Annotated in this window: 52 protein-coding genes and 4 tRNA genes (1 of these 56 only partly in view); 38 read left to right on the top strand and 18 right to left on the bottom strand. The window is 71.3% G+C overall.

Annotated elements, in window-relative coordinates:
• The 9 genes from N865_RS13770 to N865_RS13810 form a co-directional block, all read left to right on the top strand.
• Positions 1-1,764 (top strand): DEAD/DEAH box helicase (locus N865_RS13770; RefSeq protein WP_034807023.1); only part of this gene is annotated, 1,764 nt, incomplete at its 5' end.
• A gap of 58 nt (positions 1,765-1,822) precedes the next feature.
• Positions 1,823-2,383: a YqgE/AlgH family protein gene (locus N865_RS13775; protein ID WP_034807092.1), complete on the top strand. Its 561-nt coding sequence runs from the start codon at positions 1,823-1,825 to the stop codon at positions 2,381-2,383.
• 13 nt (positions 2,384-2,396) lie between these two features.
• Positions 2,397-3,242, top strand: a complete 846-nt coding sequence (locus tag N865_RS13780; protein WP_051510576.1) for a glutamate racemase — start codon at positions 2,397-2,399, stop codon at positions 3,240-3,242.
• Entirely contained in the window at positions 3,239-3,556 is a 318-nt protein-coding gene (locus N865_RS13785; protein WP_034807025.1) for a DUF3039 domain-containing protein, read from the top strand. Before N865_RS13780 ends, N865_RS13785 begins: the two co-directional genes overlap by 4 nt.
• Before the next feature lie 151 nt (positions 3,557-3,707).
• On the top strand, positions 3,708-4,673 hold the full coding sequence (locus N865_RS13790) for a zinc metalloprotease (protein WP_034807028.1): 966 nt from the start codon (positions 3,708-3,710) through the stop codon (positions 4,671-4,673).
• 134 nt (positions 4,674-4,807) lie between these two features.
• Complete coding sequence (locus N865_RS13795) at positions 4,808-6,559, top strand: DEAD/DEAH box helicase (RefSeq protein WP_034807030.1); 1,752 nt, start codon at positions 4,808-4,810, stop codon at positions 6,557-6,559.
• Between the two features lie 136 nt (positions 6,560-6,695).
• On the top strand, positions 6,696-8,831 hold the full coding sequence (locus tag N865_RS13800) for a bifunctional lysylphosphatidylglycerol flippase/synthetase MprF (protein WP_051510577.1): 2,136 nt from the start codon (positions 6,696-6,698) through the stop codon (positions 8,829-8,831).
• 54 nt (positions 8,832-8,885) lie between these two features.
• A complete protein-coding gene (locus tag N865_RS13805) occupies positions 8,886-10,757 on the top strand; it encodes a bifunctional metallophosphatase/5'-nucleotidase (RefSeq protein WP_245603765.1) in 1,872 nt (623 codons plus the stop codon).
• A gap of 151 nt (positions 10,758-10,908) precedes the next feature.
• Positions 10,909-11,367 (top strand): helix-turn-helix transcriptional regulator, encoded by a 459-nt coding sequence (locus N865_RS13810; RefSeq protein WP_157557704.1) that lies wholly within the window; start codon positions 10,909-10,911, stop codon positions 11,365-11,367.
• A 130-nt stretch (positions 11,368-11,497) separates the two neighbouring features.
• Here N865_RS13810 and N865_RS13815 read toward each other — a convergent pair whose 3' ends face one another.
• Together N865_RS13815 and N865_RS13820 are read right to left on the bottom strand one after the other, a co-directional pair.
• Positions 11,498-12,808 carry an alpha-amylase family glycosyl hydrolase gene (locus N865_RS13815; protein WP_034807034.1) on the bottom strand — a complete coding sequence of 437 codons (1,311 nt, stop codon included), beginning with the start codon at positions 12,806-12,808 and terminating at the stop codon, positions 11,498-11,500.
• Positions 12,805-13,347, bottom strand: coding sequence for an Lrp/AsnC family transcriptional regulator (locus N865_RS13820; RefSeq protein WP_051510578.1), 543 nt, complete (start codon positions 13,345-13,347; stop codon positions 12,805-12,807). Before N865_RS13820 ends, N865_RS13815 begins: the two co-directional genes overlap by 4 nt.
• A gap of 108 nt (positions 13,348-13,455) precedes the next feature.
• On the opposite strand from N865_RS13820, the gene hppD reads away from it, so the two are divergent.
• From hppD to N865_RS13835, 3 genes are all read left to right on the top strand, one after another.
• The gene (gene hppD / locus N865_RS13825) at positions 13,456-14,700 is read left to right on the top strand and encodes a 4-hydroxyphenylpyruvate dioxygenase (protein WP_034807114.1); all 1,245 of its coding nucleotides are present in this window, start codon (positions 13,456-13,458) and stop codon (positions 14,698-14,700) included.
• 237 nt (positions 14,701-14,937) lie between these two features.
• Complete coding sequence (locus N865_RS13830; protein WP_034807036.1) at positions 14,938-16,092, top strand: cation:proton antiporter; 1,155 nt, start codon at positions 14,938-14,940, stop codon at positions 16,090-16,092.
• A gap of 65 nt (positions 16,093-16,157) precedes the next feature.
• Complete coding sequence (locus tag N865_RS13835; protein ID WP_034807038.1) at positions 16,158-16,991, top strand: RDD family protein; 834 nt, start codon at positions 16,158-16,160, stop codon at positions 16,989-16,991.
• Positions 16,992-17,031: 40 nt separating this feature from the next.
• Here N865_RS13835 and fahA read toward each other — a convergent pair whose 3' ends face one another.
• Positions 17,032-18,261 (bottom strand): fumarylacetoacetase, encoded by a 1,230-nt coding sequence (gene fahA, locus N865_RS13840; protein WP_034807040.1) that lies wholly within the window; start codon positions 18,259-18,261, stop codon positions 17,032-17,034.
• Between the two features lie 101 nt (positions 18,262-18,362).
• On the bottom strand, positions 18,363-19,205 hold the full coding sequence (locus N865_RS13845) for a hypothetical protein (protein ID WP_034807042.1): 843 nt from the start codon (positions 19,203-19,205) through the stop codon (positions 18,363-18,365).
• An 83-nt stretch (positions 19,206-19,288) separates the two neighbouring features.
• Between N865_RS13845 and N865_RS13850 the strand changes: the two genes are divergently transcribed.
• Together N865_RS13850 and N865_RS13855 are read left to right on the top strand one after the other, a co-directional pair.
• Positions 19,289-20,560, top strand: coding sequence for a homogentisate 1,2-dioxygenase (locus N865_RS13850; protein WP_034807044.1), 1,272 nt, complete (start codon positions 19,289-19,291; stop codon positions 20,558-20,560).
• A gap of 2 nt (positions 20,561-20,562) precedes the next feature.
• Positions 20,563-21,276 (top strand): IclR family transcriptional regulator, encoded by a 714-nt coding sequence (locus N865_RS13855; protein ID WP_245603766.1) that lies wholly within the window; start codon positions 20,563-20,565, stop codon positions 21,274-21,276.
• 122 nt (positions 21,277-21,398) lie between these two features.
• Here N865_RS13855 and N865_RS13860 read toward each other — a convergent pair whose 3' ends face one another.
• The gene (locus N865_RS13860; RefSeq protein ID WP_051510579.1) at positions 21,399-22,016 is read right to left on the bottom strand and encodes an isochorismatase family protein; all 618 of its coding nucleotides are present in this window, start codon (positions 22,014-22,016) and stop codon (positions 21,399-21,401) included.
• A gap of 3 nt (positions 22,017-22,019) precedes the next feature.
• Positions 22,020-23,435 (bottom strand): nicotinate phosphoribosyltransferase, encoded by a 1,416-nt coding sequence (locus N865_RS13865; protein ID WP_084328237.1) that lies wholly within the window; start codon positions 23,433-23,435, stop codon positions 22,020-22,022.
• Between the two features lie 55 nt (positions 23,436-23,490).
• On the opposite strand from N865_RS13865, the gene clpS reads away from it, so the two are divergent.
• From clpS to N865_RS13880, 3 genes are read left to right on the top strand one after another with little or no spacing between them, the layout of a single operon-like run.
• The gene (gene clpS / locus N865_RS13870) at positions 23,491-23,781 is read left to right on the top strand and encodes an ATP-dependent Clp protease adapter ClpS (protein WP_034807126.1); all 291 of its coding nucleotides are present in this window, start codon (positions 23,491-23,493) and stop codon (positions 23,779-23,781) included.
• Positions 23,781-24,557, top strand: a complete 777-nt coding sequence (locus tag N865_RS13875; RefSeq protein ID WP_034807053.1) for a DUF2017 family protein — start codon at positions 23,781-23,783, stop codon at positions 24,555-24,557. The genes clpS and N865_RS13875 overlap by 1 nt, the downstream gene beginning before the upstream one ends.
• Positions 24,558-24,614: 57 nt before the next feature.
• Positions 24,615-25,382, top strand: a complete 768-nt coding sequence (locus N865_RS13880) for an MBL fold metallo-hydrolase (protein ID WP_034807054.1) — start codon at positions 24,615-24,617, stop codon at positions 25,380-25,382.
• A gap of 66 nt (positions 25,383-25,448) precedes the next feature.
• On the opposite strand, the gene N865_RS13885 is transcribed toward N865_RS13880, so the two are convergent.
• Positions 25,449-25,679: a hypothetical protein gene (locus N865_RS13885; protein ID WP_034807056.1), complete on the bottom strand. Its 231-nt coding sequence runs from the start codon at positions 25,677-25,679 to the stop codon at positions 25,449-25,451.
• A gap of 199 nt (positions 25,680-25,878) precedes the next feature.
• Here N865_RS13885 and rph point away from each other — a divergent pair, with 199 nt between their 5' ends.
• The 3 genes from rph to N865_RS13900 are packed head-to-tail and all read left to right on the top strand — an operon-like array spanning position 25,879 to position 28,831.
• Positions 25,879-26,622 carry a ribonuclease PH gene (gene rph, locus N865_RS13890; RefSeq protein WP_034807058.1) on the top strand — a complete coding sequence of 248 codons (744 nt, stop codon included), beginning with the start codon at positions 25,879-25,881 and terminating at the stop codon, positions 26,620-26,622.
• Complete coding sequence (rdgB, locus tag N865_RS13895; RefSeq protein WP_034807060.1) at positions 26,619-27,239, top strand: RdgB/HAM1 family non-canonical purine NTP pyrophosphatase; 621 nt, start codon at positions 26,619-26,621, stop codon at positions 27,237-27,239. The genes rph and rdgB overlap by 4 nt, the downstream gene beginning before the upstream one ends.
• Positions 27,236-28,831: a molybdopterin-dependent oxidoreductase gene (locus N865_RS13900; RefSeq protein WP_034807062.1), complete on the top strand. Its 1,596-nt coding sequence runs from the start codon at positions 27,236-27,238 to the stop codon at positions 28,829-28,831. Before rdgB ends, N865_RS13900 begins: the two co-directional genes overlap by 4 nt.
• 72 nt (positions 28,832-28,903) lie before the next feature.
• Here the strand turns inward: N865_RS13900 and N865_RS13905 are convergent, their stop codons facing one another.
• The gene (locus N865_RS13905; RefSeq protein ID WP_034807064.1) at positions 28,904-29,284 is read right to left on the bottom strand and encodes a RidA family protein; all 381 of its coding nucleotides are present in this window, start codon (positions 29,282-29,284) and stop codon (positions 28,904-28,906) included.
• Positions 29,285-29,388: 104 nt separating this feature from the next.
• Here N865_RS13905 and N865_RS13910 point away from each other — a divergent pair.
• From N865_RS13910 to N865_RS13925, 4 genes are all read left to right on the top strand, one after another.
• Positions 29,389-29,469 (top strand) — tRNA-Leu (locus N865_RS13910).
• 90 nt (positions 29,470-29,559) lie between these two features.
• Positions 29,560-30,033 (top strand): thioredoxin-dependent thiol peroxidase, encoded by a 474-nt coding sequence (bcp, locus tag N865_RS13915; protein WP_034807066.1) that lies wholly within the window; start codon positions 29,560-29,562, stop codon positions 30,031-30,033.
• Positions 30,034-30,073: 40 nt separating this feature from the next.
• Complete coding sequence (locus N865_RS13920; RefSeq protein WP_034807068.1) at positions 30,074-30,325, top strand: DUF3618 domain-containing protein; 252 nt, start codon at positions 30,074-30,076, stop codon at positions 30,323-30,325.
• Positions 30,326-30,396: 71 nt separating this feature from the next.
• The gene (locus tag N865_RS13925) at positions 30,397-30,690 is read left to right on the top strand and encodes a GroES family chaperonin (protein ID WP_245603767.1); all 294 of its coding nucleotides are present in this window, start codon (positions 30,397-30,399) and stop codon (positions 30,688-30,690) included.
• A gap of 362 nt (positions 30,691-31,052) precedes the next feature.
• On the opposite strand, the gene N865_RS22765 is transcribed toward N865_RS13925, so the two are convergent.
• Entirely contained in the window at positions 31,053-32,405 is a 1,353-nt protein-coding gene (locus N865_RS22765; RefSeq protein WP_157557706.1) for a hypothetical protein, read from the bottom strand.
• Positions 32,406-32,493: 88 nt separating this feature from the next.
• On the opposite strand from N865_RS22765, the gene N865_RS23925 reads away from it, so the two are divergent.
• Positions 32,494-32,910, top strand: coding sequence for a tyrosine-type recombinase/integrase (locus N865_RS23925; protein ID WP_084328238.1), 417 nt, complete (start codon positions 32,494-32,496; stop codon positions 32,908-32,910).
• Here N865_RS23925 and N865_RS13940 read toward each other — a convergent pair.
• Together N865_RS13940 and N865_RS21860 are read right to left on the bottom strand one after the other, a co-directional pair.
• A tRNA-Lys gene (locus N865_RS13940) sits at positions 32,876-32,948 on the bottom strand. The two genes, N865_RS23925 and N865_RS13940, sit on opposite strands and share 35 nt — an antisense overlap.
• 16 nt (positions 32,949-32,964) lie before the next feature.
• Positions 32,965-33,357: a hypothetical protein gene (locus tag N865_RS21860; protein ID WP_051510584.1), complete on the bottom strand. Its 393-nt coding sequence runs from the start codon at positions 33,355-33,357 to the stop codon at positions 32,965-32,967.
• 160 nt (positions 33,358-33,517) lie between these two features.
• On the opposite strand from N865_RS21860, the gene N865_RS13945 reads away from it, so the two are divergent.
• Positions 33,518-34,042, top strand: coding sequence for a DinB family protein (locus N865_RS13945; RefSeq protein ID WP_034807132.1), 525 nt, complete (start codon positions 33,518-33,520; stop codon positions 34,040-34,042).
• A 117-nt stretch (positions 34,043-34,159) separates the two neighbouring features.
• On the opposite strand, the gene N865_RS13950 is transcribed toward N865_RS13945, so the two are convergent.
• Together N865_RS13950 and orn are read right to left on the bottom strand one after the other, a co-directional pair.
• Positions 34,160-34,235: transfer RNA gene (locus N865_RS13950), tRNA-His, on the bottom strand.
• Between the two features lie 110 nt (positions 34,236-34,345).
• On the bottom strand, positions 34,346-34,912 hold the full coding sequence (gene orn / locus N865_RS13955; protein ID WP_245603769.1) for an oligoribonuclease: 567 nt from the start codon (positions 34,910-34,912) through the stop codon (positions 34,346-34,348).
• A gap of 129 nt (positions 34,913-35,041) precedes the next feature.
• Here orn and N865_RS13960 point away from each other — a divergent pair, with 129 nt between their 5' ends.
• The 6 genes from N865_RS13960 (at position 35,042) to ettA (ending at position 43,170) form a co-directional block, all read left to right on the top strand.
• Positions 35,042-36,238 carry a PrsW family intramembrane metalloprotease gene (locus N865_RS13960; RefSeq protein ID WP_084328240.1) on the top strand — a complete coding sequence of 399 codons (1,197 nt, stop codon included), beginning with the start codon at positions 35,042-35,044 and terminating at the stop codon, positions 36,236-36,238.
• A 55-nt stretch (positions 36,239-36,293) separates the two neighbouring features.
• Positions 36,294-36,366 (top strand) — tRNA-Arg (locus N865_RS13965).
• Between the two features lie 204 nt (positions 36,367-36,570).
• Complete coding sequence (locus N865_RS13970) at positions 36,571-38,742, top strand: dynamin family protein (protein ID WP_322786064.1); 2,172 nt, start codon at positions 36,571-36,573, stop codon at positions 38,740-38,742.
• On the top strand, positions 38,739-40,424 hold the full coding sequence (locus tag N865_RS13975; RefSeq protein ID WP_034807073.1) for a GTPase: 1,686 nt from the start codon (positions 38,739-38,741) through the stop codon (positions 40,422-40,424). The genes N865_RS13970 and N865_RS13975 overlap by 4 nt, the downstream gene beginning before the upstream one ends.
• Before the next feature lie 169 nt (positions 40,425-40,593).
• On the top strand, positions 40,594-41,268 hold the full coding sequence (locus N865_RS23310; protein WP_034807075.1) for a single-stranded DNA-binding protein: 675 nt from the start codon (positions 40,594-40,596) through the stop codon (positions 41,266-41,268).
• A 219-nt stretch (positions 41,269-41,487) separates the two neighbouring features.
• Positions 41,488-43,170, top strand: a complete 1,683-nt coding sequence (ettA, locus tag N865_RS13985) for an energy-dependent translational throttle protein EttA (protein ID WP_034807077.1) — start codon at positions 41,488-41,490, stop codon at positions 43,168-43,170.
• A 127-nt stretch (positions 43,171-43,297) separates the two neighbouring features.
• On the opposite strand, the gene N865_RS13990 is transcribed toward ettA, so the two are convergent.
• Positions 43,298-44,314: a magnesium transporter CorA family protein gene (locus N865_RS13990; protein ID WP_034807079.1), complete on the bottom strand. Its 1,017-nt coding sequence runs from the start codon at positions 44,312-44,314 to the stop codon at positions 43,298-43,300.
• 60 nt (positions 44,315-44,374) lie between these two features.
• Positions 44,375-45,808 carry a MocR-like transcription factor YczR gene (gene yczR, locus N865_RS13995; protein WP_034807081.1) on the bottom strand — a complete coding sequence of 478 codons (1,434 nt, stop codon included), beginning with the start codon at positions 45,806-45,808 and terminating at the stop codon, positions 44,375-44,377.
• A 61-nt stretch (positions 45,809-45,869) separates the two neighbouring features.
• Between yczR and yczE the strand changes: the two genes are divergently transcribed.
• Positions 45,870-46,571 (top strand): membrane protein YczE, encoded by a 702-nt coding sequence (gene yczE, locus N865_RS14000; protein ID WP_084328241.1) that lies wholly within the window; start codon positions 45,870-45,872, stop codon positions 46,569-46,571.
• A gap of 20 nt (positions 46,572-46,591) precedes the next feature.
• Positions 46,592-47,509 (top strand): LLM class F420-dependent oxidoreductase, encoded by a 918-nt coding sequence (locus tag N865_RS14005; RefSeq protein ID WP_034807083.1) that lies wholly within the window; start codon positions 46,592-46,594, stop codon positions 47,507-47,509.
• Here the strand turns inward: N865_RS14005 and N865_RS14010 are convergent.
• Both N865_RS14010 and N865_RS14015 read right to left on the bottom strand, forming a co-directional pair.
• Positions 47,490-48,125 carry a 2'-5' RNA ligase family protein gene (locus N865_RS14010; protein WP_084328242.1) on the bottom strand — a complete coding sequence of 212 codons (636 nt, stop codon included), beginning with the start codon at positions 48,123-48,125 and terminating at the stop codon, positions 47,490-47,492. The two genes, N865_RS14005 and N865_RS14010, sit on opposite strands and share 20 nt — an antisense overlap.
• A 3-nt stretch (positions 48,126-48,128) precedes the next feature.
• The gene (locus N865_RS14015; RefSeq protein ID WP_245603768.1) at positions 48,129-48,836 is read right to left on the bottom strand and encodes a TetR/AcrR family transcriptional regulator; all 708 of its coding nucleotides are present in this window, start codon (positions 48,834-48,836) and stop codon (positions 48,129-48,131) included.
• Positions 48,837-48,903: 67 nt separating this feature from the next.
• Here N865_RS14015 and N865_RS14020 point away from each other — a divergent pair, with 67 nt between their 5' ends.
• Both N865_RS14020 and N865_RS14025 read left to right on the top strand, forming a co-directional pair.
• Positions 48,904-50,049, top strand: a complete 1,146-nt coding sequence (locus N865_RS14020; protein WP_034807085.1) for an acyl-CoA dehydrogenase family protein — start codon at positions 48,904-48,906, stop codon at positions 50,047-50,049.
• Positions 50,049-50,807: an SDR family oxidoreductase gene (locus N865_RS14025; RefSeq protein WP_034807087.1), complete on the top strand. Its 759-nt coding sequence runs from the start codon at positions 50,049-50,051 to the stop codon at positions 50,805-50,807. Before N865_RS14020 ends, N865_RS14025 begins: the two co-directional genes overlap by 1 nt.
• 198 nt (positions 50,808-51,005) lie before the next feature.
• Here N865_RS14025 and N865_RS14030 read toward each other — a convergent pair whose 3' ends face one another.
• A complete protein-coding gene (locus tag N865_RS14030) occupies positions 51,006-52,139 on the bottom strand; it encodes a baeRF3 domain-containing protein (protein ID WP_051510585.1) in 1,134 nt (377 codons plus the stop codon).
• A 311-nt stretch (positions 52,140-52,450) separates the two neighbouring features.
• Here N865_RS14030 and glgX point away from each other — a divergent pair, with 311 nt between their 5' ends.
• Positions 52,451-54,619 (top strand): glycogen debranching protein GlgX, encoded by a 2,169-nt coding sequence (gene glgX, locus N865_RS14035; RefSeq protein WP_034807088.1) that lies wholly within the window; start codon positions 52,451-52,453, stop codon positions 54,617-54,619.
• The coding region annotated (gene treY, locus N865_RS14040; RefSeq protein ID WP_034807091.1) for a malto-oligosyltrehalose synthase crosses the window boundary (this coding region is incomplete at its 3' end): on the top strand, positions 54,616-56,739 show 2,124 of its 2,295 nt. 171 nt of the annotated region lie beyond the right edge of the window. The genes glgX and treY, both read left to right, overlap by 4 nt.

The following is a 56,739-nucleotide window of genomic DNA, read 5'->3' on the forward strand; positions in this document are numbered from 1 at the left end:
GACCGTCCGTCGTACAACCGTGACGACCGCCCCTCGTTCAAGCGTGATGACCGCGGCGAGCGCGGCTACCAGCGTCGCGATGACCGCCCGTCGTACAACCGCGACGACCGCCCGTCGTTCAAGCGTGATGACCGCGGCGAGCGCGGCTACCAGCGTCGCGATGACCGCCCGTCGTTCAAGCGTGACGACCGCGGAGACCGCGGGTACCAGCGTCGTGACGAGCGTCCCTCGTACAACCGTGACGACCGTGGCTTCGGCGGCGCCGTCTCCTTCGAGGACGCCGAGGCCGAGCGCCTCGAGGCCGACACCTGGACCAAGTCGACGCGCAAGGACGTCTCGGACGGACCGGTCGCGGTCGCCGAGGACAACGGTTTCGCCGCGCTCGGCCTGCCCGAGAACGTCGTGGAGCGGCTCGCCCGCGAAGGCATCACCCAGCCCTTCCCGATCCAGACGGCGACCATCCCCGACGCGCTCGCCGGCAAGGACGTCCTCGGCCGCGGCCAGACGGGTTCCGGCAAGACCCTCGCCTTCGGGCTGCCCGTCATCGCCCGCCTGCTCGAGGCCGGCCGTCGGCGCGCGCCGCGGCGGCCGCACGCACTGATCCTCACGCCGACGCGTGAGCTGGCGATGCAGATCTCCGACGCGCTCGAGCCGCTCGTGCACGTCGCCGGGCTGCGCCACAAGCTCGTCGCCGGTGGCCTCAGCTACACGACGCAGATCAACGCGCTCAACAAGGGCGTCGACATCCTCATCGCCACCCCGGGCCGGCTCAACGACCTGCTCGAGCGCGGCGCCGTCGAGATGGACGACATCGCGATCACCGTCCTCGACGAGGCCGACCACATGGCAGAGATGGGCTTCATGGCGGAGATCACGACGACCCTCGAGCGGATCCCGGCCGACGGCCAGCGGCTGCTCTTCTCGGCGACGCTCGACCGCGGGATCGACGACATCGTCGCCCGCTACCTGACCGACCCGGTCGTCCACTCGACCGACGACGCGACGGCCTCGGTCGAGACGATGGAGCACCACGTCCTGCTCATCGACCCGCAGCACAAGAAGGTCATCACCGCCGAGGTGGCGAACCGGGAGGGGCGGACCGTCGTCTTCTGCCGCACCAAGCTCGGCGCGGACCGCATCGCCAGCCAGCTGCGCGAGCAGGGCGTCATGGCGGCGGCGCTCCACGGCGGCCTCAACCAGGGTGCGCGCAACCGGGTCCTCGGGGCCTTCCGCGACGGCACGCTACCGGTCCTCGTGGCCACCGACGTCGCCGCGCGCGGTATCCACGTCGACGACGTCTCGGTCGTCCTCCAGGTCGACCCGCCGGCCGACCACAAGGACTACCTCCACCGCTCGGGGCGCACCGCGCGCGCCGGCGACAAGGGCACCGTCGTCACGCTGGCTCTGCCGCACCAGCGCCGCACCATGGAGCGCCAGCTGCGTGAGGCCGGTCTCGACATCGGCCTCGTCAAGGCGGCTCCCGGCGACGAGGTCATCGCCGCGACCGGCGCGACGCCGCCCTCGGGTGTGCCGATCGCCGAGGAGGAGTTCGCGCGCCTCATCGCCGGCCCGAAGGCCCACCGGCGCGGTCCGGCCGGCCCGCGTGGTCCGCGCGCCGGCTCGGGCGGGTTCCGTCCCCATCCGGGCCGGGGCCGCGACGACCGCTGGGGCGGCCGTGACGAGCGTCGGGGCCGTGGCGGCGACCAGCTCGTCACCCGCTGGGGCGACGACGAGGGTCGCGGCCGCCGCGGCTCGCGTTCCTGACGGGTCCGTCTGTCCTGACGAGTCGGTGGGAGTGGTGGCGGTGTGGAAGGCTGAGCCCGTGAGTCAGACCTTCCACACCGGCCGCCTCCTCGTGGCGACCCCTTCCGTCGTGGGGGACGTGTTCGGACGGTCGGTCATCCTCGTGCTCCACCATGACGAGGGTGGCGCCCAGGGCGTGGTCCTCAACAAGCCATTGACCGCTGACGTCGACTCGGTCCTGCCGGGATGGCAGCGCGTCGTGACGGCCCCACCCGTGCTCTTCCAGGGCGGCCCGGTGTCCACGTCGTCGGCGCTCGGCCTCGTCACCGTGCCGGGTGACGAGCCCGAGCCGCTCGGCGTCAAGCGGCTCTTCGGCTCCATCGGGCTCGTCGACCTCGACGTGCCGACGCCGGTGGTCGCCGCCGAGCTCGCCGGCATGCGGATCTTCGCCGGCTACTCCGGCTGGGAGTCGGGACAGCTCGAGGGAGAGATCCGGCGAGGCGACTGGTACGTCGTCGACGCCGAGGCTCGCGACCCGTTCAGCTCCGAGCCTGAGGGGCTCTGGCGTGCGGTCCTGCGGCGCCAGCGCGACAACCTCGCCTTCGTGGCCAGCTTCCCCGACGACCCCGCGATGAACTGAGGGGCCAGCGCACGTGAACGACGACGCCAGGGGATCGACCCGGCCCGGCGAGAGCCCGGACCGCGCGACGAGGCGAGTTGCCTTCGTCGACAGCGGGCTCGGGCTCGTCGCGTATGCCGACGCCCTCCTCTCGCTGCGGCCCGACCTCGGCCTCGTGCTCTCGATGGACCCCGACCACATGCCCTACGGACCTCGAACGCCGGACGAGGTCTGCGAGTTGATCCTGCGCTCCGCCCGTTCCGCGCTCGAGCACGAGCCCGATGCCGTCGTCGTCGCCTGCAACACCGCCTCTGTCCACGGGCTCGCGGCGCTCCGGGCCGAGCTCGAGCCCGCCGTCCCGGTGATCGGCACCGTGCCGGCGATCCGGCCCGCCGCGGCGGGCGGCGGACCGGTCGCGGTCTGGGCGACCGCGGCGACGGCGGCGAGCGACTACCTGCGTGGGCTCGTCGACGCCTTCGCGGTCGACGTCGAGACGCACGTCGTCGCTGCACACGGCCTCGCCGAGGCGATCGAGAGCGCCGACACGACCGCGGTCGACGCCGCGATCGGCGAGGCCGCCGCGCTGACGCCGGCGGGTGTCCGGGGGCTCGTGCTCGGATGCACGCACTACGGGCTCGTGGAGGACCGGATCGCGGGCGCGGTCGGGGCCGACGTGTCGATCTTCGACTCGCCGGTCGCCGTCGCGCGCCAGACGCTGCGGCGCATCGGGCTCGACCCGCACCCCGAGGGCCCTCGGAGAGGGGTCGAGGCGGTCCTGCTGAGCGGCCGGCCGGGGTCGCTGCCTGCCTCGGTGGGGGCCTACCCGGCGGGGGAGCGGCTCCTTCGGGAGCCGGCCCAGCGGCATACACTCTCGTCATGAGCGTCATGCCTCCCGACCCCTTCGACAACGACCCGCAGCCGCTGCGCAGCACCGGCACGGCGACGATCGAGCGCGAGGAGGTCCGTGAGGAGCTCCAGGAGCCGGGCGACCACGAGCGGTTCTCGCACTACGTCCGCAAGGAGAAGATCCTCGAGAGCGCCCTCACCGGCGAGCCCGTCGTCGCCCTCTGCGGCAAGATCTGGGTGCCCGGCCGTGACCCGCAGAAGTTCCCGGTGTGCCCGGTGTGCAAGGAGATCCACGACGGCCTGCGCAAGGCCGAGGACGGCGGCGACGGGTCCGGCGACGGGTCCTGACGCCCGCGACGACCGTCCCCGCCTGCCTTCCCGGACCGGCATTCCTTACCGAGTTTTTACTCGGGTTCTCCCGAGCCGGTCAGTTCGCGGTGCCTAGATTCGAGGCGCCGGCAGTCGCACGGCTGCCGCGTCGCCGAGAAAGGCCTCGCACATGAAGCTCCGCACACTCGCAGTCGCCGTACCGCTCGCCCTCCTCGCCTCGTCCGTCGCCGCACCGGTCCAGGCCTCCAACCTCCCTGACCGCTCGGCGTCCGAGGCGCCCTGCCTCGAGCCCGACGCCGTCGGTGCCCGCGGCGCCGGCGGGACCGCCAAGGACCCGCACGAGCTCTCCGAGGCGCAGGTCCGCGCCTACGAAGCCGCCCTCACCAGCGCCCTCGCCGCCAAGGGGCTCACCCGTGACGCGTCCGGTGCGCTCGTGCGCAGTGACAAGAGCGGCCAGAAGGGAAAGCCCGGCGGCGGGACGTTCACCCCCGTGACGGTCAAGGTCTACTGGCACGCGATCACCAATGGCAGCCAGGGGGCCCTCAGCACCACCGCGATCAACAACCAGATCTCCGTGCTCAACAGCGCCTACTCCGGATCCGGGTTCAGCTTCGCCATCGCCGGGGTCGACTCGACGAGCAACGCCGCGTGGTACACCGTGACGCCCGGCACGACCGCCGAGCGCGACATGAAGTCGGCGCTGCGCAAGGGCACGATGGCCGACCTCAACATCTACTCGGCCAACATCGGCGACAACCTCCTCGGCTGGGCGACCTTCCCGAAGAGGAGCTACGACGTCATGGACGGCGTCGTCGTGCTCACCGGCTCCCTCCCGGGCGGCAGCGCCACCAACTACAACCAGGGCGACACGGCCACGCACGAGGTCGGCCACTGGGTCGGGCTCTACCACACCTTCCAGGGGGGCTGTTCCGGCAACGGGGACTACGTCGACGACACGCCCGCGGAGGCCAGCCCGGCCTACCAGTGCCCGACCGGGCGTGACACGTGCACGAGCCCCGGGCTCGACCCGATCAAGAACTTCATGGACTACACCTACGACTCCTGCATGAACACCTTCACCACCGGTCAGGTCTCGCGGATGCAGGCCCAGTGGGTGGCCTACCGGGCCGCCTGAGAAGCCCGCGAACCCCCCGGGCCCGGGCGGTGACGCGAACCCGGCCCAGCGGCATACCACTCGGGTCGAGGCCCCGTCCAGCGCGACGGGGCCTCGGCATGTCGTCTCGGGGAACCGGCTACGTTGGGTCCCCTATGAGTTCAGGGGCTGCCTTCCATCTGCCACCCGCCTTCCCGGAGCGGGCGGCGTGGGGAACCGCATCCAAGCTCCGCGCCTGGCAGCAGGAGGCGCTCGACGCCTACCTCGCCGAGTCGCCGCAGGACTTCCTCGCGGTCGCGACGCCCGGAGCCGGCAAGACGACGTACGCGCTCCGCGTCGCGACCGAGCTGCTCTCGCGGGGAGTCGTCCACCGGGTGACGGTCGTCGCGCCGACCGAGCACCTCAAGACCCAGTGGGCCGACGCCGCGGCCCGGGTCGGGATCAGCCTCGACCCGAGGTTCAGCAACAGCGTGGGCCGGCACAGCGACGACTACCACGGCGTCGCCGTGACGTACGCCCAGGTCGCCTCGCGCCCGTCCCTGCACCGGGAGCTGACGACCTCGCGCCCGACGCTCGTCATCCTCGACGAGATCCACCACGGCGGTGACTCCAAGAGCTGGGGCGACGCCATCCGCGAGGCCTTCGAGCCGGCGGCGCGGCGCTTGTCGCTCACGGGGACTCCCTTCCGCTCCGACACCTCGCCGATCCCCTTCGTCCGCTACGAGCTCGACGCCGAGGGCACGCTCGTCAGCTCGAGCGACTACGCGTACGGCTACGCCGAGGCGCTGCGCGACGGCGTCGTGCGCCCCGTCCTCTTCATGGCCTACGGCGGCAGCATGCGCTGGCGGACCAAGGCGGGCGACGAGATCGAGGCCAAGCTGGGCGAGCCGATGACGAAGGACGCCGTCGCGCACGCGTGGCGCACCGCGCTCGACCCGAAGGGCGAGTGGATCCCAGCCGTGCTCGCCGCCGCGGACAAGCGCCTCACCGAGGTGCGGCGCCACGTCGACGACGCCGGCGGCCTCGTCATCGCCTCCAGCCAGACGCAGGCCAGGGCGTATGCCGGAATCCTCCGCTCGCTGACCGGCGAGAGTCCCACGGTGGTGCTGTCCGACGACGCCGGTGCCTCCCAGCGCATCGAGGAGTTCTCGACCGGCACGTCGCGGTGGATGGTCGCCGTGCGCATGGTGTCGGAGGGCGTCGACGTGCCGCGTCTCTGCGTCGGGGTGTACGCGACGTCGACCTCGACGCCGCTCTACTTCGCGCAGGCGGTCGGCCGGTTCGTGCGGGCCCGCCGGCGCGGCGAGACGGCGTCGGTGTTCCTGCCCTCGGTGCCCGTCGTCCTCGACCACGCCGCTCGACTCGAGGAGCAGCGCGACCACACCCTCGACCGGAAGCCCAACCCCGACGACGTCGCGCAGATGTGGGCCGAGGAGCAGGCCCTCATCGACGAGGCGAACCGCGAGGCCAAGACCGTCGGGCTCGACCAGGGGTCCTTCGAGGCGCTCGAGTCGGAGGCCCACTTCGACCACGTCCTCTTCGACAAGCAGCAGTGGGGGATGCACGCCCAGGTCGGCTCCGAGGACGAGCAGGAGTACCTCGGCCTGCCGGGTCTCCTCGAGCCCGACCAGGTGGCCCAGCTGCTCCACGAGCGGCAGCGCAAGCAGGTCCGGCGTGCCCCCAAGGACGCCGCCGTCCCCGTGGCCGCCCACCGGGCGCTCGCCGCACAGCGCAAGGAGCTCAACAAGCTCGTGGCGGCGTACGCCCGGCAGAAGGACGTCCCGCACGCCAACGTCCATCTCGACCTGCGGCGCGCGTGCGGGGGCCCTGACCTCGCGACGGCGTCGAGCGAGCAGGTCGCAGAGCGGATCGAGCGGATCCGGCTCTGGCTCGTCGGGCGCCGCTGACCGCGGCCGCGACTCGAGGCGAGCGCCGGTATCACCGCCGCACCCTGCGTCTCTGAGGGTGATGCCGACACCGCGCACTGCGACGGTCCTTCAGGGGGCAAGGAGGGCCGCGACCCGGTTTCCCTGCTCCGCACTCGTGCTCACGCTGCTCGTCGTCACCGGCCTGGTCTCCGGCTCCTTGTGGTCCCAGGCCGCCGCGTCGCGCGAGACGGCGGCGTTCGGCTACGGGCTGCCCGCGTTCGAGGACGGTCGCTGGTGGGGAGCCGTCACCGGGGTCTTCCTCGCCGTGAGCCCCTGGGGGTACGTGCCGGTCCTGCTCGGGGTGGTGGGCCTCGGGGTCTTCGCCGAGCGGCGCCTCGGCACGGCTCGGGCCCTCGTCGCCGTGGCGGCGTGCCACGTCGCCGGGGTCGCGGGGTCGGCGGGGCTCCTGCACGTCGCGAGCGGGCACGGCTGGGTCTGGGCCGACTCGCTCGCGCGCCTGCGCGACGTCGGGCCCTCGGCCGGGTTCGTCGGCGCGGCAGCCGCGGCCACGGCCACCCTCGGGCCACCGTGGCGTGGCCGGCTGCGGGTCGTGCTCCTCGGCTGGGCCGGGCTCTCGGTGCTCTACGTCGGAGGCCTGCCGGACCTCGAGCACCTGCTGGCCGCGCTCACCGGGCTCCTGCTCGGTCCGCTCCTGCTCGGCCGACGACCGCGGGTCACCGTGCGTGCCCTGTCCGGTCGTGAGCACCGCCTGCTCATCTGCGCCTTCCTCCTCGTCAGCGCCCTGGCGGCCGTCCTCTCCTCGATCGCTCCGGTGGCCGGTCCCCTGCCCGAGCTCGTCCCGGTTGCGGGGGCCGCTCGTCTGACGGCGGTCCACGCGAGCCACCTCGTGCCCGGGGGCGCACTCGCCCACGCCGTCGCGTTCCTCGTGCTCGCGCGCGTCGTCACCTGGGGCCGCCGGTCCGGGTGGTGGCTCACGGTCGGTGCGCTGGGCCTGGTCTCCACCGTCCAGGTCGTCGCTGCAGCGGGCCTCGTGTCGAGGGACCACGCCTGCTGGCCCGTCCTCGTCGACAACGCCGTGCTCAACCTCGCCGGGCTCGCCGTCGTCCTCAGCGGTCGTCACGCCTTCGGCCACGTGTCCCCGCGCCGTGCCACGGCGCTCCCGGAAAGCCTGCGTCGGTCGGCGGACGAGCAGGAGCGCGACCGCGCCACGTCGTGGCTGACCACCCACGGCTCGGCCGGACGCCTGTCGTGGATGACGACCTGGCGTGGCAACCGGTGGTTCTTCAGCGAGCGGCAGGAGGGCTACGTCGCCCACCGGGTCGGCGCCGGCGTGGCGCTCGCCCTCGGCGACCCCGTGAGCGCCACCGGGGACCGGTCCGCGCTGCTCCTCGAGTTCGCGCGCCGGGCCCGCCGTGACGGGCTCGTGCCGTGCGCGTTCGCCGCGAGCGCCGAGACGGCGGCCGCCGCGCGCCGAATCGGGTGGCGCTCGCTCGAGGTGGCCCAGGAGGCCGTCATCGACCTCGGCACGCTCGACTTCGTCGGCAAGCGCTGGCAGGACGTCCGCACCGCACTGAACCAGGCGGCGCGCCGCGGCATCACCTTCCGCCTCGTGCGCCTCGCCGACGAGCCGGAGGGCGTCCGTGCCCAGGTCGCCCGGATCTCGCGGGGCTGGCTCGAGGACAAGCGGCTGCCCGAGCTCGGCTTCACCCTCGGAGGGGTCGAGGAGGCTCTCGATCCACGGGTGCGCGTCGGGCTGGCGGTCGATGCGGATGGGCGCGTCCACGGGGTCACCTCCTGGCTGCCCGTCCTGCGCCCCGGTGACGGCGCGGTCGTCGGGTGGACGCTCGATGTCATGCGGAGGGGACCGGCGGGCTTCCGCGCGGTCATGGACTTCCTCATCGCGAGCGCCTGCCTGGCCTTCCGCGACGAGGGCTGTGACACCGTCTCCCTGTCCGCCGCGCCGCTCGCTCGGGTCGCCGACCAGCCACGGCATGGCCTCGAGTCCGTCCTCGACCGGCTGGGGCAGGGCCTCGAGCCCTACTACGGCTTCCGGTCGCTGCACGCCTTCAAGGCGAAGTTCCAGCCCCGCTACGAGCCGCTCCACCTCCTCTACCCGGACGAGGCGGCGCTGCCGCGGATCGGGCTCGCCCTCGTGCAGGCCTACCTCGCCTGCTCGGCCTGGCGGCTCGCCCTCGAGCTCGTGCACCCGCCGAGGCCCGCAACCGACAGGTCCTCTGGAGTTCACGAACCGGACCTATCCAGGCCCCACGCCGTCTCCCTGTCCGGTTAGGGTCGGTTCCCTGCGCCTCGGGGGTGAGTGCGCATCCGACACGAAGGACGACATGTGAGCAACGACGTGAGGCACGAGACCGACGAGATCCTCGGCTCCGGGACGACCCGGCGCCAGCTGCTGGCCATGGCCGCGGTCGGCGGCGCGGGGCTGGCCACCGTCGGGACGGCCGGCAGTGCCCGGGCCGCTGGGACCGGCGCCGGCACCGACGGTGAGACCGTCACCCTGACCGTGATCGGCACGACCGACCTGCACGGCAACGTCTACAACTGGGACTACTTCAAGAACGCCGAGTACACCGACAGCAAGGGCAACGACATCGGCGTCGCCAAGGCCTCGACGATCATCAAGGCGATCCGAGCCGAGGTCGGCGCCGCCTCGTGCATCACCCTCGATGCGGGCGACACGATCCAGGGCACTCCGCTCGCGTACTACTACGCCAAGATCGACCCGATCACGGCCGGTGCGACGCACCCCATGGCCGCGGCGATGAACCAGGTCGGCTACGACGCCGCCGCGCTCGGCAACCACGAGTACAACTACGGCCTCGACACGCTCCGGGCCTTCGAGAGCCAGCTGAACTTCCCGCTCCTGTCGGCCAACTCGGTCGACTGGAACACGGGTGCCCCGGTCTTCAAGCCGTGGGTCATCAAGACGATCAAGCTCGAGGACCGCAAGCCGATCAAGGTCGGCATCCTCGGGCTCGTGACGCCGGGCGTCGCCATCTGGGACAAGGCCAACGTCGAGGGCAAGGTCAAGTTCCCCGGCATCATCGAGCAGGCCAAGGTGTTCGTCCCGCGCCTCAAGGCGGCCGGCGCAGACGTCGTCATCGTCTCCTGCCACTCCGGCACCAACGGCAGCTCGTCGTGGGGGGATGCCCTGCCCTACGTCGAGAACGCGAGCGCCCTGCTCGCCGAGCAGGTGCCCGACATCGACGCGATCCTTGTCGGGCACGCCCACGTCGAGATCCCCGAGAAGCTCGTGACCAACAAGCAGACCGGCAAGCAGGTGGTCCTCTCGGAGCCCTACTACTGGGGCATGCGCGTCACCCGGATGTCGCTCGACCTGCAGAAGATCCGGGGCCAGTGGCAGGTCGTGCACTCGAGCTCGATGCTCTACAACTCCAACGTCGTTCACGAGGACACCACCGTCACCGAGGCGGTCGCGGCCGCGCACCAGAAGGTGCTGACCTACGTCAACGGCGTCATCGGCACGTGCACCGAGGCGATGTCGGCCGCCACCTCGCGCTACCAGGACACCGCGGCGATGGACTTCATCAACTTCGTCCAGGGCGACGCGGTCAAGGCGGCCCTGGTCGGCACCCCGCAGGAGGGCCTGCCGGTCCTGTCGATCGCGGCGCCCTTCAACAAGTTCGCGGCGATCCCGCAGGGAGACGTCACGGTCCGGGACGTCGCCGGCCTCTACATCTACGACAACACCCTGCTCGGCATCGTCCTCACCGGCGCCGAGATCAAGGACTACCTCGAGAAGAGCGCGACGTACTTCAAGCAGGTCAGCGGGACAGGCCCGTTCACGGCCGACCAGGTCACCAACGCCGCGACGCCGACGGCCCCGAACGGCACGCCCGACTACAACTACGACATCATGGGCGGCCTCGACGCCGCGCTCACCTACAAGATCGACATCGCGCAGGCTCCCGGCTCGCGGATCCTCGACCTGTCGTATGCCGGGTCGCCCGTGGGCGCCGACGCGCAGTTCGTCGTCGCCATCAACAACTACCGCCAGTCGGGCGGCGGCGGGTTCCCGCACGTCGTGACAGCGCCCGTCGTCTACAACCGGCAGATCGAGATCCGCCAGCTGCTCATCGACTGGGCGAGCGCCCACAAGGTCATCGACCCGCCGTCGTTCTCGCACCTCGACTGGAAGCTCGTGAGCAACGGCGTCGACATCCAGGTCACCGGCTGACCTCAGGGCTCGACGAGCACCAGAGCACGAGCACGGCGAGGGCCCGGCGACCGAAGCGAGGTCGCCGGGCCCTCCCTCGATGACCCGGTGCGACCCGGTGCCATCCGGTGCGACCCGGTCCGGGCCGGTCGGGGCCCTGATCTGTGGCACCATGCCAAGGGTGACGAGCACGCCCGCTTCGGAGCAGCGCCTGCGCGACCTGGCCCGGTTGCGCCGCGTCCGCGACCGGATCGACCGCGACTACACGCAGCCGCTCGACGTCGAAGCGCTGGCCCGTGGTGTGAACATGTCGGCCGGGCACCTGAGTCGCCAGTTCCGGCTCGCCTACGGCGAGTCGCCGTACGGCTACCTCATGACGCGTCGGATCGAGCGCGCGATGGCGCTGCTGCGTCGCGGCGACCTCAGCGTCACCGAGGTCTGCTTCGAGGTCGGCTGCTCGTCGCTCGGCACGTTCAGCACCCGCTTCACCGAGCTAGTCGGGGTGCCGCCGAGCGTCTACCGGCGTGAGGCGTCCGGGGCGCCCGGAGGGATCCCGTCGTGCGTCGAGAAACAGGTGACGAGACCGCTCAGGAATCGAGAAGCACAGTCCTCAGAGCCGCATCGAGCGTGACCCTCGTGGACAGCACCATCCACTGGAGCTTCCTCCCGCGGGCAACCTCGTGCGCATCCAGCAGCGCCCTTGACCCTGGCGGGACCGGGCCACCCTGGGGGAGGGTCCTCCCAGGTGGCCCGATGGCCCGTCAGGACCCGACGAGGATGCGGTAGCCCCAGCCCGGCAGCGTGAGGTCTGCGTCACGTTGGAGGGAGAGCGACTCACCGGTGAAGGCGTCGGTCCACGTGCCGGACTGGGGACCGTCGCCGAGGGTCACGGTCCGCTCGTCGGGGGAGAGGTTGAACGCGCCGAGCAGCCGGTCGCCGTCCTGCGCCCGGACGAAGCACAGCACGGACTTCTCGTCGGAGTTCGGCACACGGACCATCCGGGCGCCCCACGCGCCGTTCCACAGCGCGGGGTGCGCCTTCTTCAGCGCGAAGAGCCGGCGGTAGAGCTCGCCCTGCGGGTCATCCCGCCACTCGATCTCGTCCTTCTCGAAGAAGACGAGGCGCCGGTCGCTGCCCGCCTCCTGCCCGTTGTAGATGAGCGGCATACCCTCGCCGACGACGGACAGCGCGATGGCGGCGTCGAGCGCGTCCCCGAACTGCTCGTACTCGGTGCCCTCCCACGCGTTCTTGTCGTGGTTGCTGACGAACGTCATCCGGATCGCGTCGCGCTGGTAGAAGCGGTCGTTCCATGCGTAGTAGACCTTGAGCGCCTCGACGTCGGCCTTGCCGTGGGCGATGCGGTGCATCGTGTCGTTCCAGCTCCAGGCGTACGTCATGTCGAAGGCGCGGACGTGGAGGTCGCGCGACTCCCACTCGGCGAGCATGAAGACCGGCTTGATCGCGTCGAGCTCGCGCCGCACGGTCTCCCAGAAGTCGACAGGGACGAACCCGGCCACGTCGCAGCGGAACCCGTCGACGTCGACTTCGCGCACCCAGTACGCCATCGCCTCGGTCATGTAGCGGCGCAGACCGGGCTGGCTGTAGTCGAGGTCGATGATGTCGTCCCAGTCCCACCACGGCGTCGGCCGGAAGTCGCCCTTCCAGTCGCGGGCGTACCACTCGGGGTGTTCGGCGACGAGGTGGTTGTCCCAGGCCGTGTGGTTGGCGACCCAGTCGAGGATGACGTGCAGGCCGAGGTCGTGCGCGGTCGCCACGAAGTGCTTGAGGTCGTCGAGGGTGCCGAACTCGGGGTTGACGGCGAGGTAGTCCTTCACGGCATACGGGCTGCCGAGCCCGCCCTTGCGGTTCTTCTCACCGATCGGGTTGACGGGCATGAGCCAGACGATGTCGACGCCGAGATCGCGCAGCCGGGGCAGGTGCGCCTCAGCTGCCCGGAAGGTCCCCTCGGGCGTGAAGTGGCGCTGGTTGACCTGGTAGATCGTCGCTGACCTGCTCCACTCCGGGTGGCGGAGCTGGACGTCGGGGACGGGCTCGTACGGGTTTGCGGTCACGGCGTCGGGGCTCCTGCCGGGTCGGGCTCGCCGAGGAGGCTCTCGACGAGCGGGATGGTCCTGTGGTCGATTCTGGTGGCGAGCGAGATCACGGTCGAGGCCCTGATCACGTGCGAGTCGTCGACGACGTCGTCGATGACCCGCTGCAGGTCGGCGTTGTCGCGACCGACGATCCGGATGAGGACGTCGCCCGACCCGGTGATGGTGTGGGCCTCGAGGACCTCCGGGATCGAGGCGAGGTGGGCGACGACGGGCTGGTGACCCTTGCCCTGCCGGATCTCGAGGGTGCAGAACGCGGTGACCGGGAAGCCGAGGGCGGCCGGGTCGACGTCGGGAGCCATGGACCGCAGGACGCCCCGTCGCTGGAGCCGGTCGAGCCGGGCCTGGACGGTTCCCCGGGCGACCCCGAGCCGGCGGGACGCGCCGAGGACGCCGACCCCGGGCTCGGTCAGCAGCAGCAGGAGGATCCGGCAGTCGAGGTCGTCGACGGGACCCGGGGCCGGCGGTGGCCCGGCCGAGGTCGGGGGCTGGGAGGTCATGGACAAAGTGTCCAATGCTCAGCGGCATACGGCCAGCACTTTGTGCACGATGCCCAGCCGGACGCCGAGGTGTTGACCATCGGGACCGGCGCGCGCCACGCTCGCGCCATGACGGACACGATCCCTGCTGCGACGCCGCAGCCCGCCCTCGACCTCACCGACCAGGAGCGCGAGGCCAACCTCGACCTCGACCAGCTCAAGCAGCTCGTCGGACTCGTGGAGTACGACGAGATGAAGGACGTCTTCCCGGTCACCGGCTGGGACGCCATCGTCTTCGTCGTCGGGAACGCCACCCAGACGGCGCACTACTACCAGAGCGCCTGGGGCATGGAACTCGTCGCCTACTCCGGCCCGGAGAACGGCAACCGCGACCACAAGGCGTTCGTCCTCAAGAGCGGCTCGATCCGCTTCGTCGTCAAGGGCGCCGTCGACCCCGGCAGCCCCCTCGTCGAGCACCACCGCAGGCACGGCGACGGCGTCGTCGACATCGCCCTCGAGGTCCCCGACGTCGACCGCTGCATCGCCCAGGCGCGCACGGCCGGCGCGACCGTCCTCGAGGAGCCCGCCGACCACACCGACGAGCACGGCACCGTCCGCATCGCCTCCATCGCGACGTACGGCGAGACCCGCCACACGCTCGTCCAGCGCACGGTCGACGGTCAGACGTATGCCGGCCCGTACCTCCCGGGCTACGTCGCTGCCGCCTCGACCTACGAGAAGCGCGACGGCCAGCCCAAGCGGCTCTTCCAGGCGCTCGACCACGTCGTCGGCAACGTCGAGCTCGGCCACATGGACCAGTGGGTCGCCTTCTACAACCGCGTCATGGGGTTCGTGAACATGGCCGAGTTCATCGGCGACGACATCGCCACCGACTACTCCGCCCTCATGAGCAAGGTCGTCGCCAACGGCAACCACCGCGTCAAGTTCCCGCTCAACGAGCCGGCCATCGCGAAGAAGAAGAGCCAGATCGACGAGTACCTCGAGTTCTACCGCGGCGCGGGCGCCCAGCACCTCGCCGTCGCGACGAACGACATCCTCGCGTCGGTCGATGCCCTTCGCGCCAACGGCGTCGAGTTCCTCGACACCCCGGACTCCTACTACGAGGACCCCGAGCTGCGCGAGCGCATCGGCAACGTCCGCGTCCCGATCGAGGAGCTGCAGAAGCGCAAGATCCTCGTCGACCGCGACGAGGACGGCTACCTCCTTCAGATCTTCACCAAGCCCCTCGGCGACCGGCCCACGGTCTTCTTCGAGCTCATCGAGCGCCACGGCTCCCTCGGCTTCGGCAAGGGCAACTTCAAGGCCCTCTTCGAGGCCATCGAGCGCGAGCAGGAGCGCCGCGGCAACCTCTGACCGACGGAGCGCGCGCGTGCCGGCCGGGTGGGTCGGCGCGTGCTCGCGCCGGTTGGGGGCCGACGGCTGGTTCGCCCCGTTCTCGGTGTGGGGCGGCCGGTGCGCCGATCCGCGGCGGCCCGGCCCCACCGGGTGCATGCTGACCCCATGAGAGTCGGTGTGCTCGTCCGCCCGCTACCGCGACGTCGACCGTCCGCGGCAGTCTGCGCCGTCGGATCCTGAGGCGGTGGAGGCGAAATGGGGTTCGGCACACTCGCGCTGATCTGTCTCGTCGCCCTGCTCGGGCCGATCCTCTCCCTGCCGCGCTGGCTGCACCTGCCCGTCGTCATCGGCGAGCTCCTCGTCGGGATCCTGCTCGGGCAGACGGGGTTTGGGGTGGTGCACGCCGACGACCCGACGTTCGCGTTCCTCGCGGAGGTCGGGTTCGCCCTCGTCATGTTCGTGGCCGGCACCCATCTGCCCCTGCGTGACCCCGCCCTCCGGGCCGGGCTCCCGCGCGGTCTCACGCGCGCCGTTGGCGTGGGTCTGCTCGCCGTCCCCGTCGCCTGGCTGGTCGCCGAGTTCTTCGGCACCGGGCACGCCGCCCTGTATGCCGTCCTGCTCGCCTCGTCGTCGGCCGCGATCGTGCTTCCCGTCCTCAACGGCACTCCGCTCACGGGGCCGGCCATGGTCGAGCTCCTTCCTCAGCTCGCGGTGGCCGATGCCGCCTGTGTCGTCGCCCTGCCCCTCGCCATCGACCCCGCGCACGTCGGCCGCGCTCTCGTCGGCGCCCTCGTCGTGATCGCCGGCGCGGTCGTCCTCTGGCTCGTCCTGCGCTGGTTCGTCCGGTCGGGGCGAGAGGAGCGCATCCGCCACCTCTCGCACGAGAGGAGCCTGGCCCTCGAGCTCCGGGCGTCGCTGACCATCCTCTTCACCCTCGCCGCGCTCGCCGTCGCGGGACACGTCTCGGTCATGCTCGCGGGGTTCGCCGCGGGCATGGCGCTGTCGGCCGTGGGGGAGCCGCGCCGGGTGGCGAAGCAGCTCTTCGCGGTCACCGAGGGGTTCTTCGCGCCGATCTTCTTCGTCTGGCTGGGCGCCTCGCTCGACCTGCGTCAGCTCGCCGACCACCCCAGCGCGATCGTGCTCGGGATCGTGCTCGGCCTCGCCGCCGTGGCGGTCCACGGGGCCATGGTCGTGACCGCCCAGCCGTGGCCCGCCGCCGTCATCACGGCTGCCCAGCTCGGGGTGCCCACCGCGGCGGCCGCGCTGGGCACCACGCTCGGCCTGCTCCGGGTGGGGGAGGCCACGGCCCTGCTGCTCGGAGCCCTCGTGACCATCACCGCGACCGCGATCGTCGCCGGGCGGGTCGAGGCGCTGGCCGTGGCCACCGCGCCCTCTCCGACGGGCGACTGACCCCCGGCCGGGATGGCCTCGGGCCGGCCGACGGAAAGGGGCGGTGTCCGTGGCAGAGTTGGGCCATGAGCCAGCAGCCCTCCGGGTGGTACGACGACCCGAGCAACCCCGACATGCTCCGCTACTGGGACGGCGTCACGTGGACCAACCACACCGCGCCGAAGAAGTCCCCGACCGCGTCGCAGAGCACGATCGGGCTCCCCCAGCAGCCTGCCCCGGGCACGTCCCAGGTCCCGACTCCGACCGCGCCGGTGCCACAGGGGAGCGGGTGGCACACGCAGGCCCCGGGGCAGTACCAGCAGGCCCCGCGCTACACGCCCGCTCCCGGCGCCATGGGCTGGGCCACCGGCCCGACGACCAAGGACGGTGTGCCACTTGCCTCCTGGGGCAGGCGCGCGGTCGCCCGGATCCTCGACTGGGTCATCACCGGCGTCATCACCGGAATCCTCGGCTGGTCGTGGATGAGTGACCTCGGTCGCTGGTACGGCAACCTGATCAACCAGATCGAGTCCGGCGTGACTCCCGATGCCGCGACGATGCAGTCCGAGCTGATGCGCCTCGTCATGCCCATCGCCATCCTGTCCGTGGTCGTCGGGCTCGTCTACGAGACGACCTTCCTCGTGACCAAGGGCGCGACCCCCGGGAAGATGGCTGCCGGGATCAGCGTCCGCCGCACCGGCGGGCCCGGTCCCCTCACCGTGGTCGACGCCCTCAAGCGCCAGGTCCTGACGGTTGCGAACTCCCTGTCGAGCGCGGTGCCGGGCCTGTCCACGATCTTCAGCATCGTCGTCATCCTCGACTACCTCTGGCCCCTCTGGGACGACCGACGCCAGGCCCTCCACGACAAGATCGCCGACACCCAGGTCATCGTCGGCAAGCGCGCGCCGCGCCAGGGCTGACCGAAACCCCGGCGCCACCCCGGCACCACCCCGGCGCGCGTCAGCGCGCCGGGGTGATCGTCCCCGTCACCTCGGAGATCCCGACGCGGGTTCCGTCCGGTCCCGGCGCCCATGCGGTGATCGTCACGGTGTCGCCGTCCTCGAGGAACCCGCGGGTCGACCCGTCCGCCAGGGTGAGCGGCTCGGTGCCGTTCCAGGTCAGCTCGAGGAGGCTGCCGCGAGAGTCCTTGGACGGGCCGCTGATGGTGCCCGACCCGAAGAGGTCGCCGTCGCGCAGGGACGCGCCGTTCACCGTCATGTGGGCGAGCATCTGCGCGGGCGACCAGTACATCCCGGAGTGCTCGGGACGTGAGACGACGGTCCCGTTGATCGAGACCTCGAGATGGACGTCGAGGCCGAAGGCGTCGCCCTCGAGGTAGGGCAGGATCGCCGGGTCGGACTGTCCGGGCAGGGGCACGCGCGCACCCCCGAGCGCGGCGAGCGGGGTGACCCACGCCGAGATCGACGTCGCGAAGGACTTGCCGAGGAAGGGCCCGAGCGGGACGTACTCCCAGGCCTGCAGGTCGCGGGCGCTCCAGTCGTTGAGCAGCACGATGCCGAAGAGGTGCCGGGCCGCGTCGTCGACGGAGACCCGGGTGCCGAGCTCCGTCGCACCGCCGACGACGTAACCGAGCTCGGCCTCGATGTCGAGGCGGATGCTCGGTCCGAAGACGGGGACCGGGTCAGCGGGCCCCTTACGCTGCCCCGTCGGGCGCACGACGTCGGTTCCCGAGACGACGACGGTGCCCGAGCGCCCGTGGTAGCCGATGGGCAGGTGCTTCCAGTTGGGGGGCAGCGCCGCGTTGTCGGGCCGGAAGATCTGGCCCACGTTGCTCGCGTGGTCCTCGCTCGCATAGAAGTCGACGTAGTCGGCGACCTCGACCGGCAGGTGCAGGACCACGCGGTCGAGCGCGTGGAGGTGGGGCTCGACGCCGGCGCGGTGGACGTCGTCGGTGAGGATCTCCGTGAGCCACCAGCGGGCCGTCGCCCACGCGTCGGGGCCGAGGGCGAGGAAGGGGTTGAGGCTCGGGTGCGCCCAGGCGGCGGCGAGGTGCGGCCCGTCGCCGGGGTCGCCGCCGAGCGCGGCCACCGCCGACGCGTCGAGGACGAGGTCGCCGATCCGGACCCCGACCCTCCGGCGTTCCGGATCGTCGGTCGTGGCGAAGACGCCGTAGGGCAGCGTCTGGATGCCGAACGGGTGGTCGGCCGGTACATCGAGCCAGGTGCTCACAGGGGTCTCCTCGAGGTCGGTGGTTCGGTGACGCTCCGGTGGTGGCGTCTGGTGTCGTTTCGGCGGCGCCCCGGCATACCCGGTGCGCCGCTGGGCTGGCGTCAGGTGACGAGGCCGAGGGCGGCCAGCTCGCCGAGCGGCTCGTCGACGCCGCAGCAGCCGTACCCGGTGAAGCTCGCGCGGACGCGGGCGACGTCGTCGGTCCCCAGCCGGATGACGTGGTCGACGACGAACGGCTCGTCGGTCTGGCGCAGGACCTGGGCCAGCTCGGGAGCCTCGGCGCCGTCGAGGGCCTCATGAACCGCGAGGAGGACGTTGAGCAGGCCGTGCATCGGCTGGCCCTCATAGGTGCCGCGCACGGCGTGGTGCAGCCCGCCGGTCAGTTTGAAGGACAGCCCGCGAAGGACCACCGCGTCGAGGAACCGACCGAGCGCCGACTCGTCCGGCCAGGCCCATGTCTCGGTCGGGCCGGTGCGGAACTTCGCCGTCACGTCCGCCTCGTCGTCGACCGCGACCGCGATGTCGTCGAGGGCAGCCTCCTGCTCGGCTCCGAGGCCCACCTCGACGACCATCGGCACCTCGAGCGCGAGGAGCTCACGCCACCGGTCCGACCAGCCGACCTCGACGGCGTGGACGACGACGCGCTCGTCGTTCCGGAGCAGTCCCACCGCCTCGACGACGGGCTCCGTCGGCGAGCCGGGTCGGGCGATGAGGCCGATGCCGAGCGGGTCTGCGGTGGTCTGGTCGTGCCCCGCCGCGAGGCGGGAGACCTCAGCCGCCGCGGTCGCCGGCACGAGCAGGGGACCGAGCTGGGCGGCATACGGCCCCGTGCGGCGGGCGAGGTGCTCGCGGACCGCCACGTCGAGCGGGGCGAGCCCCGGCGGGAAGACGGCTGCGTCGTCGACGAGGCGGTCGAAGAGGGGCGCGATCGGCGTCCTTGACATGGGACTGGAGCGTACTCCACTGTGTCGTTAGCGATACACAGACGTCCGATTATCGGACGTCGCTAGGGTCCTCGAGGAGCGACATGGCGCACTACCAGGCCGTCGGCAGCATCCCGCCGAAGCGGCACACGCAGCACCGCCGCCCCGACGGCGAGCTCTACTACGAGGAGCTCATGGGGGAGGAGGGCTTCTCGTCCGACTCGTCGCTGCTCTACCACCGCAACATCCCCTCGACGATCGCCGACTCGCGTGTCTGGGACCTTCCCGACCAGTCGACGACACCGAACCACCCGCTCGTGCCGCGCCACCTCAAGCTCCACGACCTCTTCGACGCGGCCACCATCTCCGAGACCGACGTCGTCACCGGTCGTCGCCTCGTCCTCGGCAACGGCGACGTGCGCATCTCGTATGCCGTCAGCGCCCGGCCGAGCCCGTGGTACCGCAACGGGATCGGCGACGAGTGCATCTACGTCGAGCGCGGCCGGGCTCGCGTCGAGACGGTCTTCGGGAGTTTCGAGGTCGCGGAGGGCGACTACGTCCTCATCCCGCGGGCGACGACGCACCGATGGATCCCCGAGGTCTCCGACGACGACCCGCTCCGGGCCTACTGCATCGAGGCCAACAGCCACATCACCCCGCCGAAGCGCTACCTCAGCAAGTACGGCCAGCTCCTCGAGCACGCGCCGTACTGCGAGCGCGACCTGCGCCAGCCTGCCGGCCCGCTCCTCGCCGAGGACATCGGCGCCTCGCCCGACGAGCAGACCGAGGTCTACATCAAGCACCGGGGCAACGGCCCCGGCGGTGTCGTCGGCACGGTCCACACCCTGCCCTTCCACCCGCTCGACGTCGTCGGCTGGGACGGCTGCCTCTACCCGTACGTCTTCAACGTCCGCGACTTCGAGCCGATCACCGGGCGGATCCACCAGCCGCCGCCGGTTCACCAGGTGTTCGAGGGCTGGAACTTCGTCATCTGCAACTTCGTGCCGCGCAAGGTCGACTACCACCCGCTCGCGATCCCGGTGCCCTACTACCACTCCAACGTCGACAGCGACGAGATCATGTTCTACGTCGACGGCGACTACGAGGCCCGCAAGGGATCGGGCATCGGCAAGGGCTCGATCTCGGTCCACCCCGGTGGCCACGCCCACGGGCCGCAGCCCGGCGCGACCGAGGGGTCGATCGGCGCCGAGCGCTTCGACGAGCTCGCCGTCATGGTCGACACCTTCCGACCCCTCGAGCTCGGCGAGGCGGGCTTGGCCGTCGACGACGGCCTGTACGCCTTGTCATGGTCCCGTGGCGCGAACCGCACTGGCACGCAGGCGGATCCGGCCGGGACCCGGCACTCCGAGGGTTGAGGGTGAGTCTCTCGCCGGACCGTGCGACCGCTGCGGCGTCGAGTGCCGAGTCCGGTGGTGGCCGACCTGAGTCGTCGAAGACGCTCGACCGCGGCGTCCGGCTCCTCGAGGTCCTGGCCCGACCCGCGACGACGAGCCTGACCATCACCGAGCTCGCTGCCGAGCTCGGGGTCGGCCGTCCGGCCGTCTACCGTCTCGTCGCGACGCTCGCGGACCACCAGCTCGTCGCCCGCCAGCCGGACGGACGGGTGCGGCTCGGCATCGGCGTCAGCCGCCTCGCTGCCGCGGTGACCCCGGTCGTGCGGAACGAGGCCCGGCCGATCCTGCGCGCTCTCGCCGACGACGTGGGCGCGACCGCACACCTCACGATCGCCGAGGGTGACGAGGCGCTCGCCCTCGTCGTCGTCGAGCCGTCGTGGACCGACTTCCACGTGGCCTATCGGTCCGGCGCCCGCCACCGGCTCGACCAGGGGGCCGCGGGACGCGCCATCCTCGCGGGGCGTGCGGGCCGCACCGGACTCGTCGCGACGGACGGTGAGCTCCAGGCCGGGGCCCACGGCCTCGCCCTGCCGATCGCGACGGCCGGGGCGCCCGGGGCGCCCGGGGGAGCGGTCGAGGCCTCAGTGGGCGTCGTCTCGCTCCAACCTCTCGACCCCGCGCTGATCGGACCGGCCCTGCACCGCGCCGCCCTCGCCCTGGCGGCCGTCCTGCGCTAGCCGCGCTGCAGGTTCCGGATGACGACCATCACCCGGCGCTCGGGGCGGGTGGGGCAGCGCGCCCCGCCGGTCCCGCGGGCAGCCCTCGGATCGTGGTCGTCATCCGGAACACGGCCCGGCAGTCAGCCGACCCTCGGGGCCCCGACGAGGTGGATCCCGGCGCCCTGGAGCTGGGCCAGCGCAGCCTCGGTGGTCTCCCGGGCCGCGCCGGCCGTGAGGTCCAGCAGCACCGTCGTGTCGAACCCCTCGGCCGCGGCGTCGAGGGCGGTGGCTCGCACGCAGTGGTCGGTTGCGATCCCGACGACATCGACGCGGGTGACCTCCCGGTCCCTGAGCCAAGTGGCGAGGGTGGAGCGCTCGTCGTCGTCGCCGCGCCCTTCGAACCCGCTGTACGCGGCGGCATACTCGCCCTTGCGGAAGACCGCCTCGACGTGGTGCAGGGCCGTCGAGAGGTGGGGGTGGAAGTCGGCGCCGTCCGAGTCCGCGACGCAGTGGACCGGCCATGTGTCGACGTAGTCGGGGCTGGCCGAGAAGTGGTCGCCCGGCTCGATGTGCCAGTCGGCGGTCGCCACGACGTGGTCGTAGTCGGCGGCGTGATCAGTGACGTGGGCGCTCACGGCCCGGGCCACGGCGGCGCCGCCTGCGACGGCGAGGGAGCCGCCCTCGCAGAAGTCGTTCTGGACGTCGACGATGACGAGCGCTCGGCGGTCGCTCGGTTCGGCCCCGGAGTGGGTGGCCATGGCTCAGTCCTCCTCGTAGAGCGTCGGGATGACGGGCTCGCCGCGCGACAGCTGCGCCGCGGCACGGGGCAGCTCGGCCCGGGAGGCTGCATGGCGCGCCCTGGCCTCGTGGATGTCCTGGTGGTCGACGACCTGGCCGTCGCGGACGAGGTCGATCATGAGGGGCCGGTCGTCGCCGTCGTCCAGGGGTGCCTCTCCGACGCCGATGACCTCGGCCTGGGCCACCCCCTGGCCGTTCCGGCGCCGGAGAGCCCACTTTCGTCCGCCGACGGACGTCTTGTCCTTGCTCTTCTTGGCCACTCCCTGCAGGGTGCCGCTCGAGTCCTCACGCGCGACGAGCTTGTAGACCATCGAGGCCGTCGGCGCGCCGGAGCCCGTGACGAGCGCGGTCCCGACGCCGTAGCCGCTCACAGGGCCGGCCGCGAGCGCCGCGATGGCGTACTCGTCGAGGTCGGACGTGACGATGACCCGGGTCTCGGTGTTGCCTGCGGCGTCGAGCTGGGCGCGCACCTCACGGGCCTGGATGAGCAGGTCGCCCGAGTCGAGGCGGACCGCGCCGAGCTCGGGGCCCGCGATCTCGATGGCGAGGTCGACGGCCGTCTTCACGTCGTAGGTGTCGACGAGCAGGGTCGTGCCCTTGCCGAGAGAGTCGACCTGGGCCGTGAACGCCTGCCGCTCCGAGTCGTAGAGGAGCGTGAACGCGTGGGCCGACGTCCCCGTGGTCGGGACGCCGTAGCGCCGTCCGGCCTCGAGGTTGCTCGTGGCGTCGAAACCGGCGATGTATGCCGCTCGCGCCGCCGCGACGGCAGCCTCCTCGTGCGTCCGCCGGGACCCCATCTCGATGCACGGCCGGCCGCCGGCCGCCGTCGTCATGCGCGAGGCGGCGGACGCGATGGCCGTGTCGTGGTTGATGATCGACAGGACGAGCGTCTCGAGGACGACCCCCTCGGCGAAGGTCGACTCGACGACGAGGACCGGCGACTGGGGGAAGTAGCACTCGCCCTCGGCGTAGCCGCTGACCGTCCCGGTGAAGCGGTAGTCGGCGAGCCAGTCGATGGTCGCGCGGTCGACGACGCGGTGGTCGGCGAGGAAGCGCAGCTGGTCCTCGCCGAACCGGAAGCGCTCGAGGGCCTCGAGGAACCGGCCGGTGCCGGCGACGACGCCGTAGCGGCGGCCGTCGGGCAGGCGCCGCGCGAACGTCTCGAACACGCAGCGGCGGTGAGCCTCGCCCGAGGCGAGGGCCGCCTGGAGCATCGTCAGCTCGTAGTGGTCGGTCAGCAGGGCCGTGGACGCCGACCCGTGGGACGACGCGCGCGTGCCCGGAGCCGGTGAGTCGGTCGCTGAGTCGGTCGGCGAGTCGGTCGGTGATTCGGTGGGTGAGTTCGTCGGCGTGGCCGTCGGGGCGGCTGGAGTGCTCACGCCCGTCAGCCTACGGGCGCCCCCGCTCTAGGGTGTGGTTGTGATCGCCACCCGCATGTCCCTCGCCCCCGTGGAGCAGGAGGTGACCGCGACCGAGGAGGTCGTGTCGCCGGACCTGCCCTGGGTGACCCTCGTCTGGAACGACCCCGTCAACCTCATGAGCTATGTCACGTGGGTCTTCGAGACCTACTTCGGCTACCCGCGCCCCAAGGCCGAGAAGCTCATGATGGACGTCCACGTCAAGGGCAAGGCGGTCGTCTCGAGCGGCCCGCGCGAGTCGATGGAGCGTGACGCGGAGGCCCTGCAGGGATACGGCCTGTGGGCCACGTTCGAGAAGGACGAGTGATGGCGCGCGCCTTCCTGCCCGACGGTCGCCGCTTCGTCGCGCTCCTCGACGAGGGGGAGCGGGCGATGCTCTCGGGCCTCATGGAGCAGACGCGGGTCATCCTCTCGCCGGAGATCGAGCCCACCGGCGATGCCTTCGCCGACGTCGTGGCCTCGATGGGGCTCTCGCTGGCGGCACAGGACCAGCGGACCGAGGTCGACACCGATGCCGATGCCGCGCACGAGCAGCACGCCGATGACTCGGTCGATGGGGCTGCCGGCCGGGGCGGCGACGGCTCCGACGACGGCGCGGAGGCGCTCGGCGACGACCTCACCGACCGCGACCCGGCCCTCGACCGCCTCCTGCCGACGGCCCACCGCGGCGACGACCAGGTGGCCGCGGAGTTCCGGCGGCTCACGGAGGAGGGCCTGAGACAGCGCAAGAGCGCGAACCTCGACGTCGCGCTGGAACGGCTGGCAGCGGCATACGACGACCGTGTCGAGCTCGACGCGGAGCAGGCGCCCCGCTTCCTCATGGCCCTGACCGACGTGCGGCTGCTCCTCGCCGAACGGATGGGGATGCGGACCGAGGAGGATGCGGAGGCGCTGCACGCCGCGATGGAGGTCATCTCCGACGAGGACCCGCTCGGCTACGCCATGGCCTGGTACGACTTCATGACGTGGCTGCAGGAGACCCTGACGAGCGCCCTCATGGGCGAGCCCTTCGACCGTGACCTGGCTGATGACGAGGACGACGACGCCGCCGACGACGAGGACGATGGCGGGAGGCAGGTGTGACCCACGAGACGCGCGTGGCGGCGGCGGCCGTCGTCGGCCACGCCTAGGCTCGACCACGTGGAACTGACCATCGTGGGGTGCTCCGGCTCGTTCGCCGGACCGGAGTCGCCCGCGTCGAGCTACCTCGTGCAGGCCGAGCACGAGGGCCGCACGTGGAGCGTCGTGCTCGACCTCGGCAGCGGGGCCCTCGGCACACTCCAGCGTCACGTCGACCCGTATGCCGTCGACGCCGTCCTGCTCAGCCACCTCCATGTCGACCACTTCATCGACCTCTGTGGCCTCTACGTGATGATGAAGTACGTGCCCGGCGGGCCGGGCCGGGGGCCGATGCCCGTGTGGGGACCGTCCGGCACGGGCGCGCACCTCGCCCGGGCCTACGGCAACCCGGACGTCGAGGACATCCTGGGCGTCTACGACGTCAACCACCTGTGCGACCGGAAGCCCCTGACGATCGGCCCCTTCGTCGTCACGCCGGTTCGGGTCGCGCATCCGGTCGAGTCGTACGGCTTCCGGGTCGAGGCGGGGGGGCGGACCCTCGTCTACACCGGCGACACCGACTCCTGCGAGCAGCTCTCCGAGCTGATGACGGGCGCCGACCTCGTGCTCGCCGACTCGGCCTTCGTCGAGGGTCGCGACACTGTCGAGGGCATCCACCTCTCCGGCCGACGCGCGGCCGAGGCCGCCATCCGCGCCGGGGGAGTGCGCAGGCTCATGCTGACGCACCTGCCGGCCTGGAACGACCCCGAAGTCTGCCGCGCCCAGGCCGCGGAGGTCTGGCCGGGCAAGGTCGAGCTCGCCGAGCCCGGGGTGACCTACTCGCTCTGAGTCCGTATGCCGCCGGGCCGGGTCGCGTCGGCCTGCTCGGTCGGGCGCCCCCTGGGGCTCGGGGTCTCAGACGGCCAGGTGGCGCGGCTTGCCGACCCCGGGCGGGGCGGTCTCGGTCGCGGCGGCCTGCGGCGCGGCTCGGCGCTCCTCGAGCATCGAGACGGGCAGCAGGAACCAGTGCCGGCGCAGGCACATGACCTTGGCGTGCTCGACCGGCCCGTCGGTGCTCTCGAGGGCGTCGCGCCACTGGATCTCGGCGGGCTCGCCGCACTCCGGGCACTGCGTGATGTCGATCATGGCTCCCCCTCGGTTCGATCCATCACCCATGCCAGAGGGTGCCGGCGAGCTCCCTGATACCGCCCGTCCTCCCCGCGAGGCAGGGGCCGGCCCCCGCGAGGAGGACCTGCGGCGTTACGGGGTGCTTACGGCGGCATCGGCGGCAGGGGCGCCGGCGGCGATGCGGGCTTAGCGTTGAGGCATGGCTAGCCTCAGGGGCATGACTGCTGAACGACATGACGGCCGCGCCCCCGACGAGACGCGCGAGGTGCGCATCACCCGCAACTGGCTCGACCACGCCGAGGGGAGCGTCCTTGTCGAGTTCGGGCGCACGCGTGTGCTCTGCGCCGCCTCGTTCACCGAGGGCGTGCCGCGGTGGCTCAAGGGCAAGGGGACCGGGTGGGTCACCGCCGAGTACGCCATGCTCCCGCGCGCGACGAACACCCGGTCCGACCGCGAGAGCGTCAAGGGCCGGATCGGTGGCCGAACCCACGAGATCTCGCGGCTCATCGGCCGCAGCCTGCGGGCCGTCATCGACACGAAGGCACTCGGCGAGAACACCATCGTCCTCGACTGCGACGTCCTCCAGGCCGACGGCGGCACGCGCACGGCAGCCATCACCGGCGCCTATGTCGCCCTCGCGGACGCCATCGCCTACGCCCGCGCCAAGGGCCTCATCGCCAAGAACGCGCAGCCGCTGACCGGATCCGTCGCCGCGGTCTCGGTCGGTGTCGTCGGCGGGCGGCCCGTGCTCGACCTCGACTACCCCGAGGACTCGACCGCCGAGACCGACATGAACGTCGTCATGACGGGCGAGGGGACGTTCATCGAGGTGCAGGGAACCGCCGAGGGCGCGCCCTTCGACCGCGACCTCCTCGGGGCCCTGCTCGACCTCGCCACGAAGGGCTGCGCCGACCTCACGACGAGGCAGCAGGCCGCGCTCGCCGAGGGGGCGGTCGCGTGACCAAGGTCGTTCTCGCCACGCGCAACCACCACAAGGTCGAGGAGCTGCGCGAGATCCTCTCCGACGTCTGCGCCGAGCTCGGGCTCGACATCGTCGGCCTCGACGAGTACCCGGAGGCGCCGGACGTCATCGAGGACGGCGTGACCTTCGAGCAGAACGCCATCCTCAAGGCGGCCTCGGCGGCGCGGTTCACCGGACTGCCGGCCCTCGCCGACGACTCGGGCCTCGCGGTCGACGTCCTCGGCGGCGCCCCGGGCATCTTCAGCGCGCGGTGGTCCGGCGGCAACGGCGACCGGGCCAATCTCGAGCTGCTCCTCGCCCAGCTCGGTGACGTCCGCGACGAGCACCGCGCGGCTGCGTTCGTCTGCGCGGCCGCCCTCGTCATGCCCGACGGGCGGTCCGCGGCCGAGCTCGGGCGCTATCCCGGTCATGTCGCGCGCGTCCCGACGGGCACGAACGGCTTCGGCTACGACCCGATCTTCGTCCCATCCGACCAGCCTGACGGCGCCGAACGGACTCTCGCGGAGTTCGGTGCCGACGAGAAGAACTCCGTCTCCCACCGGGCGCTCGCGTTCCGCGCGCTCGTGCCGCACCTGAAGGAGCACCTGAGGCCATGACCACGACGAGCCCGGCCACGCGACCCGACGTCCCCGGGACAGGAGGGGGAGCACCGGTCGCCGCCGCCCCCGCCTGGCACGGGGCCCTCGACGGGATCGTGGCCGGGCTGCTCACGGTCGGGCTGGCGACGCTCGTCGCCGCGATCCTCGAGGGGCTCGGGGCGTCCGGAGGTCAGCCCGCTCCGATCGCGGCGGTCGGCGGGGCGTTCATCGACCGGACGCCCTCGTGGCTCAAGGACGCCGCGATCGCGACGTTCGGCACCAACGACAAGCGAGCCCTGCTCGTCGGGACGGTCGTCGTCCTCGCCGTCCTCTGCGCGGTCGTGGGGATGATCGCGCGTCGGCGGCTCACGGCGGGCCTCGTGCTCTTCGCCCTCCTCGGTCTCGTCGGCGTCGCCGCGGTCCTCTCGCGGCCCGGTGCCGCCCCGTCGGACATCATCCCGACGGTGCTCGGCACGATGGCCGGGCTGTGGTTCCTCAGCCGGACGCCTGCCACGAGCGCGAGCGCGACGGCACCGGCCGGGGAGGGGGCACCCAGCCCGGCCCGACGTTGGCTGCTCGGCGGGCTGGTCGGCGGGGCGGCGGCATACGTCGGAGGGTTCCTAAGCGGTGGCTCGGCGGCGGCGACGGCATCGCGCGACGCCGCCGCGGCGGCCCCGGCGCGGGCCGCCAAGGTGACGATCCCGGCCGGCGCGGACCTGAAGATCCCGGGCGCCACGCCGTTCATCGTCCCCAACCAGGACTTCTACCGCATCGACACGGCGATCGTCGTGCCGCGGCTCGACGCCGCCCAGTGGAAGCTCAAGGTCACCGGCATGGTCGACCGCGAGGTCGAGATCGACTGGGCCGGCTTGCGGTCCAAGCCGATGCAGGAGGCGCTCATCACCTTGACCTGCGTCTCCAACGAGGTCGGCGGCGACCTCGCCGGCAACGCCGTCTGGACCGGCTGGCCGGTCCGCGAGCTGCTCGCAATGGCCGGGCCGAAGGCGGGCGCCGACATGGTCCTGCAGACGAGCGCCGACGGCTGGACGTGTGGCACCCCACTGTCGACGCTCACCGACGACCGCAACGCGATGCTCGCCGTGCGGATGAACGGCGAGCCGCTGCCCTTCGAGCACGGGTTCCCGGTGCGGCTCGTCGTCCCGGGCCTCTACGGCTACGTCTCCGCGACGAAGTGGGTCACCGAGCTCAAGGTGACGACGTTCGCGCAGGACCAGGGCTACTGGACGCCGCGCGGCTGGTCGCCCCTCGGCCCGATCAAGACGGCGTCGCGCATCGACGTCCCGCGGACGGGAGCGTCGGTCAAGGCCGGGACGGTCGCCGTCGCTGGGGTCGCCTGGGCGCAGCACCGTGGCATCTCCAAGGTCGAGGTCCAGATCGACACGGGCCCGTGGGTCGCGGCCCGCCTCGCCGCCGACGCGAGCATCGACGCGTGGCGCCAGTGGGTCTACGAGTGGCAGGCGACTCGCGGCAGCCACGACATCCGCGTCCGCGCGTACGACGGCTCGGGCCAGCCGCAGTCCCCGCTCGAGGCACGACCGGACCCCGACGGGGCGACGGGGATCCACACCGTGACGGTGCGCGTCGACTGACGTCACCCTGCCGTATGCCGCTCGGCGGCCCCACGTTGTCCGCGCGGTGGCGCGGTTGCGCGGTCGGCGTGCTCAGGCCAGCAGCGCCTCGACCTCGATCTCCACGAGCAGGTCCGGGTCGATCAGCGCCGAGACCTCGACCATCGTCGCCACCGGTCGGACGTCGCCGAAGGCCTCGCCGTGGGCCCGGCCGACCTCCTCCCAGCGGCTGATGTCGGTGACGTACATCCGGGTCCGCACGACGTCGGCGAGGCTCGCGCCACACTCGGCCAGCGCCGCCTCGATGATCTCGAGGGCGACCTTCGTCTGGCCGTACATGTCGCCGACCGCGACGACGCTCCCGTTCCGGCTCGCCGTCGTTCCGGCGACGTGGACGACGTCGCCCACCCGCACGGCTCGTGAGTAGCCGACCGCGGCCTCGAAGGGACTTCCCGAGCTGACCCGTTGCCTCATGCGGGCAGCGTACGGGGGCCGAGCGGCATACGGCCCATCACGTTTCGCGAACCGGGCGTGGCACCCGACGCCTCGGTCGGGCGGCCCAACTACAGTGGAGCCGCGCGGACGTGGTGGAACTGGCAGACACGCAGGATTTAGGTTCCTGTGCCTCGTGCGTGCGGGTTCAAGTCCCGCCGTCCGCACTCGACCAGGCAACCGCCTGAGCCGCACCGCAGCTCGACCCAGCCCGGGCGACTGGCTCCGGCCAGCCCCGTCACACGAAGGAGCCCATCGTGAGCACTCGACTCGAGCCCGGCGTCGCAGCCCCCGCCTTCACCCTCACGGACGACACCGGCCAGTCGGTCAGCCTCTCCGACTTCGCCGGGCGCAAGGTGATCGTCTACTTCTACCCGGCCGCCATGACGCCCGGCTGCACGACGCAGGCGTGCGACTTCAGCGAGTCGCTCGACTCGCTGCGCAAGGACGGCTTCGAGGTCGTCGGGATCAGCAAGGACAAGCCGGCCAAGCTCGCGAAGTTCCGCGAGCGCGACCACCTGACCATCCCGCTGCTGAGCGACGAGGACCTCACGGTGCACCGCGCGTACGGCGCGTGGGGCGAGAAGAAGCTCTACGGCAAGACGGTCGAGGGGGTCATCCGCTCGACGTTCGTCGTCGACACCGACGGCACGATCAGCCACGCGTTCTACAACGTCAAGGCGACCGGGCACGTGGCCAAGCTGCGCCGCGACCTCGGCCTGGCCGCCTGAGACCCGGATAGAGTCGCACCAGATCCCGAAAGGAGCTGTCATGAGCGACACCGCAGCGATCGAGCAGGACATCCGCGCCGCGCGCGCCCGCCTCGAGGGCACGGTCAACGAGCTCGCCTACCGGGTGCAGCCGCAGGTCATCGCCCAGCGGCAGGTGCAGTCGCTGAAGCTAAAGGTCGACGAGGTGACCCGCACCCCCGAGGGTGACCTGCGCGTCGAGCGCGTCGTCGCCGTCGCCGCGGCAGTGGTCGCGCTCGTCGTCGTCGCGCGCCTGCTCCGCAGGCGCCGCTGACGCGAAGCGGCATGGCCAAGCGTTCTACGGCATCCGGGCCAGGATCGGCGTCCGACCGTCTCCCCATCCGCATGCTCGGCGACCGTGTCCTCGTCTCCCTCGAGAACGAGGGGGAGCGGCGCTCCGGCGGCGGCATCCTCATCCCCGCGACCGCCTCGATGGGCAAGCGCCTGTCCTGGGCCGAGGTCGTCGCGACCGGACCGAGCGTGCGTCAGGTCCAGCTCGGCGACCGGGTCCTCTTCGACCCCGAGGACCGGGCCGAGGTGGAGCTCCAGTCCAAGGACTACGTCCTGCTGCGCGAGCGTGACATCCACGCCGTCGCGGCGTCGCGCATCGACGACGGCCAGACCGGCCTCTACCTTTGAGCCCGGTCACCCGCCGCGCGCTGCCCATCCGGGAGCGCTTGTCGAGGAGGTGTGCCAGCGCGCACCACATCCGAGGGATCGGCGATGAGCCGTGCCAGCATCTCTGGATCTCCGGTCCTGAGGGAGGGTCGGTCTGTCACCAGTGGCCCTTGTCGTCCCAGGGTGTGAACGTTGCGAACTCCAGCGGGTCGTCGAGCGGATCGAGTCCGGGCAGGCCATCTGTGACGTGGTTGCCCCGAGCCCAGGTAAGCAGCGTCTCGGTGAGGCCGCTTCGCAGCGGTGGGTCCTGATCTCCGACTCGTGAGCAGGTGTCGGGGTTGTGTCGACCGACATTCTGTATGGCGCGGGAGCAGGCGCCGTGATCACCAGTAGCCGTGTTGGTCGATCCCCTCGAAGAGGGCCCGTATCGCCTCTTCGCGGTCCACGCCCGGGGCGGCCGGGGCGGTCGTGATGAGGTTCTGCAAGGCATCGAGGAGCTCGCCGAGCTCATCTGTCTCGAGAATGTACGACGGCCCGCTGACCTCGGCGAACGCCCGCGCGAAGTCGCGGCCCAAGGCGATGAGCAGCGCTCGCTGAACGACACCTGCAGTCGGCGTCAGGAGCGCTTCCAGGATGGGTCGGGTGCTCTGCTTCCACGCTGTCAAAGCCCGCCTGTAAGTACGTGCAGAGATGCCCTCGCGGCCATCCCATTCCCGCAACGGGTTGTCGAGGTTCTCCTTCACCCACTCGGGCTCTCGCGCTCGGCTCACCCGCAGGAAGACGCCTTTGCCGACCTCGGGGGTCCATGCCCGCCGCATCGCCATGGCGTAGTCGGCCGGCACGCCGTCCAGGTCGACGTATTCCAGCTGCGTCAGTTGTTCCGGGTCCAGGCAGTCCTCAGGGATCATCCCGAACACATCATGGACCTCGAACCGGCGCAGACGGTGCAGCCCGTTCAATGCTGACGCGTTGATCAGGCGGCTCAGTTTGCCCCATAGGTTCAGGTGAGTGAGGTTCGGATAGGCAGACACGACGCGAGCCCCATCGATCGTGTTGGCACCCCGAACGAACAGAGACCGGATATCCGGAAACGACGCCCCTGCGGGCAGAACGTCGACGGCATCTCCGTCGAGGGCGTGGACGCGCTCATTCTCTGGTTCACCATGAAGGCCCGCGTCCCAGCGCCGCTGCAGGTGCAGATGAAACCCTGTATGCCAACCCAAGGTCCACGCCAGCGAGGCACGAGTGGTCAGCAGCGGCGCCGGACCCAGATTCTTGTGGCCGCGTGGGAGCACCCACTCCCTGTGGCATTGCGCCACACCGCGCTGGCCGGGGAGTGTCAGCTTCAACGGCTTCAGCTCGCCCAGGTCGGCGACGTCGTGTGGCTCGGCTCCAGACCAGTCCAGATCCAGGACGTCGGCCTGCCTGTCGTGGGGCTCCAGGGAGATGATCTGCGCGGCCGACCACTCACCGAGCTCATCACAAAACGCGGCGACAACGTCGCCAGGCGCCAGCGGTCGTGGCGGGTGGTGTGATCCTCTTGACGGCACGCGCCATGCTAGACCGCCGTGACCAGGAGGTTCCGACTGCTCGTTGGCGGCCTTCTCGACCTGACCCGATTCCTTCTCGCGACGGGCCAGCGGATCGGGGAGTGCCTGGCGGTTGCGTGGGTCGACCTCGACCTGGACGCGGCCCGGGTGGAGGTCAACCACACCGTCATCCGGGTCGCCGGTCACGGGCTCATCCGGAAGGACACCAAGTCGAGCGCGGGGGAGCGGACCCTCATCCCCCGGTCCTGGGCGGTGCCTGACCTGCGCCTGCGGCATGCCCGGGGCGTCACGCTCGACGCGCCGGTGTTCCCCGACATGCTCGGCGGCCTGCGTGACCCGAGCAAGAGCGCCGGGCTCTGCGCCGGGGTGCTGGACCGGGCCGGCATCGGTTGGGGTGACCTCGCACAACGTCCGGAGGACCACCGCGTCGGCGTTGGCCGACGCGGGCCTGTCGGCCAGGATCATCGCAGACCGGCTCGGGCACGCGCGACCATCCATGACTCAGGACGTCTACGTGGTCCGACGGGCTGTCAATGCGCGCGTCCCGAACGCGCTGGTCCGGCGATCAACCTCTGAGCGCCCGGGCCCCATCGGCCAGCAAGGCGAAGGCCCCGGAGACGGTGTCTCCGGGGCCTTCGTTCCATTTCACACAAGAGTGCGCCGCCAGGGACTCGAACCCCGAACCCAGTGATTAAGAGTCACTTGCTCTGCCAATTGAGCTAGCGGCGCAACGAGGAAAAACGTATCAGGACGTCGCGGTCACGACAAAATCGGGGTCCTCCGTCGCCGGCTTCCGGGTGCGTCGGCGGGATCGGGCGAGCAGGAACACCCCGCCGACCATGAAAGCGATGTAGCCGACGAGGCCACCGAGGTGCTCGTCGTCGCTCACCTGCGTGGCCTCGCCCTGGGGGGTTCTGGTGACCGGTTTGGGGTCTGCCGTGCGCCCGAGCGGAGCGCCCGCGGGCGAGGGCGCCGTCGTCGCGACGGCGTCAGTGGCGGGACGCCCGCCTCCGGCCGCGCCCGAGCGGCTCCGAGGCGCCGCCGCCGCAGACAGGAGCGAGAGCCCGAGGCTCAGCACGATGACACCGATGATCACGCCGACGGTGATTCGCTGGATCTTCTTCTTCCCGAGGAGCACACGCCATTCTCACCCGAGACGGGGCGCCGGCGCCGCGAGGCAGCGCGGAACTCGTCCTCGGCCCAACCCCTATGACGGGGCCGCGCGGGAGGACGATCGAGGGATGACACGACGGCCTCAGGCAGCAAGGGGGAACGGCTCTCCGTCCCTCGATGGGCGCGTGGACCGCAGCCGCATCGCCGCCGACCTGGAGGACGCCCGCCGGGACCTCCACGCGCTCCTTGCGGCTGCGACGCCGGAGGAGCTGCGGCGCATCAGCAACGGGACGCGCTGGACCAACGAGCAGCTGCTCTTCCACATGGTCTTCGGCTTCCTCATCGTCCGCCGCCTGCTGCCGCTCGTCCGGTTCGTCTTCCGCCTCCCCGCGCCGGCGGGGAGGGCCTTCGCCGGCCTCCTGGACGCAGGAACGAGGCCCTTCCACACGGTCAACTACCTCGGCTCGTGCGGCGGAGCCCTCGTGTACGACCGCACGCGCATGGGGCGTCTCTGCGACCACACGATCGCTGTGCTCTGCCGACGTCTCGAGGTCGAGCCGGAGCGCGGGCTGCACCGGGTGATGCCGTTCCCGACCCGCTGGGACCCCTACTTCACCGCGACCATGACGCTCGAGGACGTCTACGCCTACCCGGTCCTGCACTATCGGCACCACCGCGCCCAGCTCACCCTCGACCGCGTCGACGGGTGAAGCCGGAAAGGTGTGGAGGAGGCGGAGGTCGCGGAGGGGCGGGCTCGCGAAGCCGGCCCAGCGGCATACGGGAAGAGAAAGATCCCCGCACGAGAGTTCGTGCGGGGATCTTCCGACTGGGGTGAGTGACGGGACTTGAACCCGCGACCACCTGGACCACAACCAGGTGCTCTACCAGCTGAGCTACACCCACCATGCGTCGACACGGACCACCGAAAGTGGCATCTCCGTGAGACGGCGACGCCAATCGTACCTGCTCCGGAGGAGTGCTCGTGACCACCCCCCGGAGCGGGTGCGACGTCGTCAGTGGTCGATGACGTGGGGCTCGGCCAGGGCCCGAGCCGTCGCGGAGTCCGGACCGGGCGGAGGCACGAAGACGGCCTCGCGGTAGTAGCGCAGCTCGGCGATCGACTCGCGGATGTCGGCGAGCGCGCGATGGCCCCCCGACTTCTTGGGGGCGTTGAAGTAGACCCGGGGGTACCACCGGCGGGAGAGCTCCTTGATCGAGCTGACGTCGATGATCCGGTAGTGCAGGTGCGCCTCGAGCTCGCTCATGTCGCGGGCGAGGAACCCACGGTCGGTCGCGACCGTGTTGCCGCCGAGCGGCGCCCTGCGGGGCTCGGGCACGTGGGTCCGGACGTAGTCGAGGACGACCTGCTCTGCCTCCTCGATGGAGACGCCGCCATCGAGCTCCTCGAGCAGGCCCGAGGTCGTGTGCATCGTGCGGACGAAGTCGTCCATCTGCTCGAGCGCCTCGGCCGGAGGCTTGATGACGACGTCGACACCGTCGCCGAGCTGGTTGAGCTCGAAGTCGGTGACGAGCGCCGCCACCTCGACGAGGGCGTCGGTCTGGAGCGACAGCCCGGTCATCTCGCAGTCGATCCAGATGATGCGGTCGGCCAGGGCTCGTTGGTTGGTCTCCGTCACCGGTCCACCATAGATCCTGACGAGAGCGGCAAGACCGGACGTCGTGCGCGGTGCTGCACTACTGTGCCTGACATGACCCCGGGGGACGTGACGACGAGCGATCCGAGTGGACAAGGGAGCAGGTCGGTCGGGACGGAACCGCGGTGGCACGCGCCCAACCCCACACGGCGGCCGGCCCTGCGCACCACGCTGACCATCGGCGTCGCCACGTCGGTCTTCCTCCTCTGCCTGCTCGTCGTCGTCGGGATCTTCGGCGAGCGCCTCACCGCCGCGACGATCATCACCTCGGCCCTCATGGCGATCCTCCCCCTCTTCGTCGTCGTCCCGGTCTATCTCTGGCTCGACCGGTTCGAGGCCGAGCCGACGCGCTACCGCGTGTTCGCCTTTCTCTGGGGAGCGCTCGTCGCCGTCGTGGGCGCCTTCTTCCTCAACACGTTCGGGCTGCGCCTGCTCGTCGACGCGCAGTGGACCGACCCCCTCGAGACCGGGGCCGTCTACCTCGCGCCGATCACGGAGGAGACCCTCAAGGGGCTCGGGGTGCTGCTCATCTACCTGCTTCGCCGGCGCGAGTTCGACGGCATCGTCGACGGCATCGTCTACGGCGGCCTCATCGGGGCAGGCTTCGCCTTCAGCGAGAACATCCTCTACCTCGGGCAGGCGTACTCGACCGCCGGGAGCGAGGGCCTCACCGCGACCTTCATCGTGCGCTGCATCATGGGGCCCTTCGGCCACCCCCTCTTCACCTCGATCACCGGCATCGGGATCGGGATCGCCGTCACGACCCGCAACCCCGCCACACGCGTCCTCGCCATCGTGACCGGGTGGGTGTGCGCGATGATCCTGCACAGCCTCTGGAACCTCTCGGCGCTCGCGGGGATCGACGGGTTCATCCAGGCGTACGTGACCTACCAGGTCCCGCTCTTCGTCGCCTTCCTCGGGTTCCTCGTCTGGGTCCGTCGGCGGGAGGGCCGCCTCATCGGGCAGTACCTCTCGCCGTATGCCGACGCCGGCTGGCTGACCCACGGCGAGGTCACGATGCTCTCGCACATGCGGATGCGACGCGACGCGCGGGCCTGGGCGAAGTCGCACGGCGGGACACCGGCCAAGCGGTCCATGGCCGCCTTCCAGGACAGCGCGAGCGACCTCGCCCTGCTCCGGTCGCGCCTCGTCCACGGGACGGCCGAGCCCGGCGCGAGCGAGCGGGAGCTCGAGCTGCTCGACGCGATCACGACGCATCGCCGAAACTTCATCGGATCGCCCATGGCCTGAGATCAGGGAGCAGCCGACGGTTGCCTATCATGGGACGTCGCCCCTCGGGGCGACTGCCCCTGTAGCTCAGCGGATAGAGCAAGAGCCTTCTAATCTCTTGGTCGCAGGTTCGAGTCCTGCCGGGGGCGCAGCCCCGACGGCAGTCCCGAACCGCCGTCGCCAGAAGCCGATCCGGCTTCGGGCCGCCTCGCCCAGGTGGGCAGGCGTCCCGTTTCCGGGCGGCCGGGCTGACCTCGGTGAGACACGTCACCGAGGCGCCGCGACGTCGGGCTGAGCCGACACGCATCAACGGTGAGTTTGTTTGTGTCCGACGGACACGGGAGGATTGTGGCGTGGCAGCAGATTCAGGGGCGGGCACTGCGCCGCAGCTCCTCACCGCGGTAACCCAGCTGCGGGCCGCCGTCGCGGACGCCAGCCTCCCCCTCGACCTTCCCGGAGCCGGCGAAGCCCGCCACGAGCGTGGGCGCCTGCTCGGCCAGCTCGACGACTACCTCATCCCCCGGCTGACATCGATCGACGCCCCCCTGCTCGCCGTCGTCGGCGGCTCGACCGGCGCCGGCAAGTCCACGCTCGTCAACTCCATCGTCGGCCGCGAGGTGACCCTGCCTGGCGTCCTCCGGCCCACGACGCGTTCGCCGGTCCTCGTGCACCACCCGTCCGACGCGCGGTGGTTCACCAACCAGCGCATCCTGCCCGGGCTCGCGCGCATCACCGGGCGGCACTCCGACTCCGACGGACCCGGCGCGGTCCGTCTCGTCTCGACCAAGGCCGTGACCTCCGGGCTCGCCGTGCTCGACGCCCCCGACATCGACAGCGTCGTCTCGGCCAACCGCGACCTCGCCGCGCAGCTCCTCGCTGCCGCCGACCTCTGGATCTTCGTCACGACGGCCGCGCGCTATGCCGACGCGGTGCCGTGGGACCTGCTCCGTGAGGCCTCCGAGCGGGGGACCGCGATCGCCGTCGTCCTCGACCGCGTTGCACCCGAGTCGGTCGACGAGATCCGCAACCACCTCGCATCGATGCTGCGCGAGCAGGGCCTCGAGCAGGCGCCCATCTTCACCGTCACCGAGTCGCCGCTCCGCCGTGGGCTGCTCCCGACCGAGCAGACCGAACCGCTCAAGGCGTGGCTGTCGGCGCTCGCGAGCGACGCGCAGGCCCGAACCGACGTCATGCGCCAGACCCTCGACGGGGCCCTGCGGTCCCTCCAGGACCGCACCGGTGTCCTGGCGGCCGCCTCCGACGACCAGGTCGCCGCAGCCGGCGAGCTGCTGGGAGCCGCCCGGACGGCATACGCGGACGCGGTCGACCACGTCCGCGAGGGCATGGAGGACGGAACCCTGCTCCGCGGAGAGGTTCTCGCGCGCTGGCAGGAGTTCGTCGGGACGGGGGAGTTCTTCCGGCAGGTCGAGTCGCGGGTCTCACGGATGCGAGACCGGCTCACGGCGTTCGTCAAGGGCGAGCCGGCGCGCGCAGAGAACCTCGGAGAGGCGCTCCAGTCAGGCGTGGCCGACCTCATCGCCAACCGTGCCGAGGTCGCTGCGACCTCCGGGGCCCGGGCCTGGCGCTCGCTGCCCGGCGGTGATCAGCTCATGATCGCGACACCGACGCTGGCGCGCGCGAGCGCCGACCTCGACGAGCGGATCGAGCGGCTCGTACGCGACTGGCAGGGCGACATCCTCGATCTCGTCCGCCACGAGGCCAAGGACCGCCGGACCACCGCGCGGATCATGGCCTACGGCGTCAACGGGCTCGGTGTCGTGCTCATGCTCGTGACGTTCGCGAGCACCGCCGGAGTCACCGGCGCCGAGGTCGGCATCGCCGGCGGCACCGCCGTGGTCGGTCAGAAGCTCCTCGAGGCCGTCTTCGGGGACCAGGCCGTCCGCGAGCTCGCGCGGACGGCCCGTGAGCGACTCATCGCGCGGGTCGACGAGCTGTATGCCGCCGAGCTCGCCCGCTTCGAAGGCGCGGTCGCGTCCACGGGAGTGACTCCGGCCCAGAGCGCCTCGCTCAACCGGGCTGCGGGTTCCGTCAGGCGCGCTGTTGCGGGGGAGGCGCCCGAGCCCGAGTCGGACGAGACTGCCCAGCCCTCGGTCGAGGGGCCGCACGAGCCCGGCGAAGGTCAGGAGCCGGACGGCTCCGAGATCGACGCAGCCGGCGAGTCCGACGCAGCCGGCGAGCCCGCGCAGGTGTCCGCGACCGACGGGTCCGAGGGGTCCGCGGAGTCTGCGGAGTCCGCAGACGGCGACGAGGTCGCCGAGTCCGACGAGTCTGGCGAGTCCGCGTCCGAGACCGACTCGACCGAGGCCATCGAGGAGTCCGTCGACGCAGACGAGCCCGAGACCGACGAGCCCGACGAGCCAGTCGAGCCAGTCGAGCCCGACGAGCCCGACGAGCCAGTTGAGCCCGACGAGCCCGACGAGCAGGACGCGACTGAACAGGCCGCCGGGACCGAGGAAGCCGACGCGGCGGACCAGGCTGCAGGCGCCGAGGAGGCGAAGCGATGAGCCCGATCACGATGGGTCGGGCCAAGGTCGCCCGCGTGTCCGCCACCGAGCTCGCCGACCGGACGACGGCCCTGTCGATGGCACTCCTGTCGGGTTCCGACGAGCTCGATCCTGGGGTCGTCGAGCAAGCCCGCCGAGTCGTCGACAAGGCGTTCGAGCGCACCAACCTCGCCGGCGACCACACGGTCGTGGCGCTCGCCGGCGCGACCGGCAGCGGCAAGTCGTCGCTCTTCAACGCGCTCGTGGGAGCCGACGTCGCGACGATCGGCGCGCGACGTCCGACGACGGCCAAGCCGACCGCCGCGATCTGGGGCGGGGGAGACGCCGGCGAGCTCCTCGACTGGCTGCACGTGGACGCCCGCCATCGGGTCGAGGACGACGCCAGGCCGACCGGTCGAGGAAAGTCCGTCGGGTCCCTCGACGGACTCGTCCTGCTCGACCTGCCCGACTTCGACTCGCGAGAGCTCGCCCACCGCCAGGAGGCGGAGCGCATCCTCGAGCTCGTGGACGTCTTCGTCTGGGTGACCGACCCCCAGAAGTACGCCGACGCACGTCTGCACGACGAGTTCGTCAGCATCCTGTCGCGGCACGATGCCGTGACGGTTGCCGTGCTCAACCAGTCCGACCGGCTGACCCCGGACGCCGTCCAGACGGTCGCGAAGGACCTCAGGCGGCTCCTCCTGGCCGACGGCGTCAAGGGGGCCCAGGTGCTCACGACGTCGACGCTCACGGGCGACGGCATTCCCGAGTTCAGGCAACGCCTCGCGAATGCCGTTGCGGGACACGCCGCCTCGCGTCAACGTCTCCGTGCGGACGTCGTGGGGGTGGCGGAGCGACTGCGTCAGGACGTCGCCGACACGGAGCCCGACGTGGCCAAGCTGTCGCGGACCGCCCTCGACGAGGCCTTCGCCCGAGCGGCCGGCGTCCCGGTCGTGCTCGATGCCGTCGAACGCGACTACCGGCGTGAGGCGTTCGCCCACACCGGCTTCCTCTTCGCGCGCTGGACCAAGGCCTTCGCGGCCGATCCGCTGCGCCGACTCGGTCTCGACCGCGACCGCGGCCGGGACGTCATCCCACTCGACATCGAAGGTGCTGACGTCCGCGCGGTGCTCGGACGGTCGTCGATCCCGGCTCCGACGCTGTCGACCGTCGCGGCCGTCGACATCGCGACACGAGAGTTCGTCCGTAACGCCTCCGAGGGGATGCCACCGCGCTGGGGCGAGGCGGTCGACGCGGCCGTCGACCGGGGCGAGGGTGCCCTCAGCGACCGGCTCGACCGGGCGGTGATGAGCACCTCGCTGCGCGCTCGGCGCCCCATCTGGTGGTTCGTCGTCAACGTGCTCCAGTGGCTGCTGGGGCTCGCGGCCATCGCCGGCCTGGTATGGCTCGCCGTCCTCGTCGTGATGGGCTGGCTCCAGCTGCCGCGCATCGAGGCGCCGACCGTCGGGGTGATCCCGCTGCCGCTGCTCATGCTCGTGGGTGGGCTCCTCGTCGGGTTGGGTCTCGCCGTGGTGTCCCGGTGGTGGGCCAACATCGGGGCCCGGCGCCGCAAGGCGAGCATCGGTCGCCGCCTCACCGAGGCGGTCGGCGAGGTCGCCGACGAGCGCGTCCTCATCCCCATCGACGAGGTGCACGCCCGCCACCGCGCAACCCGGGCCCACCTCGCCGAGGCGAGCGACTGAGGCTCCCGGCCTTCACCTCTGGACCGGTCGGAGGTCCGTCCACATCCACCGTCGCCACCGGGCCCTGTCCACAGGACCCGGTGGCGCTCCTTCTCCGAGGCGGCCGCCTCGCGGAGGCTGTCGGTGTCGGGCGACGCCGTCGTCCGTGACCGGAGCAGGAGGAGCAGACATGAACGAGACCCGAGTCACCGTCCACGGCAATGTCGTCGCGGAGCCGACCTCACGACAGACGCGGACTGGTGGCATCTTCACCACCTTCCGCATCGCGACGACCCCCTACCGACGCACGGCTGACGGTCGCTTCGTCGATGGCGAGACGAGCTTCTTCAGCGTCATCGCCTTCAACGCCCTCGCCGCCAACGTGGGCAAGTCCCTCAAGAAGGGCCATCCGGTGATCGTCACCGGCAAGCTCGGGGTTCGCGAGTGGCAGGGCGCCGATGGACAGCCGCGCGTCTCGGTCGAGGTCGACGCCGAGCACATCGGGCACGACCTCAGCTGGGGTCAGGCGTCCTTCGAACGCGTGAGCCGCGCCGCCGCCCTCGGCTACGACCGGCTCGCCGAGCCCGACGTGGCAGCGAGCCTTCGGGCGCTCGCCGACGGAGAGGCGACCGACGGGGACGCGGCCCGGAGCGACGACACAGGCGACGCCCCGTACGGGCCCGCGGCAGCGGGCATGGAGCCGGAGGGCGACGACGTGATGCGTGGCGAGGGCGACCCGGGCGGCCGCCCGGCGAACGTCGACGCCGACGGGGTCGTCCACGACCTCGACGAAACCCGGGCGACGAGGTTGACCGGCGACCCCGAGACCGACACCTACACCGTCGTGGGGGCGAGGAGCGCCTGAGCCGGGGCGGCCGCCTGCACCGATGCGGCCACCGACGCCGACGCAACGGCGCCGGCGGGTGTCCCGGCCGTGCCGGTGCCGCTGGGGCCGCCCTGGCCTCCGAGGTCGGGTCCGGGCCGGCCCAGCGGCAGGCGTGATGGGGCGTCCCGACGGGCTCGGCCGGGCTGGGCGTGGGATGCGGATTCGGCCCCCATGCCCTGCGGCCGATAGCCTTCGGGCATGGCCGAGTACATCTACACCATGACCCGCGCACGCAAGGCGCACAACGAGAAGGTCATCCTCGACGACGTCTCGATGTCGTTCTACCCGGGCGCGAAGATCGGCATGGTCGGACCCAACGGTGCCGGCAAGTCGACGATCCTCAAGATCATGGCCGGACTCGACCAGCCGTCCAACGGTGAGGCTCGCCTCGCCCCGGGCGCCACGGTCGGCATCCTCCTGCAGGAGCCCCCGCTCAACGAGGAGAAGACGGTTCTCGGCAACGTCGAGGAGGGCGCCGGCGAGATCAAGGCCAAGCTCGACCGCTACAACGAGATCTCGGCCGAGATGGCCGACCCCGACGCCGACTACGACGCGCTCCTCGCCGAGATGGGCAAGCTGCAGGAGGACATCGACCACGCCGACGCCTGGGACCTCGACAGCCAGCTCGAGCAGGCGATGGACGCCCTGCGCTGCCCGCCGGCCGACTCCCCGGTCACCAACCTCTCCGGTGGTGAGCGCCGTCGCGTGGCGCTGTGCAAGCTCCTCCTGCAGAAGCCCGACCTGCTTCTGCTCGACGAGCCGACCAACCACCTCGACGCCGAGTCGGTCCTCTGGCTCGAGCAGCACCTCGAGTCCTACGCCGGCGCCGTCATCGCCGTCACCCACGACCGCTACTTCCTCGACAACGTGGCCCAGTGGATCGCCGAGGTCGACCGTGGCCGTCTCTACCCCTACGAGGGCAACTACTCGACCTACCTCGAGAAGAAGGCCGAGCGCCTGACGATCCAGGGCAAGAAGGATGCCAAGCTCGCCAAGCGCCTCAAGACCGAGCTCGAGTGGGTTCGCAGCAATGCCAAGGGCCGTCAGGTCAAGAGCAAGGCGCGCCTCGCTCGCTACGAGGAGATGGCGGCCGAGGCCGACCGCACCCGCAAGCTCGACTTCGAGGAGCTGCAGATCCCGCCGGGCCCGCGTCTCGGGTCCACCGTCATCGAGGTGAAGAACCTCAAGAAGGGCTTCGGCGACCGCGTCCTCATTGACAACCTCTCGTTCTCGCTGCCGCGCAACGGCATCGTCGGCGTCATCGGTCCCAACGGGGTCGGCAAGTCGACGCTCTTCAAGACGATCGTCGGCTTCGAGCAGCCCGACTCCGGCGAGGTGAAGATCGGCGACACGGTCAAGATCTCCTACGTCGACCAGGGCCGAGAAGGCCTCGACCCGAAGAAGAACCTCTGGGAGATCGTCTCCGACGGGCTCGACTACATGAAGGTCGGCCACGTCGAGATCCCGTCCCGCGCCTACGTCTCGCAGTTCGGCTTCAAGGGCCCGGACCAGCAGAAGCTGGCCGGCGTGCTCTCCGGCGGCGAGCGCAACCGGCTCAACCTCGCCCTGACGCTCAAGCAGGGCGGCAACCTGCTGCTCCTCGACGAGCCCACGAATGACCTCGACGTCGAGACGCTCGGCTCGCTCGAGAACGCGCTGCTCGACTTCCCCGGCTGCGCCGTCGTCATCACGCACGACCGGTGGTTCCTCGACCGCGTCGCGACGCACATCCTCGCCTACGAGGGGACGGAGGAGAACCCGGCCAACTGGTACTGGTTCGAGGGTAACTTCGAGTCCTACGAGGCCAACAAGATCGAGCGCCTCGGCCCCGATGCGGCCCGCCCGCACCGGGTCACCTACCGCAAGCTGACGCGCGACTGACGTCGCCCGAAGCGCTGAATCGGCGCCCGGCCACCGGCCCATGACGTTCGGTGACCGGGCGCCGTTCTGCGTCGCTCGGTCCGGCGACGGCCCGACAGGGCACCGAAGCCGGCGCCGAGGGCCCCAATCAGATCCAGCTCTTGCGTTTGAAGACGATGTAGAGGACCACGCCGATACCCAGGATGACCCCGGCACTCATGAGGACGCCGGAGCCCTTGCCGAAGCCGGGGTAGGGGACGTTCTGGCCGAACCAACCGGTCACCGCCGTCGGCACGGCGATGATGGCGGCCCACCCGGTGAGCTTCTTCATCACGGTGTTGAGGCGAGCGTCCTGGAGCGACAGGTTGGTCTCGAAGACCGTCGTGATCATGTCGCGAAGCGACTCCGTCCACTCCGAGGCCCGCAGGACATGGTCGTAGAGGTCGTCGTACGAGCCGTCGAGCTCGGTGTGTCGCCCCTCGAGCTCGCTCCGGTGGCGCAGCACGGCGTTGACGACCTCCCGCATGGGCAGCACAACGCGCCGCAGCTCGACGAGCTCCTTGCGCAGCCGGTATGTCCGGACCTGGACCTCGTGGCTCGGCCCACGATCGTCGAAGAGGAGGTCCTCGAGTCCCTCGATCGCGTCGTCGAGCCGCTGGATCGCCTCGAAGTGACCGTCGACGACCGTGTCAAGGAGGCCGTGGACGAGGGCGCCGACCCCGAGCCGGAGCAGCTCGGGATCCTCGTTCCATCGCTCGAGGACCGGCGCCATGTCGAATGTGTCGTCGGAACGGACGGTGATGATGCCACGAGGGAGGACGAAAGCGGAGATCCGGCTCGTGACGAGCCGGGACTCGCGACGTCCCGGCGTCGGGTCGCCGGGGTCGAGGCGCGTGGCGTACACCGTGAGGAAGGTGTGGCGGGCGTGGCGGGTCGCCTTGGGGCGCTCGTAGGCGGTGACGGCGTCCTCGACCGCGTGCGAGTCGAGCCCGAGCTCGCCGGCCAGCTCGGCGAGGTGGGCCCGGCCCGGGTCGCAGAGGTCGACCCAGATGAGCGAGCCGTCTTCTTCGAGCCGCTCGGACACCTCCGAGAGGGGGAAGTCCGACGCGACGGCTTGCCCGTCCCTCCACTGGCGGGTCGTCACACGGTCGCTGCTGCTGCTCACGCCCGCAGTCTCGCAGGCGCAGCGGTGCTGCGGACGTCAGGTCGGCGTGACGGTCGCCGGTCAGGCGATGAGCGGGGCCCGCACGTCGGCGGTGGCCGGGGCTCCGAGGGCGAGCTGCCAGGCCTCCGCGAGTCGGCGACCCACCTCGTCCGCCTCGTCGGCCGGGACGCAGAAGGGCACCCGGACGAAGCGGGCCATGCCACCCGCGACGCCGAACTGTGCTCCTCTCGCGAGCCGGACCCCGGCCCGCTCGGCGACGTGTGCGAGCTGGTCCCCGCGAGCCACGGGCAGCTCGCACCACAGGTTGAGGCCACCCGCCGGCACGGAGAAGTGCCAGTCGGGCACGTGCCGGCGAAGGGCGACCACCATCGCATCGCGGCGGGCGCGGGCCTCCCGACGTCGCTCGTCGAGCAGGGGCGCCCCCTGGGCGAGCAGGTCGGCGAGGACGAGCTGCTCGAGGACGGCCGTGCCGAGATCGAGACTGTGGCGCGCCTCCAGGACCGGTCCGACCTGGTCGAGCGGGGCGCGGACCCAGCCGACACGGAGGCCTCCCCACCAGGCCTTGGCGGCACTGCCCAGGGTCGTCGTCCGCTCGGCGACGGCCGCGAAGGGAACCGGTGGCCGCTCGTCGAGGCCGAGCTCGACGAACGTCTCGTCGACGAGCGCCTCCGCCCGGGTCCGCGACAGCGCGTCGGCCACCTGCAGCCGGGTGCCGAGATCCATGAGCAGGCCGGTGGGGTTCTGGAAGTCGGGGATGAGGTAGGCGAGCCGGGCCCCGCCCTGGCGGAGCGCCACCTCGAGCGAGTCGGCGTCCCACCCCGAGGGCGTCATCGAGACGGAGACCGGGCGGAAGGCCGAGCGACGAACGCCGACAATGGCATTCGGGTAGGTCGGGCTCTCGAGAACGACACGGTCCCCGGGCTCGAGACGCGCGCGCAGGACCGACGACAGGCCGGAGTGCGCGCCAGACGTGACGATCACCTGGTTGGGGTCGGTCGGCAGGCCACGCCCCGCGAACCACGCCGCGAGGGCCTCACGGGCCTCGGGCAGGCCCTGCGGGTTGTAGCCGGAGGTGGCGAGGTGCCGGGGCAGCTCGTGCAGGGCGCGCTCGTAGGCCGCGGTGATCCCGGGGGCGGCCGGGAGGGCGGCATACGTCAGGTCGATGACATCGGGCGGCACGGCGCTCGGGATGAGCCCGGCGTCGGACACGGCCACGGCGCCGGCTCGCGAGGGGAGGGCGACGACGCTACCCGACCCGCGCCGCGTCACGATGTAGCCGTCCTCCCGGAGCGCGTCGAGTGCGGCACCGACGGTTGTGCGGCTGAGTCCGAGCTCGGTGGTGAGGGTCCGCTCGCTCGGCAGGCGGGTGCCGACGAGGACCCGCCCGTCGCAGACGAGGCGACGGATCCCGTCGGCGAGACTCCGGTAGGCGGGCCGGGGGAGGGGCTCGTCACCGAGGAGGGCGGCCAGGGACCGGGCGGACACGGTTCGCATGAGTCCACTCTTGCACAACTGGATATGGATAAGAAGACCACTTGGCCTCACGCTGGAGGACATGCGCCGCCACGTCCCGCTCCTTGCGATGACCACCCGAGAGCAGCTCCGCGCCGGCCGGCTGCCCTTCCGGATCACCCAGCTGCTCGTCGGCCTGACGCTCTACGGCGTCTCGATGGCGATGATGGTCCGCAGCACACTCGGCCTCGACCCGTGGGACGTCTTCCACGCCGGGGTCGCGAGCCGGCTGCCGCTCACCTTCGGCCAGGTGACCATCGTGACCGGCGTGCTCGTCCTCCTCCTGTGGTGGCCCCTTCGGCAGTGGCCTGGTCTCGGGACGGTCGCGAACGTCGTCGTCATCGGCCTCGCCGCCGACGCGGGCCTCTCCCTCATCAGTCCTCCCGACGCGCTGCCCGCCCGGGTTGCCCTGCTCCTCGGCGGCATCGTGCTCAACGGCATCGCGGGCGGGCTCTACATCGGCAGCCAGCTCGGCCCCGGGCCGCGCGATGGGCTGATGACCGGGTTCGCGCGCCGCACCCGCCTCAGCATCCGACTCGTCCGCACGGCCATCGAGGTCCTCGTCCTCTCCGTCGGCTGGCTCCTGGGCGGGCCCGTCGGTCTCGGGACGGTCCTCTACGCCGTCTCGATCGGGCCCCTCGTCCAGTTCTTCCTGCCCCGTCTGACCGTTTCCTTGGAACTGCCTGAGCGGCAGCCGAAGGCCGCTGCGCCCTCACCGATTCCGTCGCCCTCGACAATTGCCTGAGCCCCGGCGAGGATCGATGGATGCGACTCGGACTGCAGGTCTCCCATTTCAGCTGGCCCGACGCGCCGGCCTCCATCGGCCCGACGTTCGGCCGGATCGCCCGTGACGCGGAGGAGGCCGGCATGGCCAGCCTCTGGGTCATGGACCATTTCTTCCAGATCAGCATGATCGGCCCGCCCGAGCTCGAGATGCTCGAGGGCTACACAGCGCTCGCGTTCGCGGCGGGCCAGACCTCGCGGATCGAGCTGGGGACGCTGGTCACCGGTGTCACCTACCGTCACCCCGGCATCCTCGCGAAGACGGTGACGACCCTCGACGTCCTCTCGGGCGGCCGCGCGTGGCTCGGCATCGGCGCGGCCTGGAACGAGGAGGAGCACCGGGGCCTCGGGGTGCCCTACCCGCCGCTCAAGGAGCGCTTCGAGCGCCTCGAGGAGGCGCTGCAGATCTCCCTCCAGATGTGGTCGGGCGACGAGAGCCCGTATGCCGGTCGGCACTACACGCTCGAGCGCCCGCTCAACAGCCCTCCCGCCGTTCGCCGGCCCCACCCGCCGATCCTCATCGGCGGCATGGGGGCGAAGAAGACCATGCGGCTCGTCGCGCAGTATGCCGACGCCTCGAACTTCTTCGACGTCGGGCCGCAGGGGCTGCGAGCCGCCTGCGATGGCCTGCGAAGCCACTGCGACGCCGTGGGCCGCGACTACGGCGCCATCACCAAGACGGTCCTGACCCGGATGAGCCTCTCCGAGTCCGGGGGCACGGACCCGTCCGGCGCCCCGACGGTCTCGGTTGCAGCCGCCGTCGACCACCTCGGACGCCTCGCCGAGGCGGGCATGGACGACGCGATCCTCGGGATGGCCAACCAGACCGACCCAGCCGCGTACCCGCTCGTCGCCGAGGTCGTGCGCCAGGTCGAGGGGATCACGTCCGCGGATCGCTGACCGGCACCGACACGGCCCGAGCAGCCGGCGTGACGACGTCACGCCGGCTCGGGCCGACCATCCCGTCCTGAGGCCCGAGCGGCCAGGACGCCAGGACTCGGCAGCCGCCCTGCTCGTACCACGCCAGGTCGAGGCGCTCGGCACGACACCGGGCCGGGACGAGCTCGCCGAGCAGCCGGCGCGTCGATGCCTCGGAGACGCTGTCGGAGACGCTGTCTGAGACGGCGTCGAGCGTGAGGTGCGGTCGGACGTCGGGGAACTGGCCGGCATACGGCGGACACTGCGGGAAGGCGCGGGCCAGGCGGGCGGTGAGCCGGCGGAAGGGCTCCTCCGGCTCGGGCACGAGGTGGATGATCCCATTGGGGAAGGTCGCGACCCGGGCGAGGACGAACTCGAACGGCTCGGTCTCCCGGAGGATCTCGAGGATCGAGTCCCTCTCTGGGCCGCCGATGGCCTCGGGTGGGAGGAAGGGCCCGAGCGCGGTCACGTGCGCGTGGACGTAGTCGGGGTCGGCCGACACGTAGTCGGCGTCGTAGTGCGCGGTGCGCGCCCGGACGAACGTCTCGAGCTGCGGCACCGGCACCTGGAGGACGGTGTGGCCGGGGTGGGTGGCCACGGGTCAGGCGTCGGGCGGCGGAGCTGCGGTGTCCGTCGCAAGCCGGGCCGTTCGACGGGGCTCCGCTGCGCCGACGAGACGCAGGGCGAGGGCCGCGTTGGTCGCCCCGATCTGCGCCGGGGTGCGCTTGATGGTGGGGGAGTACCACCGGGCGACGTCGACGACGATCGACAGGAGCGCGAGGGCCGTGTCGCCGACGTCGTCGATCGCGAACTCGCCGGAGGCCACGCCCCGCTCGAGGACGTCGCGGACGAGCGCGTCCATCTCCTTGCGCAGCGCGAGCACCTCGGCGTGGTGCTCGGGCGTCAGGTGGTGGTGCTCGTACTGGACGACCCGGGCCACCTGGTACTGCTCGACGTGCCACTCCGAGAAGCGAGCCATGAGGCTGGCGAGCTGGCCCGGCGGGGCGGGCGACGCCGCGATCGCGGCACGCAGCTGGCGTAGGGCCGACTCGTGCCCGGTCCGGCTGAGGTTGAAGAGCAGCTCCTCCTTGGACCCGAAGTGGACGTAGACGCCGGCCGGGCTGAGGCCCGCGCCCGACGCGATGTCACGCGTCGTGGTCGCGTGGAAGCCCTTGTCGGCGAAGGCGTGGGCCGCGGCCTGCATGAGCCGCTCGACGGTCGTCGCCTCGGGGTCGCTGAGCAGTCCTGTGCCGGCCCGGAGGTCCGCCTCGAGGGCCGACGAGGCGGGGGTCGGTGTTGTCTGCGGCACATTGACAGCATGCCGCAGCGGCGTAAGACTAAGCAAGCGCTTAGTCACTGTGTCTTGGAGGTCAGCCATGCCCCGCAACATCTACGAAGAGGACCACGAGGCGATGCGCGCCTCAGCGCGGGAGTTCGTGCACCGCACGCTCGCCCCGCGCGCCGAGGAGATGATCGCGTCCAAGTCGATCCCGCGGGACATCTGGAGGGAAGCCGGCAAGCAGGGCTTCTTCGGCTTCGACATCCCCGAGGAGTTCGGCGGCGCGGGCGTCGACGACTACCGCTTCAACGCCGTCATCGCGGAGGAGATGTCGCGCTTCAACGCCGCGACGAGCTCGTGCTTCGGCATCCACTCCGACGTCTGCCCGCCCTACATCGTCGACCTCGGCACCGAGGAGCAGAAGCAGCGCTGGCTGCCCGGCATGGCGAGCGGCGACCTCATCTGCGCGATCGCGATGACCGAGCCCTCCGGCGGCTCCGACCTCGCAGCGCTCAAGACGACCGCCGTCCGCGACGGCGACGGCTGGGTCCTCAACGGCTCAAAGACCTTCATCACCAACGGCTACCAGGCAGACCTCGTCATCGTCGCCGCGCGGACCGACGCGTCCAAGGGGGCCAAGGGCATCACGCTCTTCATGGTCGAGCGCGGCATGGAGGGCTTCAACAACGGCCGCAAGCTCGACAAGGTCGGCATGGACGAGTCCGACACGGCCGAGCTGTTCTTCGAGAACGTCCGGGTCCCCGACGAGAACCGCCTCGGCGAGGAGGGGATGGGGTTCATCGCCATGATGCAGCGCCTCCCGCAGGAGCGCGTCGGCGCGGCCGTCTCCAACGTCGCCCACGCGAAGGCGATCCTCGAGGAGACGATCCAGTACGCCAAGGACCGCAAGGCCTTCGGCCAGTCGATCGGCGCCTTCCAGCACAACAAGTTCCTCATGGCCGAGCTCGTCACGAAGATCGAGGTCGCCGAGGCCTACGTCGACGACTGCGTCATCGCGCACGCCGCCGGCACGCTCTCGGCCGTCGACGCGGCGAAGGCCAAGTGGTGGAGCTCTGAGATCCAGAACGACGTCCTCGACCACTGCGTCCAGCTCCACGGCGGCTACGGCTTCATGAACGAGTACCGCGTCGCCCGTGCCTGGCGCGACGCCCGGGTCACGAAGATCTGGGCCGGCTCCAACGAGATCATGAAGGAGCTTATCGGCCGGGACCTCGGCTTCTGATGGGGGCTCACGAGGGAGCGGTCGCGATCGTCACGGGCGCGAGCCGCGGGATCGGCCTCGGCATCGCCGAGCGCCTCGTCGCCGAGGGCGCCAAGGTCGTCATCACGGCCCGTCGGTCCGAAGCCCTGGCGGAGGCCGTGGAGCAGCTCGGCGGCCCGGGCAACGCCATCGGCATCTCGGGCAACGCGGCCGACGAGGCCCACCAGGAGGAGGTCATCGCTGCGGCGCGTGACACCTTCGGCGGGCTGCACCTGCTCGTCAACAACACCGGCATCAACCCCGTCTACGGCCCGATGCTCGACACCGACGGCGACGTGGCCCGCAAGATCCTCGACGTCAACGTCGTGGCGGCGTTCTCCTGGATCAAGAAGGCGGTTGCCGCAGGCCTCGGCGACGACGCCCACCCCGGCGCCGTCGTCAACCTCGCCTCGGTGGCCGGCCTGGGCGCCTCGGGGATGATCGGCTGGTACGGCGTGTCCAAGGCGGCCCTCATCCACCTGACGACCGAGCTCGGCCACCAGCTCGGACCCGACGTGCGCGTCAACGCCGTCGCCCCGGCGGTCGTCAAGACGAAGTTCGCCGAAGCGCTCTACGTCGGCCGCGAGGAACAGGTCGCCGCGGCCTACCCCATGAAGCGGCTCGGCACCCCCGAGGACATCGCCGGAGCGGTGAGCTTCCTGCTCAGCTCCGACGCCTCGTGGATCACCGGCCAGACGCTGACGATCGACGGTGGGGTCACGCTCGGGGGCGCCCTCTGAGCTGTGGCCGAGGCGCCGGCCCAGCGGCATACCCCTGACCACGGCCGCCTCCCGGCGGCTCAGCTCCCTGCCAACCGAACGCAGCGTTCGTCGTCGAACTCACTGCTCTAGCGCTGAGTTCGACGACGAACGCTGCGTTCGGTCGGGGGTCGGGGGGGTGGTGGGACGGTTCCGGAGCCCTCTCGGTAGCGGACCCTTTCAGTAGCGGAGGAGGACGGCCGCGGGTCCGTCGGGGCCCGACGGGACCCCGAAGGGGACCACCCGCCCGCGGTGGCGGACCGTCTCGGCGAGGGCGGCATCGAGGGCATCTCCGGAATCGGTCGCGGCCTCCGGGTCGAGGAAGAGCGTGTCGACGCGGCCCTCCCGCGCCGCCGTGAGGATCAGGCCCGGGTCGCTCAGGGTGCGGCCGGTGCCGGCGACCTCGCGGTACCGGTCCCGCAGGTGCTCCTCGCGCTCGGCGAAGTGGTCGGCGAGGAGGGCCCAGGCGGCGTCGTGCAGCTCCTGCGGTGTCCGGTGCTCGGGGTTGCCCTCGATGGCTTGGTCCCAGACGGCTGGGTAGCGGCTCGCCGCCCGGTAGACCGGCAGGTAGTAGCCGACGCAGGCGAGCACGAGCGGCTCCGAACGACCACCGAGCCGGTCGACGAGCGGGTCGTCCACCGCCCGGAACCAGCGCGCGAGGGCAGCCTTGTCGTAGTCGGCCTCGTTGCCCTGCCCGTGGAACTGCGCCTCACCGCGGCCGTTCTGCCGTCCGACCGAGTGCGACTGCCCGTGGCGTTCCATCTCCTCCTGCGGGATGGCGGCCTCCATCGAGGCGGGGATCGCGCCGAGATCGAGCTCGTCCATGCCGTCCCGGGTCCCGTGGAAGAGCCGGACCCCGTTCTGGGCGAGGGCGAGGACGAAGAAGGCGCCGTCCGGCGCGAGCAGCGGCAGCAGGGGGCGCAGCCGGAACGCAGCCCCGACGGCCACGCGGTCGTCGATGGCGACCGGGAGGCGGAAGCCGGCGCTGAACCCCGGTGCCGCGAAGAGGGCCAGCCCCGGCCCCTGGTGCTGCCAGAACGACGGGTCGTTCTCGAGCACCCGGATCGGGCCGAGGAGGTCGCCGATGGCCCGGTCCTCGAGGCCCGCGTCCTCGAGCCTCTGGACGACGTCGCGCAACAGGGTCCGCAGCCGTGCCGGTCCCTGCCTCGTGTCGGGTCCGAAGACGCTCGTCGGCAGGTAGACGGAGACGCAGGGACCCTCGACCTCGCTCAGCCTCAGCAGGTCGCCCTCGGTCAGCAGGCCGACGTCGACCTCGCGCGGCGTGCCAGAGGCCTCCGGCAGGTGCATGTTCATCTCGGGCTCCTCTCCGCGGGCACGACGGACGTGCCCCACGCCTCCCATGGCAGCACGGCCCCGACCGTCGGGGCAGGGCCCTAGGTCCCGGCCACGCGCGGACGGGCCCGACGCGCCGCGACGGCCCAGCGGCATACGTCCCGTCGCCGCGGCGCACTCCCGTGTGTCATGGCACGGCTTGCGCGCGCCCGGGTCGGGCAGGCAAGAATGGCGACACTGCGGTCGGCGTGGTCCGCGCGTCGCCGCGCGACCCGCGCGGCGCCGCGGCCGTGTGCTGGTGCCCGGTCGTGCATGTCGACGGAAGAAGGCTCATGGAGATCTGGCCCGGCAAGCCCTACCCCCTCGGTGCCACGTACGACGGCACCGGGGTCAACTTCGCCGTCTTCTCCGAGGTCGCGGAGCGGATCGAGCTCTGCCTCGTCGACGACGACCTGAAGGAGACCCGGATCGACCTGCCCGAGGTCGACGGCTTCGTGTGGCACGGCTACGTCCCCTACGTCCAGCCGGGGCAGCGCTACGGCTTCCGCGTCCACGGACCCTACGAGCCGACCGCCGGGCACCGGTGCAACCCGAGCAAGCTCCTCCTCGACCCCTACGCCAAGGCCATCGAGGGGCAGGCCGAGAACGACCAGTCACTCTTCTCCTACACCTTCGGCGACGCCGACCCGGCCAGCACGACGAAGGTCAACACCGACGACAGTCTCGGGCACACGATGCTCTCCGTCGTCATCAACCCGTTCTTCGACTGGGGCGACGACCGCCCTCCGCGTCACGAGTACCACGAGTCGGTCATCTACGAGGCCCACGTCAAGGGCCTGACGCAGCTCCACCCGGAGGTCCCCGAGGAGATCCGCGGCACGTATGCCGGCATCGCGCACCCGGCGATGATCAACCACCTCAAGGCGCTCGGGATCACGGCCATCGAGCTCATGCCCGTCCACCAGTTCGTCCAGGACTCCGTCCTGCTCGACCGCGGCCTGTCGAACTACTGGGGGTACAACACGATCGGCTTCCTCGCGCCGCACAACGGGTATGCCGCCGGCGGCCAGCGCGGGCAGCAGGTCCTCGAGTTCAAGGGGATGGTCCGGGCCCTGCACGAAGCCGACATCGAGGTCATCCTCGACGTCGTCTACAACCACACGGCCGAGGGCAACCACCTCGGCCCGACCCTCGCGTTCCGGGGGCTCGACAACAACAGCTACTACCGGCTCGTCAGCGACGACCTCTCGCACTACTACGACACGACCGGCACGGGCAACAGCCTGCTCATGCGCAGCCCGCACGTCCTGCAGCTGATCATGGACTCGCTGCGCTACTGGGTGAACGAGATGCACGTCGACGGCTTCCGCTTCGACCTCGCCGCGACGCTGGCCCGCCAGTTCCACGAGGTCGACAAGCTGTCGGCGTTCTTCGACCTCATCCAGCAGGACCCCGTCGTCAGCCAGGTCAAGCTCATCGCCGAGCCGTGGGACGTCGGCGACGGCGGCTACCAGGTGGGCAACTTCCCGCCCCTGTGGACGGAGTGGAACGGCCGGTACCGCGACGCGGTCCGCGACTTCTGGCGCGGCGAGGGCGGCGCCCTCGGCGAGTTCGCCTCCCGGCTCACGGGGTCGAGCGACCTCTACGAGCACTCGGGACGGAAACCGATCGCGTCGATCAACTTCATCACGGCACACGACGGCTTCACCCTGCGCGACCTCGTCTCCTACAACGACAAGCACAACGAGGCCAACGGCGAGGGCGGCAACGACGGGGAGAGCCACAACCGCTCGTGGAACTGCGGTGCGGAAGGACCCACGACCGACGCCGGGATCCTCGCCCTTCGGGCCCGGCAGCAGCGCAACTTCATCGCGACCCTCATGCTCTCGCAGGGCGTCCCGATGATGAGCCACGGCGACGAGCTCGGCCGGACCCAGAACGGCAACAACAACGCCTACTGCCAGGACAACGACATCTCCTGGGTCCACTGGGCCCTCGACCACGACGACCAGCAGCTGCTCGCCTTCACGCAGTCGCTGATCAAGCTGCGCCAGGAGCACCCGGTCTTCCGCAGGCGCCGGTTCTTCGCCGGCAGCGCCGACCACGGCGGCGAGAGCGAACTCGGCGACATCGCCTGGTTCATGCCCAACGGCGAGCACATGGACGACGAGGCGTGGTCCAACGGCCTCGCGAAGTCCATCATGGTCTTCCTCAACGGAGCGGCCATCCCAGAGCCCGACCCGCGCGGCCACCAGATCCTCGACGACTCGTTCCTCGTCCTGTTCAACGCGCACGTCGAGCCGCTCTCCTTCACGATCCCCGACAAGGAGTACGGCGCGCGTTGGCTGCCGGAGGTCGACACGGCCCAGATCGCGGTCGGGGCAGATGAGCTGGAGCCCGGCTGGCAGACCAAGGTCGAGGCGCGCAGCGTCGTCGTCCTGAGGTGCCCTCGTGAGACGACGAGTCCGGTCGCGGGAGTGGCGGAGGGTGCCCGGGCGTGACCCGCCGACCGCCGCCCGTCTCGACCCACCGGCTCCAGCTCGAGCCGGGGTTCACGCTCGACGACGCGGTGGCGCAGGTGGACCACCTCGCGTCGCTCGGGGTCTCGCACCTCTACCTCTCGCCGGTCCTCCAGGCGTCGGAGGGGTCGAGGCACGGCTACGACGTGGTCGACCACACGCGCGTCGCCTCCGGTCTCGGGGGCGATGCCGCCTTCGACCGCCTCGCCGACGCCGCTCGCGCGGCGGGTCTCGGACTCGTCGTCGACGTCGTGCCCAACCACATGACAATCCCGACCCCGCTGTGCCTCAACGCCCCGCTCTGGCACGTCCTTCGCGACGGGACCGAGTCGCCGTATGCCGTGTGGTTCGACGTCGACTGGGACGCGCAGGGCGGCCGCATCCTCCTGCCGGTCCTCGGCGGCCCCGTCGAGGAGGTGCTGGTCGCCGGCGAAATCACGCTCGACCGTGAGGGCGACGAGGACATCGTCCGCTACTACGACCAGGCCTTCCCGGTGGCGTCCGGGACCGCGGGTATGCCGCTCGGCGAGCTCCTCGAGGCCCAGCACTACCGCCTCGCGTCGTGGCGGTCGGGCGACACCGACCTCAACTACCGGCGGTTCTTCGACGTGACATCCCTCATCGCCGTGCGCGTCGAGGTGCCCGAGGTCTTCGACGCGACCCACGCGCGCCTCGTGCGGATGGTCAGGTCGGGCCAGGTCGACGGGCTGCGCATCGACCACCCCGACGGGCTGGCCGACCCGGAAGGCTACCTCGAGCGTCTCGCGGAGGCGACGGACGACGCCTGGGTCGTCGTCGAGAAGATCCTCGAAGGCGACGAGCAGCTGCCCCGCCGGTGGCGCACGGCCGGGACGACGGGCTACGACGCGCTCCTGCGGGTGGGCGGAGTCTTCGTCGACCCGGACGGGGCAGAGCCGTTGACCGCGCTCGCCGATGAGGTGGTCGGCGAGCACCAGGACCTCGGCGCGCTGGTCGCCGATGCGAAGCGCTACGTCGTCGAGCACGTTCTCGTGGCCGAGGTGGAACGGCTGATGCGGGTCCTCGTGCAGGCCCTGCCCGACGTCGACCCGGGAGCCGCGCGTCGGGTCATCGAGGCCCTCCTCGTCGGTATGGACCGCTACCGGATCTACGTCCGGCCCGGGCGCGAGCGGTCCGGGCTCGAGGCGGTCGCACTCGAGGAGGCCGCGCTCCGAGGCGCGGGTGACCACCACGCCTCGCTCGACCGTGACGTGCTCGCACGCCTCGTCGACCTGGCCCTGGGCGAGGGGCCGGTGGCCGACGCGAGCGCCCGCGACGAGTTCGTCGTCCGTTTCCAGCAGACGTGCGGTCCCGTTATGGCCAAGGCGATCGAGGACACCGCCTACTACCGCTACGTCCGCCTCACCGGACTCAACGAGGTGGGTGGCGAGCCGGCCCACCCCGCCTTTGCCCCCGCAGACTTCCACTCGTTCGCCCAGAGCCAGCTCGGCGAGTGGCCGACGACGATGACCACGCTCTCGACCCATGACACGAAACGGTCGGAGGACGTGCGGGCGCGCCTCTTCGTCCTGGCCGAGCGCCCGCAAGCCTGGGCCCACTGGGTCCGTGAGGCGCGCCGGCTCGCGGACCCGATCCGGTCGGACGCGCTGGACGCGCTGACCGAGTACTTCCTGTGGCAGACCGTCGTCGGCGCGTGGCCGATCACCGAGGACCGACTCCAGGCCTATGCGCTCAAGGCGATCCGTGAGTCGAAGCTGCACACGCGGTGGACGTCGCCTGCCGAGGCCTACGAGGCCGCGGTCTCGCGCTTCGTCACGGGTGTCGTGACGACTCCCGACGTCGTCGCGCACGTCGAGGCGTGGGCGGCCGCGACCGCGGTCGAGACGCGCGCCAACACGCTCGGGCAGAAGCTCGTCCAGCTGACGATGCCCGGAGTGCCTGACGTCTACCAGGGGACCGACCTCGTCGACCTCTCGCTCGTCGACCCCGACAACCGCCGGCTCGTCGACTACGCCGAGCGTGGCCGCAGGCTCGCGCGGCTCGACGGGGGAGAGGCTCCTGCCGACCTCAGCGACGAGAAGCTCCTCGTCACGGCCACAGCCCTGCGCCTGCGGCGGGCGCTG

It is taken from the genome of Intrasporangium oryzae NRRL B-24470 (assembly GCF_000576595.1).
GTDB classification, from domain to species: Bacteria; Actinomycetota; Actinomycetes; order Actinomycetales; family Dermatophilaceae; genus Intrasporangium_C; species Intrasporangium_C oryzae.

Excerpts from the sequence above, each read along its gene's own strand:
- glgX (WP_034807088.1), top strand. The coding sequence starts at position 52,451 with ATGGAGATCTGGCCCGGCAAGCCCTACCCCCTCGGTGCCACGTACGAC.
- N865_RS13860 (WP_051510579.1), bottom strand. The coding sequence starts at position 22,016 with ATGGCCACCCACTCCGGGGCCGAACCGAGCGACCGCCGAGCGCTCGTC.
- yczE (WP_084328241.1), top strand. The coding sequence starts at position 45,870 with ATGCGCCGCCACGTCCCGCTCCTTGCGATGACCACCCGAGAGCAGCTC.
- N865_RS14005 (WP_034807083.1), top strand. The coding sequence starts at position 46,592 with ATGCGACTCGGACTGCAGGTCTCCCATTTCAGCTGGCCCGACGCGCCG.
- N865_RS14030 (WP_051510585.1), bottom strand. The coding sequence starts at position 52,139 with ATGAACATGCACCTGCCGGAGGCCTCTGGCACGCCGCGCGAGGTCGAC.
- orn (WP_245603769.1), bottom strand. The coding sequence starts at position 34,912 with ATGACCGGGCTGTCGCTCCAGACCGACGCCCTCGTCGAGGTGGCGGCG.
- N865_RS23925 (WP_084328238.1), top strand. The coding sequence starts at position 32,494 with ATGCCCGGGGCGTCACGCTCGACGCGCCGGTGTTCCCCGACATGCTCG.
- N865_RS13835 (WP_034807038.1), top strand. The coding sequence starts at position 16,158 with ATGAGCCAGCAGCCCTCCGGGTGGTACGACGACCCGAGCAACCCCGAC.
- yczR (WP_034807081.1), bottom strand. The coding sequence starts at position 45,808 with ATGCGAACCGTGTCCGCCCGGTCCCTGGCCGCCCTCCTCGGTGACGAG.
- N865_RS13785 (WP_034807025.1), top strand. The coding sequence starts at position 3,239 with ATGAGCGTCATGCCTCCCGACCCCTTCGACAACGACCCGCAGCCGCTG.
- N865_RS14025 (WP_034807087.1), top strand. The coding sequence starts at position 50,049 with ATGGGGGCTCACGAGGGAGCGGTCGCGATCGTCACGGGCGCGAGCCGC.
- N865_RS13925 (WP_245603767.1), top strand. The coding sequence starts at position 30,397 with ATGCTCGGCGACCGTGTCCTCGTCTCCCTCGAGAACGAGGGGGAGCGG.
- N865_RS13795 (WP_034807030.1), top strand. The coding sequence starts at position 4,808 with ATGAGTTCAGGGGCTGCCTTCCATCTGCCACCCGCCTTCCCGGAGCGG.
- N865_RS13845 (WP_034807042.1), bottom strand. The coding sequence starts at position 19,205 with ATGTCAAGGACGCCGATCGCGCCCCTCTTCGACCGCCTCGTCGACGAC.
- N865_RS13920 (WP_034807068.1), top strand. The coding sequence starts at position 30,074 with ATGAGCGACACCGCAGCGATCGAGCAGGACATCCGCGCCGCGCGCGCC.
- N865_RS13820 (WP_051510578.1), bottom strand. The coding sequence starts at position 13,347 with ATGACCTCCCAGCCCCCGACCTCGGCCGGGCCACCGCCGGCCCCGGGT.
- N865_RS23310 (WP_034807075.1), top strand. The coding sequence starts at position 40,594 with ATGAACGAGACCCGAGTCACCGTCCACGGCAATGTCGTCGCGGAGCCG.
- N865_RS13975 (WP_034807073.1), top strand. The coding sequence starts at position 38,739 with ATGAGCCCGATCACGATGGGTCGGGCCAAGGTCGCCCGCGTGTCCGCC.
- ettA (WP_034807077.1), top strand. The coding sequence starts at position 41,488 with ATGGCCGAGTACATCTACACCATGACCCGCGCACGCAAGGCGCACAAC.
- clpS (WP_034807126.1), top strand. The coding sequence starts at position 23,491 with ATGTCCCTCGCCCCCGTGGAGCAGGAGGTGACCGCGACCGAGGAGGTC.
- N865_RS13790 (WP_034807028.1), top strand. The coding sequence starts at position 3,708 with ATGAAGCTCCGCACACTCGCAGTCGCCGTACCGCTCGCCCTCCTCGCC.
- N865_RS13830 (WP_034807036.1), top strand. The coding sequence starts at position 14,938 with ATGGGGTTCGGCACACTCGCGCTGATCTGTCTCGTCGCCCTGCTCGGG.
- hppD (WP_034807114.1), top strand. The coding sequence starts at position 13,456 with ATGACGGACACGATCCCTGCTGCGACGCCGCAGCCCGCCCTCGACCTC.
- N865_RS13810 (WP_157557704.1), top strand. The coding sequence starts at position 10,909 with ATGCCAAGGGTGACGAGCACGCCCGCTTCGGAGCAGCGCCTGCGCGAC.
- N865_RS14020 (WP_034807085.1), top strand. The coding sequence starts at position 48,904 with ATGCCCCGCAACATCTACGAAGAGGACCACGAGGCGATGCGCGCCTCA.
- N865_RS13875 (WP_034807053.1), top strand. The coding sequence starts at position 23,781 with ATGGCGCGCGCCTTCCTGCCCGACGGTCGCCGCTTCGTCGCGCTCCTC.
- N865_RS13885 (WP_034807056.1), bottom strand. The coding sequence starts at position 25,679 with ATGATCGACATCACGCAGTGCCCGGAGTGCGGCGAGCCCGCCGAGATC.
- N865_RS13905 (WP_034807064.1), bottom strand. The coding sequence starts at position 29,284 with ATGAGGCAACGGGTCAGCTCGGGAAGTCCCTTCGAGGCCGCGGTCGGC.
- N865_RS13850 (WP_034807044.1), top strand. The coding sequence starts at position 19,289 with ATGGCGCACTACCAGGCCGTCGGCAGCATCCCGCCGAAGCGGCACACG.
- N865_RS13960 (WP_084328240.1), top strand. The coding sequence starts at position 35,042 with ATGACCCCGGGGGACGTGACGACGAGCGATCCGAGTGGACAAGGGAGC.
- N865_RS13900 (WP_034807062.1), top strand. The coding sequence starts at position 27,236 with ATGACCACGACGAGCCCGGCCACGCGACCCGACGTCCCCGGGACAGGA.
- rph (WP_034807058.1), top strand. The coding sequence starts at position 25,879 with ATGACTGCTGAACGACATGACGGCCGCGCCCCCGACGAGACGCGCGAG.